The following is a 44,150-nucleotide window of genomic DNA, read 5'->3' as shown; positions in this document are numbered from 1 at the left end:
AGCTGATAGCTGATAGCTGATAGCTGATAGCTGATAGCTGATAGCTGATAGCTGATAGCTGATAGCTGATAGCTGATAGCTGATAGCTTTTACTAGGAGGTTCTATGTCTGATTTGGTTTTTTCTGATTCGTTTATCGACGGTGATTTTTATTCTACAAGCCAGCGTTTTAGCGTTGATGACCCCGCGACCGAAAAGAGTATTGTTGAAGTAAGTGATATAGATGAGCAAGGCGTTAATAGTGCAATAAAGGCAGCACAAGGCGCATTCATTAAATTAAAGTCAACCAATGCTACTGAGCGAAGTGAGACGCTCATGCGCTGGTATGATTTAGTCATAAAACACAAGCAAACCCTTGCAGAGCTGATGACCAAAGAGCAAGGTAAGCCGCTTAAAGAGTCATTAGGTGAAATAGATTACGGCGCTGGGTTTATAAAGTGGTTTGCAGAAGAAGCTAAACGCAGTTACGGCGATGTGATCCCCCCAACCGACGATACACATAGATTAACGAGCTTTAAGCAACCTGTAGGCGTTGTAGCAGGTATCACGCCGTGGAATTTTCCGGTTGCAATGGTAACGCGTAAAGTGGCGCCAGCATACGCTGCAGGCTGTAGTTTTGTGTCAAAACCTTCAGAATACACGCCCTTATGCGCACTAGCATTGGCGTATCTTGCCGACCAGGCAGGGTTTGTTAAAGGCGCTTTCAATGTGTTGGTTTCGCAAGATGCAAAAACAGTAGGCAAAATGCTGACAGACTCAGAAGTGGTGCGTAAATTTACTTTTACCGGCTCTACTGGGGTGGGCAAACAGCTGCTTTCGCAATGTGCTGATACAATTAAACGTACATCTATGGAGCTTGGTGGTAATGCACCGTTTATTATTTTTGATAATGCCGATATAGACGAAGCAATTGAAGGCCTTATGGCGGCTAAGTTTAGAAACAGCGGCCAAGCTTGTGTAGCTGCAAACCGCATTTTTATTCAGCGCAGTATTTTAGATGAAGTGCTTGATAAAATTACCCCTAAAGTAGCCGCGTTAAATGTGGCAAATGGGTTTGAAGATGGGGTAGATATTGGTCCGCTAATTTACCCAAAAGCCAAAGAGAAAGTGCAGCAGCTTGTGCAAGATGCACTTGATAAAGGCGCAAAGCTAATTGGGGATAACAGCGACTTAGGCGGCAGCTTTCAAAACCCGCTCATTGTGACTAACGTAACGACCGAAATGGATATATACCACGAAGAAGTATTTGGCCCGGTATTAACGGTTATTCCTTTTGATGAGGAAAGTGAGGTGCTAGCCCTTGCTAATGACGTTCCTTATGGCTTAGCAGCATATTTTTATAGCCAAAATATCAAGCAAATCTACCGTATTAGCGAAGGGCTAGAGTTTGGTATGGTTGGCGTTAATGAAGGGGTTATATCTAACCCTGTAGCACCGTTTGGAGGCGTTAAGCAATCAGGATTAGGCCGAGAAGGCGGCCATCAAGGGCTTGATGAATACCTTGAAGAAAAATACGTGTGTATCAAGGTTTAAGAAACGCTAAGACACTTAAACCATAAAAATTGGTTTATTCAGCACGGTTTAGGTTACTAATAGCTATTCGCTTAATTAAGTGATCTATATTGCGCATTGGTACAGGTTTATAACTACAGGCTACCTTTTTATTGCTAGATATAGGCCTTAGTGCTACATTTACGGCATAATTTTTGTTTAAAAGTAATCAAAAATAAAAAGAATTTCTACTTGTAGAAATAACCCGTGTGTAAATGCCACCGCAAGGTGGCATTTTTTATAGTTAGAGAAAGTGGAACTGACTTATTTTATAGGTGAATACCCTGGTAGCTTTGCTAGGTCAACAAAGTCTAATTGCTCGGCAATCGCATACTCTTTAATATAATTTTTATATACTTCAGATTCTACAAACACGGCAAAAATGTCCCGATCTAGGTGATTATCTTCAACCATACGTCCTAAAATTGTTAAACATTCACTCACCGGCTTTGCTTTTTTGTAAGGTCTATCTACGGCAGAAAGCGCTTCAAATATATCAGCAATAGCCATTAACCTTGCAGGTACCGACATTTGTTCTTTTGTTAATCCTTGCGGATAGCCTGTACCATCCAACTTTTCATGATGCCCAAGTGCATATTCAGACACATTACTCAAATGTTTAGGGAATGGCAGGGTGTCTAAAATATTTTTAGTTACATCCATATGGCGTTTCATAACGTCACGCTCGCCAAGGGTTAGTGTCCCCCTGCGGATTTGTAAATTTTCTACTTCATTTTCGCTCAGTAAAGGGGTTTCTTTGCCGTTAATCGTTAAGTGGTAATGTGATGCGATGCGGTCTATATTGGCAACATCTTCATCGGATAAAAACTCCCCACCGACATTGACTCTTTGTAAAAATGCTCGATCTAAAGAAAGCTGTTTTAATTCAGTATCGAGTAGACGCTCAAACTGAAGCACTTCTATGGGTCTATTGAGCTTCATCGCAGAGATAATCTGCTTTTGATAACTTATTTCTAAATCACGTTTAATGACCTCAAATTTAGCATCAATGTGTTCAATACGATCAAAAATAGTTTCAAGCTTAGTCGACTTTTCCATTATGTGATCAGGGGTAGCTATTTTACCGCAATCATGGAGCCAGCCAGCTATATCTAGTTCATGTCTGTCAGCATCACTCATTACAAAGTCAGCCAAAGGGCCACGGTCAATATTATGGACGGCGTCAGCAAGCATTAAAGTAAGCGCAGGAACTCGCTTACAGTGCCCGCCGGTATGAGGTGACTTTTCGTCGATAGCCATCGCAATGGTTTCTACAAATTTGGAAAATAGCTCTTCCATTCCTTTAATAAGGGTTGAGTTTGTCAGTGATATGGCACCTAAAGAAGCGAATGATCGTATAAGTGTGACGAGCTCATCGCTATAGGTGATGATATTGTCATGTTGATCTTTCACATTGATCAGCTGAATCACGCCAATAATATCATCAGTATGATCTTTGAGCGGGATTGTTAGCATAGACTGTGTACGATACCCCGTACGCGCATCCATATTTCGCGCAGCGCTCATATCAAAGGGCAGTGCCGCATATACATCTGGAATATTAATAATTTCGCCAGAGTTAACAGCATGAGCGACTATAGCCGTTTCGTTTTCTTTCCCGTTTATAAACAGATCTATATTAGGAAAGTTAACGGGCTCCCCTGAGCTTCCGCCTAGATAAAGGCCTAAAGATTTATTTATGACTGTTTCAAACTTAAGCTGTTTATCGTCTGTAATAGAGTAGATAGTACCTGCATCAGAATTAGAAATAGACATAACAACTTGCAAAATTTCTTCAAGAAGTTTACTTGCATCCTTTTCAGTTGTTAGCCTAATGCTAATATCAATAAAGTGATGAAGATTCGTTCTATCTTTAATGTACTCAGACATGTTGTTACTACTTTGTTTTGTGGATAAAGGCGCCATTCCAATCCTGTGCTAAATTTTGCAAATCGGTATTTTTAATTCGGTTAATAAAAATATGGTAAACATGATCACTCAATAAGGCCGTTTCACTCAACTCTTCAAATAGTGTCAGAGCGAGTTGCCAATTTTTATTATTGTAGTGCTGCATAGCAGTGAACGACTTTTTAATTTCAGATAGCTGGCTTTCGCTTATCTCAGCTACAAAGTTTATAGGCTCATACAGCTTAGTTGCATTTACTTTACCTACTACTTGTACTTTATCAATTAAGCGAAATGCAATATGTGGACAAGCAAGCATTGTTTCTTCAGTAACCAGAATAGCTACCCCGTAAAATTTGGTCAAGCTTTCTACTCTTGAGCCTAAATTTACTGCATCTCCAAGTACGGTATAGGCTTTTCTATAGACTGAGCCCATATCGCCAACATTCATCTCACCAGTGCTGATGCCCACACCAATACTCACAGCGGGAAGTTGCTGCTCGCTAAAGGCTTTATTTAAGCTTGAAAGACCTGCAACCATTGCCAAGGCGGCTTCAACACTGTGCCTTGCATGCTCACTGTCTTCAAGCGGTGCATTCCAAAAAGCCATAATCATATCACCCACGTACTTATCTATTGTGCCGTTATTATCAAAAATAACTTTTGTGGTTGCCGATAAGTACTGATTTAAATAATCACTTAATTGGTTTGGACTCATCCCTTCTGATAGCGCAGTAAAATTTCGTATATCAGCAAATAACACGGTCATATTTCGTTTTATACTTTGCTGAGTAAGTTGTTTTCGCTGGCGAATTAATTGTTCAATATGATCAGGGGGGACATATTGATTAAACATCGATTTAATTTTTCGGCTGTGCTTTAGTTCTGCTATTGAGCCAATAAAAACAAAGTAAGCGGCTAAAATAGAAATAAGTAATAGCGGCATAAATAGAGGCAGGCTAATTTTTTGTACTGACCACAAATAAAAATTAAGCAATATAACAAGCCCAGCCATACCCACTGAAAGTGTTACAATATAGCGCGCACTTTTACGAAAACTTAAAAGCGATAAGCAACAACCCACAAAGGTAATTAATAATAATGTGGCACCTAAAGCCCATGTAGGTTGAGTAGGTATAATCTCTGGGTGCAGTAGCCCTTCAAAAATATTAGCATGTACTTCTACCCCTGGGTATTGTAAACCCACAGGTGTGGCTCTTAAATCAGCTAAACCAATTGCAGAAGTCCCAATAAACGCTACGCTGCCCTCTAATTGTTGCTCAGTAACTTTTTTAGTTAATACGTCTGTGGCAGAGTAATACTTAAAGCTTTTAGCGCGGCCTTTATACGGGATAAAAATTTGGCCGTACTCATCTGTTTGTATCCAACGCTCATGAAATTTAATGCCTTCAAAGAAAGTCAAATCATCTTGGATGCTTGCACGCGTTTGAATACTATCTGCTAAGGTATATAAACGCGCAGCCTCAAGCGCAAGAGAGGGGTAGAGCTTACCATCTACTCGATTAACCAAGGCCGCTTTACGTATAAATCCATCGTTTTCACTATGGGCATTTATAAACCCGTTACCCGTGGCGCTACTTTGCAACATAGGTATATTAACCGTAGCGCCTAAAAATTGGGTTACCTGGGAGTTGCTTTGCTCGCTCTTTGGCCACACAACGCTCGAACTGGGTAAAGGGTTACGTTGTTTGTAAGCGTCGTTGTTTAACAAAAAACCTAATACGGTATCGTTACTATTAAGTGCTTTAGCAAAGGTGGCATCAGCGTCTACTTGGTGTTTAATATCATTTAACGCCAATTTATATGCACTCAATAAATCAGGGGCTCTTGATTGAATTTGGTTTACAGGGTTCACTTCTGGCTCAGAAAAAAAGATATCAAATGCGATAACTACTACCCCTGCCTCAGTGAGCTTATTTACTAAATCAGCCATTTTTGAGCGGCTCCAAGGAAAGCGCCCTTGTTCCAGCATCGTTTTTTCATCTATGTCGATAATCACAACAGTTTCGTCAAGCTGTCGAGGTGTATCAGGCAAAGTAAGCAATAGCCTAGAGTCGTAAATAATACCTTCGACCCTATTGAGCAGTTTGGCTAATGAACCACTAGAAAACAGCTCCACAGCCGCTATTAGCAGCGTAATGACTAAGCCTACAAATAGGTGTCGGTAAATTTTAGGGATATAAAGGCGAGAAATAACAGTTAATCCTTACTTGATGTAAACTCAAATGATCGGCCTTCTTTGGCACATTCAATATTAATTTGCTCGCCATAATTTGCTTGTAGTTGTGTTTCTATTGCTAACAGCTCGTCATCGGTTCTTGCTGGATCGTGACTTATAATTGCTAAGTTTTTTATACAAGCGTCAACAGCTAATTCAGCTACTTGCTTAAATGTGCTATGCCCCCAGCCATGCTTGAGCGGAAGCTCTTCGGTGGTAAATTGGGCGTCATGAATTAACAAGTCAGCACCTTTAATAAACTCAGCCCACTGGGCAAGGGTGGTTTTAACAACACCAGGCGGGGATAACTCGTTATCGGTTATATAAGCAATTTTTTTACCCTCAGCATGTACACAATACGCAGTGCCTCCACCAGGGTGATTTAACGGTGCGGTTAATACGTTAAAATTATTTATAGTAAAGCTTTCTTGGGTAGCGAATTGAGTGTTTAAGGTAATGTTTGCAGGTAAGTCTTGGTAACTAACAGGAAAAAACGAGCCTGACATTTGCATCAAAACAGCCTGCTTACTTTGCTCGTCTTCAACATCACCTACAACAATGGTTATATCGCGTTCGGCTTGGTAAATAGGCTTAAAAAATGGAAACCCTTGAATATGATCCCAGTGGTTATGTGTTAATAGTATAGCTATAGGGGAGGCGTGCTTAAGAAGCATTTCACCAAGCTGCACGATACCCGTCCCAGAGTCTAAAATAAGGCTATCACCATTTTTTTGCTCAATGTATACACATGAAGTATTGCCCCCAAATACACGTGTATGTTCACCTGGGGATGGCATTGACCCCCTTACGCCATAAAATTTAACTTTCATGATTTAGGGCTTAATTCCATCTGGGTAAAAGTTAAATTTAGATAAGCTAACGTTATTAGAGCCGTTATTAAAGCATGTGCTATTAAGTATGATTTGATTGTTCGTTTGTAACAGCATTGACGTAAATTCATGCGTACCATCACATTGAACTGCTTGATAATAACCCCGCATATTTTCTCCAAATAAGGTATCGATAGTGCCATCAGCTAATATGCGTGCGATTAACCCTTTTGAATCACTCATACCGCTAAGGATAATATTACCATTAGTGTCAATTGCTGCATCGTTCACTTTTGTGTCAGCACTTGAAGCGAGTTCATATTGCCCTATACCACTCGTGGCAAAGCTTAAATCTTCGCTACCATCGGGTTGTAACTTAATAATCACTGCTAGGTTTGGCGTGGTGCCATCATTAGCTATTAAATAGAGGTTAGCCGCGTTATCGGCGAGTATTTTTGTTGCTCTGTTATTTATATCACTAAAGGAGCGGCTATCGGTATAGGTAAATATCTCGTTAGCATCATCGTCTATTTTTAGCATGGTTAATTGCGAGCTACTGCCAGATACTTGCTTACCTGCAATATATATATCTTTATTTGCGTCTATATAAAGCGTTTCAAAAAACTCATTTACGTTGCCATAGTAAGCACCGCTTGTACCAAAACTATTTTCTAATTTACCATCACTTTTTAACATGGTTGCAAACGAATTAGTAACACTCAAAGCATTAGTCGCTGTCCCTACAGCCACAATATAGCCACTGCTATCGATAGCAACATCAGCAAAGCTAATATCGGTATTTAAAATGTCTACAGTGGTATAAATTCCTTCGTCAGCAAAGTTTTTATCTAGGTAACCGTCTTGGTCCACTTTTGCTATAAAGCCTTCTTCATTTACACCGTTTATAAGTGTACCTGCAATAATAATACTACTATCGCTAAGCTCTTTTATTTTAATGGTTTTAAACGCAACATTAATATCTAGGGCTTTATTACCATCAAGACTAAAGCTGGTATCAATAACACCTGCATTAGTATAGCGAGTCAGCACTAACTTATTGTTAGTATTAAGTTGCGTTACAGACGCCGTTAAGTACTTATCTGCGTGCGTGCCAGTTTGTAATTGCAATACATCCATTGATAGATCATTCGAGCTAATACTTAGATCGTTTAAGCTTGTGTAGCCATCTATAGAAAAGTCGGTGTTTAAATTTGCATTACTCGTTATTGACGTTATGAAAGGCTCATTAGATGAATCGTTAAACCTGCCGGATAGCCATAGCGTGCCATTTTCATCAATAGTCGATGCATTAGCAGTTTGATGACTGATAACATTGGAAATAATATTTATGCCTGAATTGCCGTAACTAGTGTCTAGTGTGCCATCAGGTACAGAGACTCGCGCCGAAAATAGTTGCTCGTTGTGAGCATCATCAGTGGCTTCAATACCTGTAGTACCAGAGAGGATTATTTGATTGCTCAAAGGTGCGTACTTTACACCAGTAACTCGCGCACTGCCGTTACTTGAGCCCGAATTCCCATCAATATTGTAAATTGACATTTCTTCATTAATATCGCCAAAGCGATCAACTGAAATCATAACCGCTTCTTTTTCACCAGACGAGCGAGTAAAATATCCCCCTAAATAGGCAGTAAAATTAACCGCGTCTATACCACCAATGGCAAGTAGCTCATCGTCACCTTCTTCGTCCGATAAATCTAATATAAGCGCATCGCCTGAGTTAAAGCTGCCGTTATTATTGCCATCAGGAATAAGGTACCTAATGGTTGCATCTAAATCACCTTCTTCGCCTATGGCACTACCTACTACGAGTAAATCAGAGTTACCAAAGTTTTTAATAGCGTGTGATTCATCATCACGGTTTTCACCACTTACATCCACTATACCGGGGCTGCCTGATTCGTAAGCAAGCGTCGACACATCAAATTTAAGAAATAAACTGTCTTTGTCTGAGCCATTGATAGAGTAACCAACGCCTTGTATTTTATTATCGGTAAACTCAAGGTCATTTATTACAGATTCACTCCCAAGTGTTGTACATTTAGTACCGCTGTTAGCGTCACCAGAGTTAGTACTTATAATGCCTGTAGTACTCATTTTTAATAAACATGCTTCAGTTTCTGAGCCATTAAAGCTTGAATAACCTATAAATAACTCACCATTGCCAGAGATAATAGCGGTACCTTTTTCATCTTCACCCAGATCTATCGTTTTAAAGCCGCTGCTATTAAATGCAGTGTTTAAATCGCCCGTATTGGTATAAGAAACAACAATAATATCTGTATCTGTGTTGTTATTGTATCCCACAAAATAAAGGTTAGTGTTAAGCTCAATGCTATCGTTAAATTCACCATTTGAAAAAACGCTCGAAAGGTCTAGCTGTTCGCTAAGTGCTCGTCCAAATGTTTCATCCTCGACAGGAATTAGTGGATCTTCTTCATCTGTAATATTTACATTAATGGTTATTGTAGTCGTTTCATTTGGAGAGCCATTATCAGTAATATCGACATTCACTGTGTGTTGTGTCGCTGTTTCAAAATTAAAAGCGTTGCTACCGTTTACGGTTAATAATCCACTATTACTATCAATATTAAATAATGAGGTTTCGCCACCGCTTAAGCTAAAAGTGAGGCTGTTATTTTCAATGTCAGACGCTGTAATCGTACCAATTGTCTCTTCATCTATGGCATTTTCACCGATAGAAAAAGTTTGGTCTACTGCTGTTGGCGCATCGTTAATTGCTACTATTGTAATAGTCAAATTACCTTGCACCTCATCAGTGCCATCACTCAACGTGTAGGTAAGTGTTGCTATGCTTTCACTATTTAAGGCGGGGGTATATTTAATTTCATTATTTTCAACACTCGCTGTACCAATATCCGCTATAACGGCTGTTATAGTTAAGGTATCGGTTGCATCTGCATCGCTGTCATTGCTTATAACGTCAATTGTAGTTTCAGGGGCATCTTCATTTAAAGTCGCTGAATCAGGCTGTGCAACAGGTGCGTCATTCACAGGGGTTACGTTAATAGTTAATGTTCCAGGTGCTGTGTCTGTACCATCGCTCAGTGTATAATTTACGATCACTTGTCCATGAAAGTTAGTTTCTGGCGTGTATATAACGTTGTTGCCAGAGCTCGAAATACCGCCCACATTAGTACTTACGGAAGTAATAGAAAGTGTATCGTTTTCTGTATCAGTATCATTACTTAATACATTGATACTTGTTGCGGCGGCATCTTCTAAAATAGTGGCCGCGTCGGGGTTTGCCACCGGCGCATCATTTACAGGCGTAACCGTAATTGTTAATACGCCATTAGCCGTATCAGTGCCATCACTTAGGGTGTAATTTACTGTGGCTTGACCATTAAAATTGGCCTCTGGCGTGTAAATCACATCATTACCCGCGCTTGTTACTGTACCTGATGTGGCAGTAACAGCACTAATAGAAAGCGTATCGTTTTCTGCGTCTGTATCATTACTTAATACGTTTATGCTTGTTGCAGCGGCATCTTCTAAAATAGTGGCCGTATCGGGATTTGCCACTGGCGTATCGTTGATTGGTGTTACGGTTATAGTAAGTACGCCATTAGCGGTATCGGTGCCATCACTTAGGGTGTAATTTACTGTGGCTTGACCATTAAAATTGGCCTCTGGCGTGTAAATCACATCACTACCCGCGCTTGTTACTGTACCTGATGTAGTAGTGACGGCACTAATAGAAAGTGTATCGTTTTCTATATCAGTATCGTTACTCAATACATTGATGCTTGTTGCAGCGGCATCTTCTAAAATAGTGGCCGTGTCGGGATTTGCCACCGGCGCATCGTTCACGGGCGTAACCGTAATAGTTAATACGCCACTAGCGGTATCGGTGCCATCAGATAGGGAATAATTTATAACTGCTTGGCCGTTAAAGTCGGCCTCAGGGGTAAAAGCAAGATTGCTACCGGCCACTGTAACACTCCCTGTACTTGCGCTTGCGCTGCTAATAGAAAGCGAGTCGTTTTCTACATCTGTATCATTATTTAATACATCAATATTTGTTGTTACAGCATCTTCTAAAATAGTAGCCGTGTCGGGATTGGCTACTGGGGCATCGTTAACTGGTGTTACGGTTATAGTGAGCACGCCATTAGCTGTATCGGTGCCATCACTTAGGGTGTAGTTTACTGTGGCTTGTCCATTAAAATTAGCCTCTGGCGTGTATATCACATCACTACCTGCGCTTGTAACTGCACCTGATGTGGTCGTTAGCGCACTAATAGAAAGCGTATCGTTTTCTATATCTGTATCATTACTTAATACATTAATACTTGTTGCGGCGGCATCTTCTAAAATAGTCGCTGAGTCGGGGTTAGCAATAGGTGCATCGTTAACTGCCGTGACGGTTATTGTTAGCACGCCTTCGGCAGTCGTTGTGCCGTCGGTTAGCGTATAACTTACAACAGTTTGACCATTAAAATTTGCCTCGGGTGTGTAAAGCAGGTTACTGCCAGATACTGAAACTGCTCCCGTACTCGTGCTTGCTGTACTAATAGCAAGTGGATCGTTGTCTACATCGGTGTCGTTGCCAACAACATTAATACTTGTTGGCGCAGCATCTTCTAAAATAGTTGCGGTATCAGCGTTTGCTACGGGGGCATCATTAACTGGGGTAATCGTTATTGTGAGTATCCCAGAAGCACTTTGCGAACCGTCAGTTATTGTATAGTTTACTGTTGCAGTGCCATTATCGTTTTCATCAGGTATGTATTGAATTTGCGAATTTACAATTGAAACACTACCACTATCACTACTCACAGTAGAAAGCGTTAGAGTATCGCCATCTATGTCAGTATCGTTACTCAATACATCTATCAAAGTGGCAGAAGCATCTTCGGTAATGGTAACGCTATCGGCATTTACTATTGGTGCATCATTAACGGGTGAAATGGTTATTTCTAAAGTAGCGCTAGCTTCTCCTGCGCTATTATCGGAAATACTATACGTCACAATAGCAACACCGTTAGCGTTAGGCCCAGCACTGTACTGAATTTTATTATCTGCAATGCTCGCTGAGCCAAATTCGGTACTAACGCTTGTTATTGTTAAATTATCACCGTCTACATCGGTATCATTGGTAAGCACATCAACCAAAATTGGCGGCGCATCTTCTTGCATTGCAGCGCTATCTGCCATTGCTGTAGGCGCGTCATTAACGGGTGTAATAGTGATCGTTACTGTAGCGTTGCTTTGCACTGGCGTGCTATCGCTAAAACCATCAGAAATCGAATAGTTTAGTATTGCTTCACCAAAGTAATCAGGCTCGGGTGTATACTCAATTCTATTATTTACAATACGGACGGTACCTATTGTATTTGTAACATCGGTAAGAGTGAGTGTATCGCCGTTTGCATCGGTATCGTTTTCTAATACGTTTAGCAATGTGGCTGGGCTGTCTTCTAGTAAGGTGTAAAAATCATCATTCGCTTCAGCAGGCGAATTAGAACCCGTTTTATTTAATACAACCTGCGCTGTTGCAGTTAACCCTTGTTCATTGGAAACAGAATAGGTGAAACTATCAACATCTAAAGCGTCCGAATTAGGTTGATAAGAAAATGAACCATCAGCGTTGAGGGTTAAAATACCACTTTGTACGTTAACTACAGGCGTTGTATTAACAGTGAGATTACCAGGTTCTATGTTTACATCGTTTTTAAGTAAGCCATTCTCAGCTGAAACTACCAGTGTTTGGTTGTACTGAAACTGGTACTCATCTTTTTGGGCATTAGGGTTATCTGGTGTGCTATTTATAGTTAGTGTCGCGGTAGCCGTGGCAGTAGCACCTAACGTGTCGATTACTTGGTATTTAAATTCATCAATACCGTAGTAGTTTGCATCAGGTATATACGAAAAGCTACCGTCTGTAGCTAATTGTAATTGTCCGTGGGCGGGCGTTACACTGTATGTATCATCAATAATAAAAGTATCATTATTAGGGTCTGTGTCGTTGGCAAGTAACCCCTGGCTTGTATCAACTACAAGTGTGGTATCTTCATCTAAACTGTAACTGTCGTTTACGGCTGTAGGCGGGCTATTTTGATCCTGTGCATTAATAGTAACACTGGCAATTGCCTCTGCGCCTTGAGGGTCAACAATGCGGTACTGAAAACTATCCGCGCCTTGCATATTGGCGCTACCTATATACTCAAAACTACCATCTGAAGCAAGTGTAAGAGCGCCTTTACTCGGAAGGCTAACCGGTGTTGTATCTAAAGTAAGTTGATCTTGGTCTATATCGCTGTCGTTGCTTAATAAACCGGGCGCGGCAATTAATAACGTTCCGTCATCACTTATGTTGTACGTGTTATCAAGGGCTATGGGCGCATCATTTACAGCATTAATCGTTATTTCTACAATGCCGGTATCTATCATCCCAAGCTCATTAATTACTTGGTAGCTAAACGCATCGTTGCCATTAAAGTTGGCCCGTGGGGTATAAGTAAAATCACCACTTTCGCTAAGGGCAACACTGCCATGTTGAGGGTTAACCAAAGGGTTTGTATTTATGTAAAGAGTCCCTTGGTACTCATCAGTGTCATTAATTAGTACGTTACCTTGCAAGCTTTGATCTTCATTCACTAAAAATTGATCGTTAACGGCATTTGGTGCAAAGTTTAGCTCTCCACCTAGCGGTGCTACGTTAATTTTTTCTGCAAAGCCGCTTTCACCACTGCCATCTACACCGGTTATTAAAACCTGGTAGCTTTTATCTGCTAGCAGATCATCTACATTAAAGCTTGTTCCAGATATGCTTAAAAATTGTTGCCCATTCTCAAGTGTGTTTACATTACTTGTAGTTACACCTGCCTCGGTAGCTAAGTAAATATTGTAACGGTTTAAGTTATCGTTAGCTTGCCAAGATAAATTAATTGATTGACCATCTCGCTGTGCCGATATGCCTTCTATTTGGTAGGGTTGCCAATTAGTCGTTACTGCGTCTGCAAGTACCTGGTTGTTAAGGCTATCGGTAATCCATATCTCTAAGCGTAGGTCACCAGACTCAACGCCATAAAAGTAAGGGCTTAACCCTATAACTGACTGCTCAAAAGCTGTTCCACATGCTTGTGTACAAAGTGCTAGGCTTTTATTTACACTCGGCAGTACTAAATTTACTGCGCTAATGCCATCGGGGTCAGACACGCTAAGTAAAAAAGTGATATTGCCTTGTATAACTTCATTAACTTGTGAAAGAGTTATCGTAGCTTGTGAGTTGGCAACCGTTGTGCCTACAACCCCTCTGCTAGAGGCCACAGCACCCGACACCTGTGTTTTAGTAACAATAGAGTTACCGGCTATACCAGTAAGATTTATGGGTGTAGCAGAAGGGGTGGGTGTAACTTGTTCTACAGGTAGCTGTTCTGAGTTTTGTTGTGCTGTTTCATCAGAGCCCCCACACGCACTAAGCAAAAAAACCATTAAACCGAGCAAAAAAAGGTTCTTTGCTGTCATTCTACATACTCCAATAAATAGCTTTGTATTCAAATTACTTAAACTGAATACGAGTAAAAAAAATTGTTACCTAAAGTGCAGGTTACCTAAGGTTCTAGTCTAAAATCGCCGCCAGCGTTTACAGCAGGGTTGTTTATTTCACTCAGGCTAAAATCACCTGTGATGGTATCTATGTCATTCAAAAACACAGCATCAATTTGGCCTGTTGCTTTATTGTTATTGTGAGAAGCGAATGTAACGGCTAAATCCAGCTTGGTTAAATCGATTAAGCCGCTGTAAGCTGCGTACCAATTTCCCCCTGCATCATTAAAGCTGATTTCACCATCGGGTACTGTGCCGTTATCAAAATCGACTGACATAGACATAGAAAAGTCACTTACCTCGCCAAGGCTCGACGACACATCAAAACTGGTTGCTTGATAATTAAAAACACCTTGGCGCTGCGCGATTTGGTCAATTAAAGTTGCATCATTTACCGCCTGAAATTGCTGCTGTGCGTAAACATCAGTTACTGATATATCGGCATCTATAGTTTTTTCTGAAGTATTGTTTTGTACTATTGATTGCTGCTCTGTGGGTTGCTCAGCACTTGTGTCACCACTAATAGTATTTGTGTCATCACTTATGCTCGCTATGGTTTGTGTAAAAACAGCAGGTGCCTGTGTTGTTTTAATAACACGCCCTAATGAAGTGACCTGTGCAAAAGAAAAAGGCTCATTACTACCAAGAGATACAATGCTTTGATCTTCCAATGTTAAATCTATTGCGCCATCCCAAACAGCTACATACATGTCACCATCTACAAGCTGTAGCTCAAAATGAGTACCTCGAATACCAATTGATCCAACCGGTGTTTTTACGCTATACGCGCCACCATTTTTTTTAATAACACCCGAGATAGAACGCAGCCCGCCTTTTATTAGTTCAATAGAGGCAGAGCCTTGCTGAGTAGTTGGATTAAATTCATAGTTGGCAATATTTAGCTCAGAGTTTTCTTTTAGCGCAATTAAGCCACCATCAGACATTGAAAATTGTGCTTTGCTTTTTTCACCCGTTGTTATTTTATCAACATCATATACCGTATCGCGTCGCTTTAGGGTTCGCTGTTGGGCGGATTCGGCATCTGTAGCCAGTACAGCGCCTCGGGCTAAAATAGTTTTTCCTGCCACTGTGGTGCTTGCTTGAGAATAAAAACTCACGCAAAGTAAGGTGGATAATACCGGAATTAAATGTTTCATAAGTACCTTAATCAGAATGAGTAACTTGCGCTTAAATTGGTATCAAAGCGATCGTATTCGAACAACGAAATATCACTGGTTTTGTCTTGGTAGTTCAATGCTAATTGCACTGCTAAACTTTTATTAACTGAGTAGCGTAATGAGCTCGAAAGTATCAATAAATTATCACTTCGCTCTTGAAGAAATAGCGGGTGTTTATCCTGATGTTCAATCCATTGATACCCTGTTTGCGCAGAGACTTGCCAATGTTGGCTAAGTAATGCGTTTATTTGATAGTAAACCCCACTAATGTGCCTTGCATTAAATTCACCTTCATCAATGTTAGCGCTTTCATTTTTAAAGTTTGCGCTTACACTTTGATACCACTTTTTAGACAGGTAACTTGCACCTACATTAAGAGTATAAAAAGTGTTATCTAACTTATCATCAAATGTATTATTCATAAGGCCAACTGATAATGCGCCAAATACACTTAATTGTTTATTGAATTGGTAACTAGCGCCACTTGTTAGTGATGTTTCAGTTCTGTATAGCTCACCATCTAGTAGTAAAGGTGTAATACCGACTTGCAAATACCAAAGGGTGTTATTATTTAACGCCTGTTGGTATCGACCTGAAACATTGGTATTTACGCGGTCATATTCAGATAGCTCATTAAATTTGTACCAATCGGTGTTTACACCTAAAGCAAAAGCGCTATGTTGGTCTATAGGGTAAAAGTAACGGCCTTTATAATTTAGCTTTATATAATTATCGTCGCTGCTTTTGCTTTTTGGCGATAGTAAAAATTCGCCCAAGTTAGGGATTAAAATTGTATCCTCAGAAGTGCCTGCATTCACGTTACCATCTACACCATATGCAATCTCAATGCTTTGATCATAAGTACGCTCAGTTAAGCGCTGCTTACGCTGCGATGCTTCTAATAAAGAATGAGCCGCTTTTTTCACAGCTTCAGGTGAAGTGGCTGTATTAATTATTAGCGTAGCTTGAGCGTTAGCCGCAGGTAAATTATTGGCTGCAATATAAGATTTTACTAAATATAAACGTGCTTCATACCACTGTGGTTTTGCCTCAATGACTCGCTCAAATGCAAATACTGCAGGGGCCGAAAGATTAGAATTTAGCGCCGAAACCCCAAGCAAGTAGTCAAAATCGGGCTCGCCCAAATATATATAGTGCTTTTGACTAATTTTGTATGCTTCGTCAAATTGCTTTTGCGAAATTAAATATTTAAGTTCACCAAGTAGCTTTACATAGGAAATATTATTTTGAGCTTTTGCATTCAAACTTACAAAAGAAAGGTAACCAAGTAATAAAATAAAAATAGCGTGTTTGATCATGCTCGTTAGAATATCCCAAGAAGAAGTGGTGGTTTGCTAATACTAAATGCTATTAAACCTTAATAAGGTAGCACTTTCTGTTTATATGTAAAGTATATTGGTTCATTATTGTGCGATTGTAAACAGAAGCTAAGTTAGTATTTGATAAAGTGAAATATTCGGTAAAGCAGGATGGGTGAATAAATTTAAATTGAAAAACTAATGGGAGATAAATCAGGAACAAAAGGAGAAAAGTGGGGCGATTGACGGGGCTTGAACCCGCGACAACCGGAATCACAATCCGGGGCTCTACCAACTGAGCTACAACCGCCACTACACACCTCGTTTGGTGTGGCGCGCATAATACATAAAATAATAAATGTTGTGAAGCCTAAAACTAAAAAAAATCAAAAAAAATCAATATTTCATAAATTTACTTCGTTATCAGTAAAGGTTCATAAAGAGTATGTACTCTATGCGCGGGCTAAAAGTGGCTTAAAAAAACACTAAAACAACAACTTGCTAATTATAATTTACTATTTAATGAGAATAAAATGTAAATTAATGTATAATTACGTGCGGGAAATTGCTTAATAAAAACTATTTGGAGTTACTATGGATTCAATACTTACCTGGCTAAACGAAAACTCAGGTTTAATTTTACACTACGGCATTCAAGCTGTTATAGCGTTAGTTATCTTTTTACTTGGTAGCCGCATTGCTAAGTTTTGTGCTGGCTTAACAGAAAAAGCGTTCGATAAAAAGAAAGTAGATAAAGCGGTAGGCTCGTTTGTATCGAGTATAGTTTACGCTATTGTATTTGCTGCGACTATTTTAATGGCGCTTTCGCAAATAGGCATCGAAACTACGTCGTTCATTGCTATTTTAGGTGCTGCTGGTTTAGCAGTTGGTTTAGCGCTTCAAGGTTCGCTGTCTAACTTTGCATCAGGCGTACTTATTATATTGCTTCGCCCATTCAAATCTGGTGAGTTTGTTGAAGCCGGCGGTAAAATGGGCACAGTTAAAAAAATAGAAATATTTTCTACAGAACTACGTACTCCAGATAACAAAGTTATAATCGTGCCAAACTCACAAATTATGTCGGGCGCTATTACTAACTTCTCTCGTGAGTCTACCCGCCGTATCGATTTAGTTATTGGTGTAAGTTACGAAGCCGACTTACGAAAAACAAAAGAAGTATTACAGTCAGTACTTGACGCAGAGTCTCGTTTACTTAAAGATCCTGCTTACACTGTTGCAGTTTCTGAACTGGCAGACTCAAGCGTCAACTTTATTGTCCGTCCTTGGGTAAACTCAGGCGATTACTGGCCGACTTACTGGTCATTATTAGAGAACATTAAAATTGCATTAGATGATGCAGATATTGCAATTCCATATCCGCAAATGGATGTACATTTACACAAGCAAGACTAATTCTAAGTACTAAATAGGTTATTTTTAATGAAATTAAAGCTTTTAACACTTTTAGTTGCAGCCTCTGCTGCAACTAACGCATTCGCAGAAGACGCTGAGAAAAAAACGTGGGAAGTAACAAGTGAGCTTGGTGCTATCGTCACGAGCGGTAACACTGAAACTACAACGTTAAAAGGCGGTTTAAAGGTATTACATCACCTAGAAAACTGGAACAACGAGTACAAAATCGACGGCATCTATAAAGAAGATGAAGTTGAAGATGACAACGGTGATAAAGAAAAGCAACGCACCAACGAAAAGTACTCAGCGTCTGCTCAAGGTAATTACAAGTTAAATGAAGAAAACTCTCATTTATTCATTTATGGTTCACACGTTTCAGACTATTTTGGCGCGTATAGAACTGAATCTGTAATTTCTGCAGGTTACGGCTTACGTTTAGTCGACCAGCCAGATATGTGGTTAAGTGCTGAGTTTGGTCCGGGTTACAAATTTTTTGAATACTCAGATGACAGCACCCAAGTTGACGACGATGGTAACCTACTTGCAGGTGAAAGCGACAGTGAAGTAATTGCTTTAGGTAAATTAGACTATAACTGGCAAATTTCAGACAACGCACGTTTTACTCAACTTGTATCGGTTGAGTACGGTGATTCAAACACCAAAACGCGTTCTGAGACGGCGCTGCTAACTAAAATAAATGGCTCGCTACAAATGAAAGTCGCTTTTAATGTTACCAACAACTCAGATGTTGCTGATGACGAAGAAAGTACAGATACAGAGACGTCATTAACGTTAGTATATAGTTTTTAACCAAAGAAACGTATTTAATGACAGTTAAGTGACAAAAGGGACGAAAGTCCCTTTTTTATTTGTTTAGATTTAATGTATTATAGCCACCAATTTTGGTTGTAGACCTAGGGATATACCTACTCGTGAAAGTTTTTATACAATTTTTTAGTGCTTTTATTCTACTTTGTAGTTTTAGTACCATGGCTTTTACGCCAACAGCCTCGCAAATTGAGCAATTTAAAAAATTGCCAAAAGCTCAGCAAGAAGCCCTAGCTAAGCAATACGGTGTTGATATTTCTACCATCACCGGTGCTAACCAGTCAAATGATGAAAACTCAAATGAGCAGAAGTCAACTATCGGCGAACGCGAAGAAAAAGAACAAGAAGACTTAACCGACGAAGAGCGCTTTAAGCCCAAAACAGAAGAATTAAAGCCTTATGGCTACGAGCTTTTTGCAGGTGAACCTACAACGTTTATGCCAAGCGAAAATGCTGCCGTACCGGACACCTATATAGTAGGCCCAGGCGATCAACTAAAAATTAACTTTTATGGAAAAGAAAGTGACAGCTTTGATGTAACAGTTGACCGCGAAGGGCGCATTAGCATTCCCGATTTAAGCCCTGTAGAGGTAGCAGGCTTAACGTTTGCCGAAATAAAAGAACTCATAAAAGTAAAAGTTGAACAAGAAGTGATAGGGGTGAAAGCCTTTGTATCACTTGGTCAACTACGTAGCATGCGTATTCTTGTACTAGGTGAAGCCTACAAACCAGGTAGCTACAGCGTATCGTCTTTAACAACCGTGTCACATGCTCTGTTTGTAAGTGGTGGTGTGTCTGAAATTGCGTCACTGCGTAATATACAAGTAAAGCGCGCTGGTAAAACAGTAGCTAACTTCGACCTTTACGATTTACTAATCAATGGCGATAGCAGTAACGACATAGTATTAAAGCCTGGTGATGTTGTTTTTGTGCCACCTGTAGGGGCACAAGTTACTGTAGATGGCTTAGTTAAACGCCCAGCAATATTTGAACTTAAAAAAGGCGAGACGGCCAATCAATTACTCTCAATGGCAGGGGGTTTAAAAGCAGGTGCGTATGCTAAAAATGTTGTGGTAGAGCGTTTCAACTTTGATCGCAAAGAAGTACTGTCAATAGATTTCACTAAGCCACAAATTAACTACATTCCGCAAGATGGCGACCGCGTACACTTTAACTCTGTAAGCTCACAATATCAAAATTCTATAAGCCTAATTGGTGCTGTAGCGCGCCCAGGTAATTATCAGTGGTATCAAGGTAAGCGTATTTCGGATGTTTTAAAATCAGTACGTGGTGACCTGCTTCCACAAGCAGATTTAAGCTACGGCTTAGTAATTCGCGAAATTAATATAAATGGTGATATAGAAGCGCATCAGTTTGATGTAGCACAAGCCATAATTAAAAACCCAGAAAATAACTTAACGTTAAAAGCAAACGATAAAATTATTGTATTCAGCCGCTTTGAAGAAAAAGAAGCTGAAAAATCAGCACTTGCTAATATGGCCCTAAGCCAAGAGCAGCAAGAACAGCAGCTAAAAGCTGAGCAATGGCATACATACCAGCAAAAAGAGTTTGAAAAATATATTGGTATAAATCAAGAAGAAGAGGAATTTATTTTTGAAGAAAATAAAGCCCTTACACTCGCTGAAATGTCAAAACGCAAAGCTAAAGAAGAAGCTGAACTTGAATTAAAACCAGAAGATTATGCTTTATTTAGCCGCCATAATTTACTCGCGCCACTTATTGCTAAATTTAAGCAACAGGCTTCTGTCGATCAGGCTATTCAGCTAGTAGAAATTAGCGGCAATGTTACATTCCCGGGTGTTTACCCGCTAATGGTGGGCGGTGAAGTACGTGATTTGGTCACCGCGGCAGGCGGCTTACTAGAATCTGCTTACGTAAAACAAGCCGAAATTACACGTATTGTAGCGAGCGACGCCTCTAAAATAGAACACTTACGTTTAGACCTTGAAAGTGCAATGCGTGGTGATGCACAAAGCAATATTACACTACAAAGTAAAGACAGTATTAACGTATTCGCTATACCCAATTGGCAAGAAAACGTAAAAGTAGAACTTAAAGGTGAGCTTAGATTCCCTGGTACCTACACAATACGCCGCGGCGAAACACTGACAGAGCTACTTGAACGCGCTGGCGGCTTCTCTGAGTTTGCAGAGCAAAAAGCAGCAATATTTACTCGTGCGTCTATAAAAGAGCAAGAGCAGCAACAACTAGCCCGTTTATCAACTGAGCTACGCCGCGACATAGCATCAAAAAGCTTCCAAAACTCAGTAAGTAGTAATTCACTTTCGTATGATGAAATGAATAAGCTATTAAATGATTTAGCAAGCGTTGAAGCGGTAGGGCGATTAGTTATCGACTTACCACTCATAGTTGAAAATAAGCAAAACTTAGTCCTGCAAAATGGTGATGTTTTATACGTGCCAAGTAAACGTGACTCAATTAGTGTAATAGGTGAAGTTAACTACTCAACATCACACTTATATAAAGCTGGGGTTACCTTAGAAGACTATATTGGCTTAAGTGGTGGACTTAAAGATCGTGCTGATGAAGATAGCATTTACATAATCAAAGCAAATGGTTCAGTTAAAATTCCTTCTCGAGGAGGTTGGTTTGCAGCAAATGATCCTACTGAGCTAGAAGCTGGCGATACTATTGTAATACCGATGGATGCAAGCCATATGGATAAGCTTACTCTATGGAGTACTGCAACACAAATAGTATACCAATTAGGTGTTGCTGTTGCTGCGATTAGCAATATTTAAAATATAAACTTACTTATTAAGCAAAGAAAGTAAGCTAAAAATAATTATTGCTTTATGTATATAGAATAAAAAGTGGAACTAGATTAACTATATGAAAACAGATTTGAGAACACAAAGCTCCGAGTTAGAGCAAAACAGATACCCACCTGTTGATGATGAAATAGACCTAGGTGAACTGCTATCTGTTATTTGGCGCGGCAAGTGGGTGATCGCGGCAATAACATTTCTGTTTGTTTTGTTCTCGATTATCTTTGCTTTAAAACAGCCAAATTTATACAGATCAGAAGTATTATTAGCACCTGCGGAGGCAAAAAACAATGGCGGCCTATCTGCTTTAGCTGGCCAGTTCGGTGGTTTAGCAAGCTTAGCAGGAGTAAATATTGGTGGGCAAAGCACTAACAAAACACAGCTCGCTCTTGAAGTTTTGAAGTCTAGAAAGTTCGTATCAAGTTTTATTGAAAAACATAATATTTTACCAGATTTAATGGCAGTGAAATCGTGGGAGCTAAATAAAGGTGTCAGTTATGATCCAGAAGTTTACGATAGCAATTCAAAAACATGGCTGAGGGAAGTTGAGGCTCCACTTACATCGAAACCATCAGAGCAAGAAGCTTATAAAATTTTTAGTGACTTAATTTCAATAAAAACGAATAAAGAAACGGCAATGATAACTTTATCTATTGTTCACCAATCTCCTTTGATTGCTAAGCAATGGGTCAACTGGCTGGTCGAAGATATTAACAAAGAAATGAAAGATAGGGACGTAGTGGAGGCACAAAAAAGTGCTGACTTTCTTTCTAAGCAATTAGAAGATACTAAAATTGCTGATATACGAATTATTCTTTATAAATTAATTGAAGAGCAAGCAAAAACAATTATGTTTGCTAGTGTTCGTGATGAATATGCCTTTAAAACGATTGATCCAGCACTTGTTCCAGAAGTTAGAGACAGCCCAAAGCGTACCTTAATCGTAATTTTAGGCTTCGCATTAGGGATAGTTTTTAGTTGTATGGTCGTTATTCTCAAGCACTATATTAGGATTAAAGATTAAAATAAGTTTACTTCTGTTTGTTTTACAGTCAATTTGATTAATCAATTAACTATATAAGCGACTAAAGTAATACTGTTTTAATCGAATAAAATTATTATTCGATTGAATTAACTTACTTAACTTCTTTACACAAAGTAACAAGACCCTAGCATTTTGAAGCATGTGAAGTCTACTTATTTCCACAAAGCTTATTAACAGCTCAGTAAAAATGGTTATTACTACATAGGATTAATGTGAAAATACTTATAACGGGTGGAGCAGGCTTTATAGGCTCAGCTGTAATACGCCATATCGTAGAAAATACTAAAGACTCAGTGATTAATCTCGATAAATTAACTTATGCTGGGAATTTAGAATCATTAAAATTAGTTGAAAATGATAGTCGTTACATATTCGAACAAGTTGATATATGCAATCGCGCAGAGCTCGATCGGGTTTTCAATTCTCATAAACCAAACGCAGTAATGCATTTGGCTGCAGAAAGTCATGTTGACCGTTCAATCACAGGGCCAGCCGAATTTATACAAACGAATATTGTAGGCACTTACAATTTATTAGAAGCGGCTCGTGAATACTGGAATACATTAAATGATGATGATAAAAAATCGTTTAGGTTTCACCATATTTCAACTGATGAGGTATATGGCGATCTTCCACACCCTGATGAACAAGAAGGTGAACTTCCATTATTTACTGAGGGAACTTCTTACGCACCAAGTAGCCCTTATTCGGCAAGTAAAGCGTCGAGTGATCATTTAGTTCGAGCATGGCTGCGTACGTATGGCTTTCCGACCATTGTCACTAACTGTTCAAACAACTATGGTCCTTACCACTTCCCTGAAAAACTAATACCTTTGGTTATACTTAATGCCCTAGAAGGTAAAGACTTGCCTATTTATGGTAAAGGCGACCAAATACGTGATTGGTTATACGTAGAAGACCATGCTCGTGCCTTGTATAAAGTAGTCACCGAAGGTGTGGTTGGTGAAACCTACAACATAGGTGGCCACAATGAAAAACAGAATATCGAAGTTGTACAAACTATTTGCAGTATATTAGATACATTAGTCCCTAAAGCAACTAAATATGCTGATCAAATTACTTATGTAACTGATCGCCCAGGTCATGATAGGCGCTATGCGATTGACTCATCAAAAATGAGTAAAGAACTTAATTGGGAACCTGTAGAGACATTTGAAACAGGGCTACGTAAAACAATCGAGTGGTACTTATCAAATCAGCAATGGTGCAAAAACGTTCAAGACGGATCGTATCAGCGCGAACGTCTTGGCGAGTTATAAAAAGGAGCTATGTAATGAAAGGAATAATTTTAGCGGGTGGTTCAGGTACTCGCCTATACCCAATTACCATGGGTGTGTCTAAGCAGTTGCTTCCTATTTATGATAAACCAATGATTTATTACCCGCTTTCGGTGTTAATGCTCGCTGGTATCAAAGAAATTTTAATCATAACCACAGATGAAGATTTAGACTCTTTTAAGCGCTTATTAGGGGATGGCTCACAATTTGGCATAGAGCTTAATTATACAGTTCAACCTAGTCCTGATGGACTTGCACAGGCTTTTATTTTAGGTGAAGAGTTCATCGGTGAAGACGATGTTTGCTTAGTACTAGGCGATAATATTTTCTATGGGGAAGGCTTTACACCTAAATTGAAAAACGCCGTCGAAAATGCAAAGAATGGGTTAGGTGCTACGGTGTTTGGGTATCAAGTGAAAGATCCCGAGCGCTTTGGAGTTGTCGAATTTAGCAGAAACAAAAAAGCAATCTCCATAGAGGAAAAACCCTTAGAACCTAAATCTAACTTTGCTGTAACTGGTTTATATTTTTATGATAATACTGTAGTTGAACTGGCTAAAAAGGTCGAGCCTTCTCAACGAGGTGAGCTAGAGATCACTTGCCTAAATGAAATGTATTTGAACCAAAATAAGTTAAATGTTGAACGCTTAGGCCGAGGTTTTGCATGGTTAGATACAGGAACACATGAAAGTTTACTCGAAGCGGCTCAATTCGTTGAAACTATCGAAAAAAGGCAAGGTTACAAAATAGCGTGTTTAGAAGAAATAGCTTTCAACAATGGCTGGTTAAGTAAGGAACAAATTAAAGAGCGTGCCGAATTGTTTAAAAAAAATAGTTATGGCCATTATTTAAGTGTTTTAACTGAATAATAAGAATACATTCTTTCGGCTATATACTTTTTAAAGTATTTATTAGCACTTTAGCAGTAAAAAGTTTACTTGGAATAAACTATGAAAATTATGATATTGGGTGCAGGGATATATCAAGTTCCTCTAATAAAAAAAGTTAAGGAGTTAGGGTATATTGCTATTGTAGTGTCTCCAGTAGGAAACTATCCGGGACTTGAAATTGCAGACTATATTGTAGATTCAGATACTAGAGATAAAGAGGCCATTTTAGCAGCTGCCGTTAAGTACGGGATTGATGGAATTCTTACCACTGGGACTGATGTCGCTGTTCCATCAATAGGTTATGTCGTCGACAAACTGAATTTGCCTGGTACTGGATTTTTAGCTTCTCAAAGAAGTATGGATAAAGCTCTCATGAAAAAATGCTTTATCAGCCACAACGTTAAAACAGCTCATTATAAAGAAGTTTATACTATCGCAGAGGCAAAAAATGAAGCCAACACTATAGGCTACCCTGTAATGGTAAAGGCTATCGACTCTTCGGGTAGTAGAGGTATTACAAAGGTTGAAAGTATAGCCGAGATAGAATCGGCTTTTAATGAGGCCTTAGCAGTTTCCCAGTCAACAAAGGTTATTGTTGAACAATTTATTGAAGGCTATGAGATTGGTGCACAGGCACTAATTTGCGGCGATAAGGTTGATAAAGTTTTTATTCACAATGATGAAGTAACCCAACCTCCCATCAGTGTTCCTATAGGGCACTCATTACCAGTTACATTATCGAGCAATGTTATTACTCAGTGCGAAGAAGTTATAAAATTAGCTGTTAAAGCAATTGGTTTACAAAATACAGTTGCTAATGTGGATCTAATGGTAAGTGGTAATGAGGTTTATATTTTAGAAATAGGCGCTAGGATGGGGGCCACATGTTTACCAGAGAATATTTCTCTTTACCAAGGAATTGATATTTACGAGTACTTAATAGCGCTAGCAACTGCTAACTCATTGCCTATTCAAAAAAGAACTTCTAGGCAGGCTAATGCATCATTATTAATTTTCTCAGAAAAAAAAGGTATTGTTGAAAGCATAAATATACCCTCTAGGGTCAAAAACCATCCTATGTTAGTCGAGTTGAAACTTGATGTAACTGAAGGTGATCAAGTAAATGCATTTAAGGTGGGCCCCGATAGATTAGGGCATTTAATTGTTGTATCTGACACCAGTGCTGAAGCCGAAGCATTAGCAAAAGAATTAGTATCTTCTATAGAGCTAGTTGTAAAATGAGCAGTCATGCTAGAGTAGTTGAAAGCTTAACACATGAAAGTGTTAAGCTTTACAATAGTGTTACTGTAATTAAGTCACAATTGAGTGAAAACGTAAGTGTAGGAGACTTTTCTAAAGTAGCTAGTTCTAAGCTCTTTACCGCTGTTAAAATAGATAGGAACAACCATATTGATGGTTCCAAAATTGGGTCCTACAGTTACACTGGGCGCAACACTTTGATTCTATATTCAGTCATTGGTAGTTACACAAGTATTTCGTGGAATGTATCTATTGGTGGGGCAAACCATGATTACTCTCGTGTTACTCAGCATTCTTTTCTTTACAATCCTGCAGATGATATACGCCCGGTATCTGAACCAGTAGCTTATGACCGCTATAAAAGTCAGGTCAAAATAGGCAGTGATGTTTGGATTGCGGCAGGGGCAGTTATCACTAGGGGAGTTACAGTTGGAGATGGTGCTGTAATAGGTGCAAATGCAGTTGTAACTAAAGATGTCCCACCATATGCAATTGTTGCAGGTAGTCCTGCAAGAGTAATAAAATACCGCTTTTCTCAAGAGATTATTGAGATACTTCTTGAATTAAAGTGGTGGGACTGGTCTGTAGATAAAATACAAAAGAACTATTCAATAATTTCCCAAGCACCAGATATTGAAAAATTAAAAAGTATACTTAAGGCACAACAATGATTGAGTTTAACAAGACTCCCTATACTGGCAATGAAGAACAGTACGTACTAGATGCTATGAAAGCAGGTAAGCTATCTGGCGATGGTAAATTTACAAAACTTTGCCACGCTTGGTTTGTTGATGATTTAGAATGCAGTAAAGCACTGTTGACTCCTTCATGCACGCACGCTTTAGAGATGGCTGCTATTTTAATTGATACTCAGCCTGGTGACGAAATTATAATGCCAAGTTATACATTTGTTAGCACTGCAAATGCTTTTTTGTTACGGGGCGCTAAGATCGTTTTTGTCGATATTAGGCCTGATACTATGAACATTGATGAGTCTTTGATAGAAGCAGCTATAACAAGTAAAACTAAAGCAATAGTACCTGTTCATTACGCTGGTGTAGCGTGTGAAATGGATACAATTTTAGCCTTGGCAAAACAGCATGGGCTCTATGTAATAGAAGACGCCGCACAAGGAGTAAGATCTTATTATAAAGGTAAGCCGCTTGGGACTTTAGGTGATATTGGAGCATTTAGTTTCCATGATACTAAAAACTATACAAGTGGCGGTGAAGGAGGATTATTAATTATCAATAACTCCAAATTCGCTGAAAGAGCAGAAATAATAAGGGAAAAAGGAACGAATAGAAGTAAATTTATTCGTGGAGCAGTAGATAAGTATACTTGGGTCGATATAGGCAGTAGCTTCTTACCTAGCGATTTGCAAGCAGCATACTTATGGGGGCAATTAGAAAGAGCAGATGAAATAAACCATGCACGTTTGAAGTCATGGCAAGTATATTATGAAGCATTTAAAGACCTAAAAAGTGAACATAATGTCGAATTACCTCATATACCTGCTGAATGTGAGCACAACGCACATATGTTCTACCTTAAGCTTGCAAATATTAATATACGAAACCAATTTATTGATTTTTTGAAAACTCGTAACATCTCTTCAGCTTTTCATTATGTACCATTGCATAGCTCGCCGGCGGGAAATCAAGCGAGTGTATTTAGTGGCAGTGATGTATTCACCACAAAAGAGAGTGAAAGATTAGTTCGTTTACCTATTTTTTATGGTATTTCGCCATATGAACAGGCTCAAGTTATTAGTGCTGTATCGGAGTTTTTTGCTTGAACTTAAAGAAAGTCTTGCATTTTGCTATTGGCCCTATAGCAGCTGCAGGTTTAGGTCTGATTACACTTCCATTTGTAGCGTGGTTTTTTTCTGTAGAAGATGTCGGGAAATTAACAATGATGCAAGTTGTGTTAAGCCTATCCGTATCCTTTTTTAGCTTAGCAATGCACCAAGCTTATGTTAGAGAGTACCATGAAGAGGAAGATAAAGCAGCCTTGTTCAGAGTAAGCGTGCTTCCTGGTTTAGTGCTATTATCGCTCACAGCTATAGTTTTTTTAGTTGCACCATTCTCATTATCAGCACTTTTATTCGGAATTGAATCTAAGTTACTAACTGGTTTATTAATAATAGGTGTTTTTGCAAGCTTCTTGATTAACTTCTTGTCACACTTATTGAGAATGGAAGAAAGGGGCTTGGCGTTTTCAGCAACAAAAATCGCACCTAAACTCTTTTTCGTATTTTTTATAGCCTTAATTATGAGCTTTAGTCTATCAGCTAACTTTACTACTTTAATGCAAATGAATACCTACGCCATATTATTTTCATTGTTAATTTTTTTATTCATAACAAAGAAAACTTGGTTCAGTGCATTAAAAAGTCATACAGATCTCATTTTATTAAAGAAAACGTTGTTATTCAGCCTTCCTTTAGTTGCAGGGGGACTGGCTTACTGGGGGTTAACAACAATGGACCGCTTCTTTTTAAGGGGAATGGTTGGTTTCGAAGAACTTGGTGTATATGCGCTAGCTGCTTCTTTAGCGGGAGCGGTGTCAGTAATCTCAACCGTTTTTTCTAATCTATGGCACCCGACTTTATATAAATGGGTTAAACAAGGGGTTAGCAATAGTAAGATTCAAGCAGTAACAGAAAGTATATTATTATTAGTGTGCTTAATTTGGTCACTTGTAGGCATACTCTCTTTTATTGTTCCCTATTTTCTACCTAGTGAATACAAGGCAATTGAATATTTAATAGTAGCGTGTGTATCTATGCCTTTATTCTATATGTTGTCACAAACTACCGGGGTCGGTATTGGCATTAAGCGTAAGTCTTCATATGCAATGCTAGCATCTTTAATAGCATTTTTATCGAATGCAATTTTAAACTATTTTTTAATTCCTATATATGGCGCTGCTGGTGCTGCATTAGCAACTGTTATTTCTTTCTTTATTTTTTTCCTGATTAGAACAGAAGCAAGTGCGATAACATGGCAATCACTTCCACGCTTGAAGATTTATATAGCACTAACCATGTACACGGTAGCAACCTGTATATGTTTGTTAACCCAAGGTAATTTGCCATATTTTAACATTGTTTGGGGCGGCTTATTTGTTGTTGTAAGCGTTACTTTTTATCAAAGAATTGAAACAAGCTTACAAACAATTAAGCAATATCTAAAAAGAAGAGATTAAATGTTATTTATTTATAGTTCATTGTCGGTTGGCGGAATCGAAACTTTTTTTGTGCGTATGGCAAAAGAAAGAGCCCGTCTAGGGCTAAAAACCTCAATCTTACTTTTATCGGAGCCTAAACAAAGTAATCATGAATTACTTTCTGAAGCTAAGTTATACGCAAGTGTATATTTTGCGAAAGATATTTTTGTATTCCAGCCGACTTTAAGTTCACGTCTATCAATTATCGCGCCATTAAATAAAAATAAATTAAAAGTCATAATGGAAGGCGTTGATCAAATTCACGGTTTCGATGCTATGCAGCTACTCTTTGGCGAAAGGCTTGCCCGGTTAATGGATAAAAAAATACCTATCACAGTGGGCTTTTACCATTACATTAAGTATTTATGGGGCGGTAATAAAGTGGCGCTGCATGAACGTATAAATCGAAAATTTATTTTCGATTATCTACCGGAACAATCTCTGCTGTTTTTCTCCCCTGGGAGTAGAGATTTGTATGCAAAAACTAGAAATAAGTCATTTAAAAGGTCGAATACATTTAGTCTAGGAGTGGTTGATAAAAAAGATGTTCATTTATCTAGTGATATAAGTAAACCATTAAAATTGGTTGCTATTGGTAGATTGGTGGAGTTTAAAACCTATAACTTTTACATGATTCAAGTTATAAAAAATTTAGTTAATAAAGGCTACAATATTGAGTTTGATATTTATGGAAATGGCCCGCTATACGATGAATTAAAAGAAAAAATACTGAAATTTGAAGTTTCTAACTCTATAAAATTAAAAGGAACATTGGATTATTCAAAGTTTGATGAGGTGGTTAGTAATAGCGATATGTTTATTGGGGATGGTACAGCGATAGTGCAAGCAGCTGCTCTCGGTATCCCCTCTATTGTAGGTGTCCAAAATTTTGTTGAACCCAAAACTTATGGCTACTTTTGTGATGTTTACATGCATCAATATACACGCAAGGGCCTAGATTTACCTCTATTCTCTGTCGAAAAAATGATTGCCGACTATATCGATATGCCTACAAAGTTAAGGCTAGATTTAAAAACTAAACATGTAAATTGCATTGAGCAGTTTACAAATGAATCATGTCAACAGTCACTAGATAGTTTAAAAAGTATCGAAATGCCTACACGCAATTTTAAGTACAATCGCTTTATATATTTACTCTCAAGAACAGCTGACAGGTTTAATATGAAATATAACAAAAAGCATCCAAGAAGGACGCAATTTGAAGATTTTAGAGCATTAAATGAAAAGTGATTTTAATTTAGAGATCTTGAAAGGGTCATATAATGATTGCTAAATACAGCCTAGGTAACCCATGTTTAAAGCTTTCGTCTGATTTAGCTGGTGAGTTACCACTATACATATATTTATCTGAAGATAAAAAGACCCTGCTTTACTCTAACTCTGTAACAGAATTGTTTGATGATGTAAGAGTTACAAAGCCTCTAAAAGTATCAGATGAAGGTATTTCTTTTTTGCTACAAAGTAGTGTCATTCCACCACCTATGACAGCTTACCAAGGTGTTTTTATTGTAGGGATAGGTGATACAGCCGAGGTAAAAACTGTAGATAATGAAATTGTTATAGATTTCAGCCATGAATTTCCTTTTATGGCCAATAAAAGAGCTGACTTTGATACTTATAAAAAACCTAATCTTGATGATATTGTAAAACTCTTAGCAGAAGAAACAGTAAGCAAATTAAATAAAAACAAAAAAACGTTTCTCTTTCATAGTGCAGGCAAGGACAGTAATAGTATTGCTATTGCGCTTGCTGAAGCGGGCCTACAAGATCAAGTTACATTGGTTACGCATTGCTCAAAGGGTAATTTAGATGAAAGCCAAATTAGTAAAAGTATTGCTAAAAAATTGGGTTTTTCACATCAAGTATTAAACGAAGTTGATGAGCTAAATAATGAGCACTTAAAATACATTGAAGAGTATTTTACAAAAGCACCGTTCCCTTGCGTAGATAACTTATGTCTAGCGTATCCTTTATATGCAAAGCAACTACCGGAACTATTTAATGCCAATATAATTTTCGGTGATGGCAACGACAGCCATATGATCAGCCCACCTTCGGCTAAAGATAACTTAAAAACAAAAGTCAGTAATTACACCTCAAAGCTTTCTTTTTTTAGAAAGTTTATAGATTCAGAAAATAAATATAGTTCATTACTTAGAACACCAGCTGAATGGTTTGGCCAATCTGGATTTTCATTAAAAGATAGCCGAAAAGTATTTCCAAAAACAGTATCGACTTATGCGTACTGGAGGAAAGAGTCAAATGTGAGAAAGAGTTGGGATTTATTTTATTTTAAATCTGATATTTACTCTACACGAGTAATTAGCGAAAAAATGATTCGTAAATTATTTAACTTTACAGATTACTTAGGTGCACAAATAGTACTCCCTTTTGCAACTAAGCGGGTTGCAGAATATTTTGCAGCCATGCCAGAAGAGTACTTATTTGATCGTCATACTTTTAAAAATAAGCTTATTTTAAGAGATTTATTAAAAGAGAAAATCAATATCGACTCTGATGAAATAGGTAAGATGGGCTGGTCTTATGACACTAAAGCTATAGTGAATAATAATTGGGATATTATTACGACTGAAATAAGTAAATGTTCTTTATGGAATCATAGTGAAGTCGACCGCATTATTCTCAGACTAAAAAAATCTATGGATAAAAACACAAAGTACTCGCAACTTTCATGCAGATTAATTTACCGACTCTACTTATTATCTATGTGGAAAAACAAATGCAGATATTTAAATGAAAGATAATAAAATAACACTTTTTGTCAGCTCTTTAGCTGGAGGCGGAGCCGAAGGTGTTTGCGTTAATGTCGCAAACGGATTAGCACAAAGCGGCTGGGATGTTGACCTAATTGTATTACATTTAAAGAATGCAGCGTACCTAGAGCGTGTTAACGAAAACGTAAATTTAATATCGTTAAATGCAGCCAATGCAAGGTATGCAATTATTCCGCTATTAAAGTATATTCGTAAAACAAAAATAGAAAAATTAGTAGTATTTAAATATGAACTAGCGGTATTACTTATACTATTAAAAAGTATTTTAAGACTTAATATAAAAGTCATCGCGCGTAATATTAATACTTTTTCTCAATCTAGTGGTCAAGGTAAAGGGCTATGGCGTAAATATATCGCTAATCCATTAATTCAACATTATTTCTGCAAAGCAGATCACGTAATAAATCAGTGTGAAGCAATGCAAGAGGATTTATTAACCACGTTTCCTGAATTAAAGGGCAAAACCAGTGTAATATTAAATCCCGTAGCTAAGCATGTTGAAGAGTATGCTGAAAACCACAATAAAGAAAACAATAACAAGCAGGACTATATTTTGTGTGTAGGGCGCTTGGAAAAACAAAAGGCCTTCCATTTTGCATTAGAGGCGTTTGCACAATTAAACAAAAGCTATCCAAATTTACGGCTAAAAATAGTAGGGCAAGGCAGTCTCGAAAATGAGCTTAAAAGTTTAGCGAAACAGCTTAAGATCAGTGGGAATATAGACTTTGAAGGCTTTCAGTCTCACATGCTCGACTATTATTTAAATGCTAAAGTCACCTTGCTAACTTCAATTTACGAAGGTTTTCCTAATGTACTTGTAGAATCTATTACCTTAGGTACACCTGTCGTTTCTTTCGATTGCCCTAGTGGTCCACGTGAAATTATAGACCAAGGAATTAATGGCTACCTTGTAGAGTATCAAAGTATTGATAGCCTCGTATCCTATTTAGACAAAAGTTTAAATACTCAATTTGATTCTAAAGCGGTAATGGAAACGGCTAAAAAAAATAAAGTGTCAGAAGTTATGAAAAAATATTCAAAACTCTTAAAGAATATCTAACTAGGTTAGTAGAATGACTTCAATTGATAAACAGCTAATAAAATATAGAAACACCAAGCTAATTTATAGTTTAGTGGTACTAACTTTCGCATTTTTATACGCATTAGTGCTGTCTAATTACATACCAATGGATGTGACTATAAAAGACAGGCTAAATTACATCGAATATGCAAGCAATCCAGAAATCATATTTGTTAGGTACTGGTCTAGCGGCGTAATTTCTAGCTTTTTTAACGAACCTGTGTGGCTGGGGTTAAACTTCATATTTAGCCGCTTCTTAACTCCAGAACAAGTTGTAGCGACAATAATCTTTTTTTCAGCTTTTAGCTCTGCGTTCGTAATACTTAAGATAAATCCAAGGTACATCTTTTTTCTCGTTTTTATTTTACTTTTTCCGCAAGTGATAACTAAATATGTTGTGCATATTAGGCAAGGGTTTGCTATCAGCCTATTTCTGCTGGGGTGGTTTTGTCAATCGCGCTCGTGGCGATGGTTCTTTTTTGCTTTAACTCCATTAATACATGCTAGTTTCTTTTTTATATTATTTTTATATGTTTTTACTCACATTCTTAGAGATGTAAAGTTATCAAGTGACATAAGAACAATAGCAATTATCTTATTCGGCTTAACGATAGGGGTGGGCCTGGGCTTTTTAGCTGGTGCAGTTGGGGCGAGGCAAGCAAGCGTGTATGAATTTAGTGCCAGCTCGGTCAGCGGTTTGGGTTTTGTTTTATGGTTATGTGTTTTTACTTTGTATTATTTGCAAGGGCGAACATTCGCTAAAAAGAATGCTTTTGCTATGAGTGTAATAGCTTTTTATTTATCCACCTACTTTTTGATAGAGGTGACAGGGAGAATCTTCGAAAGCTCAGTCGTAATAGTACTATTAGCAAGTTTAGGCTTAACTTCGTGGCGAAGGCTTTGCTTTTTTGGATTAATAATATCGTTTACGTTAATAACGTGGATTCTCAGATTTAAAGAACCTTGGTTAGGCTGGGGTACAGGGTTGTAATGAAAAAAATTATTCATATTTCTACAGGTTTAGAAAATGGTGGAGCAGAAGGCGTTTTGTACAGGCTCTGTAAAGGAGATAAGCACAATACACATGTTGTGGTTTCGTTAATTGGTAGGGGTAAATACGCTGACTTATTGGAGGCTGAGGGGATTAGTGTTTACTGTCTCAATATGCCATCAGGAAGAGTTTCTATTAATGGCTTATTTAACTTGTATAAATTAATTAAACAGCAAAATGCAGACGTAATACAGACATGGATGTATCACGCCGATTTAATTGGTGGGATAGTTGCTAAGTTAGCTCGAGCAAAATCAATTTACTGGAATGTGCGACATTCAACAATAGAAGTAGAACACTCTAAAAAAGCGCTCGTACTGGTCGCTAAAGCCTGCTCAATACTTTCTAAATGGGTCCCTAAAAAAATTATTTATTGTGCGGAACAGGCTAAAGCTACCCACGAGGAGTTAGGTTACGATAGTTCAAAGTCGATAGTCATTGGCAATGGCTACGATTTAGATTTATTTACAGTCAATAACGCTGGGGCAAGTATATTCCGTAATAGTATTGGCCTTGAGCAATCTAAATTGCTTTTAGGTATGATTGGCAGGTATAACCCACAAAAAGATCATCACAATTTATTACAAGCGCTTAGCTTAGTAAAAAAAGCTGGTTATAAATTTAAATGCGTTTTAATAGGGCGAGAAATAGAGAGAAATAATCAGATTTTATTTGAGCAGGTTGATAACTTAAAATTAACAGAAGAAGTTATTTTTTTAGGTCAAAGAACCGATATACCTCACATAATGAATGCTCTCGATATAAATGTTTTAGCTTCCTCTTTTGGTGAGGGGTTTCCAAATGTTTTAGCTGAGGCTATGGCTTGCGGAACACCATGTGTAACAACAAACGTTGGAGATGCAGGGCTTATTGTAAAGTCGACGGGTTGGGTTGTAAGCCCTAGAAATTATAATGAATTAGCTGACGCTATTATTAGCGCTATTAAAGAAAAAGAATTACAAAATGAAAAATGGTTAAATCGTTCAAAGGAATGTAGAAAAAGGGTTGAAGATAATTTCAGTATTAACTCAATGATTAATAACTACCACGCAGCTTGGTCAAAATAGTTGATTTATTCATTACCTGCACCTGTATTTATATAATTCAAACGAGTAAGAAAATATTAAAACTTTTTCAAATTATCAACTTAGGGATAGAGCTAATGCCTAAACTTTTATTTTTAGTTAATGTGGACTGGTTCTTTATTTCACACCGCTTACCTATAGCGCAAGAAGCGCTTAAGCAAGGATATTCAGTCACTATAGCTTGTCATTTTACCGAGCATAAGCAAGCGCTAAAAGAGATGGGCTTTAACGTTGTTGAACTACCGTTCACCCGCAGTGGTGGCAGTATAAGCAATGAATTTAAAACACTCAAAGCTATACGTAATTTAATAAAGCAAGAGCAGCCATCTGTTATCCATGCAGTAACTATAAAGCCTGTTTTATACGCTGGGTTAGTACTAAAAACAATTAAACAAAAAATACCATTTGTAGCTGCTATATCAGGCTTGGGCTATGTATTTACTGCAAGTACATTTAGAGCAAAGCTAACTAAATTTATAGCATCCATGGTATATAAAGTTGCGTTAGCGCACAAAAATAAAACCGTTATCTTTCAAAATAGATCGGATGAAAAAATACTAACAGAAGTCGCTAATCTTAAGGCTTGCGATAAAGTGCTTATTAAAGGCTCTGGGGCTGACTTATCTGTTTATAATCACATCCCTGAAATAAACCGCCCGCACATTAAAATCGCAATGGCATGTCGTTTATTACGAGAAAAAGGTGTTTATCAATATATAGAGGCTGCTAAAGCGGTTAAAACCCAGTTTCCTAATACACAGTTTTTGCTTATAGGAACGCCGGACCTAGAAAACCCAAATACAATAAAGCAATCTGAAATCGATAAATGGGTAGATGAGGGAATAATTGACTATTTAGGCCACCGCAGCGACATTCCAAATATTTTCTCTGATGTAAATATTGTTTCTCTTCCATCATTTTATGGTGAGGGAGTACCAAAAGTACTCATTGAAGCTGCAGCATGTGGTAGAGCTATAGTAACGACTACAAACCCAGGTTGTAATGATGCAATTATAGACAACGAAACAGGACTCGCAGTACCCCCAATGGATGGGCAGTCACTTGCTAATGCATTTATTCAATTAATCAATAGCCCAGAACAACGTATTGAAATGGGGATTAAAGCCAGAGTATTTGCAGAAAAAGAGTTTGATGTTAAAGCTGTAGTGGATTCTCACATCAAAATATATAAAGGATTGCTGGATAATAAACTATGATCGCTATTACTGGTTATAGTGGCTTTGTTGGCACAGAGCTACTAAAAAAAATAAACATCGAAGAGTGCGTGTTATTAGGACGCAAGCCAATTACGGGTAGCTACAAACATCAATTTTTTGATCTTAGTAACCCAGTTCAAGATTTAGATTTAAGTGAAGTTAAAGTGTTTATTCATTGCGCCGCTCGCGTACATATAATGGATGATAACTCAGCAAATCCAATAGATGAATTTAGAGCTGTAAATACAAAAGGAACCTTAAATTTAGCTTCTCAAGCAGCTAAAGCAGGTGTAAAGCGATTTATATTTATCAGTACTATTAAAGTAAATGGCGAAAGCACGACAGGTCGTAAGCCTTTTAATGAACAAGAATGCGCCCCAGAAGATCCATATGGCATTTCAAAAGCAGAGGCTGAGCAGCAATTGCTCGCTTTAGGGCAACAAACGGGGATGGAAATAGTAATAATAAGGCCACCTTTAGTATATGGAGAAGGTGTAAAGGCTAACTTTGCATCTTTAATGCGTTTAGTTAATAAAGGTTTTCCTCTACCTTTTAGATCAATCAATAACAATAAAAGAAGCTTAGTATCTGTTTATAATTTAGTTGATCTTATAAAAGTGTGTGTTGAACACCCCAATGCGGCTAATCAAGTGTTTTTAGTAAGTGATGATCATGACCTTTCTACTGCCGAAATGGTACAATTAATGGCTAAGGTGCAGGGTAAGTCAAACTTAACACTCCCAATTCCAACAACGTTATTTTCACTCGCTGGTAAAGTATTAGGGAAAAAACAAATTGTTGATAGGTTGATTGGGTCACTACAAGTTGATATCACGCACACCAAAAAAACACTCAATTGGGTACCTCCATACTCAGTTGAAAATGGCTTTAAATTATCTGCAAAAATTAAATAGGTTAATTAATGATTCGTACGCTCGACATTTTGTTTTCATTAGTGGGTTTGGTACTTACTATGCCATTTTTAATTATTTTATATATTATTGGCCTATTTGATACCGGCTCGCCACTTTTTATGCAAGAGCGCGTTGGCCGTAATAAAAACCCGTTTACTTTAGTTAAATTTAGAACAATGACCGTAGATACAGCCTCTGTAGCGAGTCACTTAGCTAGTACAGCGTCTATTACACCCTTTGGTGGCTTTTTACGTAAAACAAAGTTAGATGAACTACCGCAGCTTTGGAATGTACTTAAAGGTGAGATGAGCTTAGTTGGGCCTCGCCCAGGGTTATTTAATCAAGAAGAGCTAACACAAGCTCGCGATGCTAAAAATATATACGATGTGCGCCCAGGTATAACAGGTTTAGCACAAGTAAACGAAATAGATATGTCTACTCCAGAACTACTAGCTGAAACTGATGCAAAAATGATCGCCACACTTAACCTAAAATACTACTTCACTTATATACTACAAACCGTCACAGGAAGTGGCAGTGGCGATAGGGTAAAATAGCCAAATAACACACAAATTTACAAAAAGTAACCAAATACATAAAGACTATATAATCTTTTACATATAGTCTTTAACTATTAAGTGCAATAGTTGTTCATCTTGTAGTAAAATTGTAATCAATAGAATAGCAGTATCACTGCTAGCTTCAGGGAAATGTATTGTGTTTTTAAAATTCTTAGTTAACTTGCCTCGCCCCCAAAAAAGAGTTGTATCACTTGTTGTAGATAGCATTTTTATTATTGTCGCTTTTTGGCTCGCCTTTTTACTAAGGTTAGATAGCACGGCTGTTTTAAAAAATACACACACATGGATTCTACTGGCAACAGTATTACCCCTTAGCTTGTTCAGTTTTGTTAAGCTTGGCTTATACCGGGCCGTGCTTCGTTATATGAATACACAAGCTATGTGGGCCATTATTGCTGGTGTAGTACTTTCTACAGTTTACTTAACCGTTTTGTCTTTCTTTTTAAGCGCACCTGTCCCGCGTACAGTACCGTTTATATACGCGAGCTTTTGTATTTTATTTGTAGGTGGAGCAAGGCTAACCGTACGCGCTGTGGTTGGGCAAATAACAATGCGTCGAAAAGAAGGGGTTATTATATACGGAGCGGGATCAGCGGGGCGTCAACTTGCAACTGCATTAGCTAATGGCCCAGAGTATTCGCCAGTTGCTTTTATAGATGATGATCCTAAAAAGCATTTATCGTTAATTCAGGGTATATGTGTGCATGCACCTTCACAAATAGCCGAAATTGCCAAACAAAAATGTGCGAATAAAATTTTACTTGCCTTGCCAAGCACTTCAAGAAGCCGTCGAAAAGAGGTGCTTAACGCAATAGAAAAGTTCAAGCTACAAGTAATGACCGTACCTGGGATGGCAGATATTGTTTCGGGCACGACTAACCTCGACGAAGTTAAAGATGTAGAGATAGACGATTTACTAGGTAGAGACTCTGTACAGCCTCGTCAAGATTTAATGTCGGCAAATATAGAAAACAAAGTAGTTATGGTTACAGGGGCTGGTGGCTCAATCGGCTCTGAACTGTGTAGGCAAATAGTTAAAAATAAGCCTACAAAAATTGTACTATTTGAGCTTTCGGAGTTTGCTTTATATGCAATAGAGAAAGAGCTATCGGAGTACTGCAACGCAAATAATTTAAATATAGAAGTATTGCCAATATTAGGCTCAATACAAAATAAAAAGTTGGTTCAATCAACGTTCTCAACTTTTAACGTGCAAACTGTTTACCATGCAGCTGCCTATAAGCATGTTCCATTAGTAGAGCACAACGTAGTTGAAGGTGTTCGCAATAATATTTACGGCACCTATAACGTAGCTACGGCAGCAATAAATGCAAAGGTAGACACGTTTGTTCTTATATCAACCGATAAAGCCGTGCGCCCAACAAATATTATGGGCACTACAAAACGCATGGCCGAACTTGTGCTGCAAGGGTTGTCTGAGGTTCAAAATACCACACGTTTTACAATGGTACGCTTTGGTAATGTATTAGGGTCATCAGGCTCTGTTGTGCCACTGTTCAGAAAACAAATTAAAGCGGGTGGCCCAATTACTTTAACTCACCAAGACATTACTCGTTACTTTATGACCATACCTGAAGCTGCTCAGCTTGTTATTCAAGCAGGAGCCATGGGGGTAGGTGGCGATGTTTTTGTGCTAGATATGGGCGAGCCAGTTAAAATTAAAGACTTAGCAACTAAAATGGTTCATTTGTCAGGGCTTGAAGTTAAGCACGAAAAGCGCCCAAATGGTGATATAGAAATAAAATGTACAGGTTTGCGCCCAGGCGAAAAGTTATTTGAAGAGCTGCTTATTGGCGACAATGTTATTGGCACTGACCACCCAAGAATTTTAAGTGCACAAGAGATAAAAATGCCATGGCATGAGCTAGAACCATTTTTGGGCAAATTAAAAGCAGCTTGTGATGATACAGACCACCCCCTAATACGTAAACTGTTGTTGCAAGCACCCACTGCATTTTCTCCTACCGACGGAATATGCGACCTCAACTGGCAAGAAAAGCAAAATAGCCAAACCAATGTTACCGCTTTACCCAAAGTAAGTGGCTCTTAAAATGGCTAGGCTGCAATAGTTTAATAATTTGCAGCCTATTTGTTTGAGCAAGCCTCACGTATAAATGTACTTTCAAGTTTGGTATATATTTATTGTGTTGTAGGCACCTTGCTTGCTGGCGCACTAAAAGCATCGCTTTTTATATATTTACCAAATTGCGTGAGCAAGCTTCACGCCTACATGGGTTTTATGAACGGTGTATATTGTGTTGTAGAAGCACAGCTTGCTGGCGTTTAAAAGCGTAGCTTTTACAAATAAACACAACCTCAGTACGGATATTTTCCTATGTTGTCTACTAACTTTGCGCGTAAAGGGTTCGCTACTATATACCTAGCTTGAGCTATTAAATCTTCATCACCTCTAATTTTGTGGTCATAATAATTTGTTTGCCATATCTTCCCGTTTGTACCGTTATGCTTATTAAACCTATAAGTTGTAATATTCTTAAACTTTCTGACAAGGTTAGATAATTCTGAGCTACGATTTAATTGAAAAAGCCAACGTATATGATCAGGCATAATTACAAAGCAAATAGTGTTATGAGAATTACTTTTGAAAATAAAACAAGCTCTCTAGCTATCAACCGGGCATTTAAATAATTAGCAAACAATGGCTTACGGAAATCGCAACATAAAGTTATGGAATAAAAAGCATTAATGGTAGGGCACCTACCTTTTAAAAGTTTATGCGTGTTAGCCATATAGTTTTATTCCTTTTTGTATCCTTTTCGCGCGAGCAAGCTTCACGCCTATTAAGTTCCTATCTCAATTTTAATCTCACTGCCCAATACCTCTTTATACTTACTTGCTAATGCGCGCTTTGCCTCATTATCGCCGTGCACAATTTTTATATGGCTTGGCTTTTTACGCATGCCGGTTACAAACTTAACTAACCCGTTTTGATCGGCATGGGCGCTGTAGCCGCTAATGGTATGCACCTGTGCATTAATTGTAAGGCGTGTATTGTTTATAAAAACATAGCCATTGCGGGGGCCATATTTTTGTATATCGCGGCCCAATGTACCGCGGCCTTGGTAGCCAACAAACAATACATCGGTTGTTTTGTCACCTAAAAAGCGCTCTAGGTAATTTACTATTCGCCCACCACTGCACATACCACTGGCAGCTAAAATAATGGCGGGTGTTTGGCGCGACGCTAAATAATTAATAATGGCGATATGTTCACTATGGGTATCAACCGTGGTTAGGTTTTCAAAATCTAGCGGATGCCGGCCTTTGGCTACTTTACGTTTAGCCTCTGCATCCCATAAATGTTTAAATTTAATATATTGCTCGGTAAAATTGGCAGCCATGGGGGAGTCTAAAATTACATGAATTTTTCGCCAAGGCGATCCTTTAGCTGATTGATGTATTAGCTGTTCTAACTCGTAAAGTAGCTCTTGTGTACGGCCAATACTAAATGCCGGCACTAACACCACACCGTTATCTGCAACAGCGCGTTCAATTACGTTTTTTAGTGTTTGAGTGCGCTCTTTACGGCCTTGATGGTTTTTATCGCCGTAGGTTGACTCTATAACTAATGTGTCGGCTTTATAAGGAGGCTTTGGAGCCGGTAACAGCGGCGTGTAAGGCGCACCTAAATCGCCCGAAAACACAACTCTATGGCTTCTATTACTCTTTGTATTAATGCCTATGTCTATTTCCACATAAGCTGAGCCTAATATATGCCCAGCACGCTGAAAGCGCGCTTTAGCTATTTGCTCGTTGGCGCAAGGTAGCGCAAACCAAGTATTAAAATTAACGGCAACAATACGCTTGTTTAACAAACTTAAGCACGCATTTATAATTTTTGTATCGCGGGTAACGCCTACTTTTAACGCATCTTCAATCACGAGTGGCAGCAAACTAGCTGAGGCAAGCGTAGTAAAAATAGGGCCTTTAAAACCCGTTGCTAATAAATAGGGGATTCGCCCCACGTGGTCAATATGGCAGTGCGTAACAATAAGCGCAGTAATGTGCGTAACATTAAACTCTATTGATAAATCATCTTTTGCGTCTTCCCCCTGAAAAAGCCCGCAGTCTATTAGTATGCTGGTTTGGCTATTAATAACGAGCTCGTGGCACGAGCCTGTTACACCATTTACCGCTCCGTGGTGAAGTATTTGCATAAGTATCTTTATTTAGTTTTTTAAGAGTAAAGTTAAAAGTAGGGCTAAACAGTAATTTAAGCAAAACTTAGGTATATTGTTATTGAAGGAGCCTTGCTTAGTAACACTCTTAGGCATTATGTGACGTTTAAATAATAAAGCTAAACGTGAGGTAAACTCGCTGCTACTTGTAAGTATTGATTTACTTATCTTTGCCCAATGGGATTTTAGTGATTTATTCACAAAGAGGACAAGAGACGCTGCGTTATAGAGTAGTAAGAATATATAATTGCTTTTGCATAATCATTGCTCATTTACTCCTCTTTTTCTTCTCCTTGTGCAATAGCCTTTTAAGCTATTAATTTATAAATAGGGTAGCCTTGTAGGCGCTTTGCTTGCTGGCGCACTTAGGCTTTATATCGCGTTTAAATAGTAAGCCTAAGCGCGTATTTTAAGCTAGGTTTAGATTATATAAACAGCAATAGCTACAACAAATATAATGGCTGCTGTTAACAAAGTAAGTGCGTATTTACCTTAAACGGCTATTTACTTAAGAAACTTAAATTGTTTATAATCAGTTGCTGTTAAAAATAATGTTGTGTTTGTTGCAATTGTGTATGAAGTAAGGATTGCTGTGAAAAGTTGGTATTTAGTTACATGTAAACCTCGCCAAGAAGAGCGAGCAGCCACCAACTTACTAAATCAAGGCATTGAAGTTTTTTATCCAAAATTAACCACTGAAAAACTCATCAAAGGCAGGCGAACTGTTAAACAGTCTGCTCTATTTCCAAACTACTTATTTATTTGCTTAGAGTCTCAAAACGGTAACTTTTCTGCTGTAAAAAATACGCGCGGCATAAATGGCTTTGTATCTTATGGCACCCGTTACCAAATAGTACCAGAAGCTCTAATAGAGCAACTTAAATACGAACGCACAAGCTCTGCCGAATCAACAATACCAAAAGCAGGCGACACAGTAAGCGTACATAACAATACATTTAATAACGTTGCAGCAATATACAAAGAGCCCGACGGCGACATGCGCAGTATTTTACTTATTAACTTACTTAACCAAAAAATCGAAGTAAGTGTCGATAATAAAGATATTAAGCAGTAAAAGCTAAGCTGCCCCTTTACACCTTAAAATTGATTAAACATCAGTACGTAGGAACTGCAACCTAGGGGCGGAAGCGTGCCCAAAGGGCTAGACAAGCAAAAAGTTTTGCTTTCAAGCTGGAGCGAGAGGAGCTCTGCGACGAACTGGAACGTGGAGCGTGCCCAAAGGGCTAGACAAGCAAAAAATTTTGCTTTCAAGCTGGAGCGAGAGGAGCTCTGCGACGAACTGGAACGTGAAGCGTGCCCGAAGGGCTAGATAAGCAAAAAATTTTGCTTTCAAGCTGGAGCGAGAGGAGCTCTGCGACGAACTGGAACGTGGAGCGTGCCCGAAGGGCTAGACAAGCAAAAAGTTTTGCTTTCAAGCTGGAGCGAGAGGAGCTCTGCGACGAACTGGAACGTGGAGCGTGCCCGAAGGGCTAGATAACTCGTAGACGCACAGCTTGCTGGCGTTTTAAAAGCAACGCTTTTACGTATTTAAAAAAATGCGTGAGCAAGCTTCACGCCTGTACGGGTTTTATGAACGGTGTGTATTGTGTTGTAGACGCACAGCTTGCTGGCGTTTTAAAAGCAACGCTTTTACGTATTTAAAAAATTGCGTGAGCAGGCTTCACGCCTGTACGGGTTTTATATTCGCTACTACTTATATGTTTTCTCATTTATTCCTCTTTTGCTTCTCTTTGTGCAAAAAATAAAAACATTAATTCACAAAGAGGTTAAGA

30 protein-coding genes and 1 tRNA gene are annotated in these 44,150 nt (G+C 38.4%); 22 read left to right on the top strand and 9 right to left on the bottom strand.

The window, feature by feature from the left end:
• Positions 1 to 104 precede the first annotated feature (104 nt).
• A complete protein-coding gene (locus tag AN393_RS16610) occupies positions 105 to 1,532 on the top strand; it encodes an NAD-dependent succinate-semialdehyde dehydrogenase (RefSeq protein ID WP_055018676.1) in 1,428 nt (475 codons plus the stop codon).
• 282 nt (positions 1,533 to 1,814) lie between these two features.
• On the opposite strand, the gene AN393_RS16605 is transcribed toward AN393_RS16610, so the two are convergent.
• From AN393_RS16605 to AN393_RS16575, 7 genes are all read right to left on the bottom strand, one after another.
• On the bottom strand, positions 1,815 to 3,440 hold the full coding sequence (locus AN393_RS16605) for an HD-GYP domain-containing protein (protein ID WP_408003155.1): 1,626 nt from the start codon (positions 3,438 to 3,440) through the stop codon (positions 1,815 to 1,817).
• A 7-nt stretch (positions 3,441 to 3,447) separates the two neighbouring features.
• Positions 3,448 to 5,595, bottom strand: coding sequence for a CHASE2 domain-containing protein (locus tag AN393_RS16600; RefSeq protein WP_235576213.1), 2,148 nt, complete (start codon positions 5,593 to 5,595; stop codon positions 3,448 to 3,450).
• Between the two features lie 80 nt (positions 5,596 to 5,675).
• Complete coding sequence (locus AN393_RS16595) at positions 5,676 to 6,524, bottom strand: MBL fold metallo-hydrolase (RefSeq protein ID WP_200909048.1); 849 nt, start codon at positions 6,522 to 6,524, stop codon at positions 5,676 to 5,678.
• 3 nt (positions 6,525 to 6,527) lie between these two features.
• Positions 6,528 to 14,039 carry an Ig-like domain-containing protein gene (locus AN393_RS16590; RefSeq protein ID WP_055018673.1) on the bottom strand — a complete coding sequence of 2,504 codons (7,512 nt, stop codon included), beginning with the start codon at positions 14,037 to 14,039 and terminating at the stop codon, positions 6,528 to 6,530.
• A gap of 86 nt (positions 14,040 to 14,125) precedes the next feature.
• Positions 14,126 to 15,277: a FecR domain-containing protein gene (locus AN393_RS16585; RefSeq protein WP_055018672.1), complete on the bottom strand. Its 1,152-nt coding sequence runs from the start codon at positions 15,275 to 15,277 to the stop codon at positions 14,126 to 14,128.
• A gap of 11 nt (positions 15,278 to 15,288) precedes the next feature.
• Entirely contained in the window at positions 15,289 to 16,617 is a 1,329-nt protein-coding gene (locus tag AN393_RS16580) for a hypothetical protein (protein WP_055018671.1), read from the bottom strand.
• 234 nt (positions 16,618 to 16,851) lie between these two features.
• Positions 16,852 to 16,927 (bottom strand) — tRNA-His (locus AN393_RS16575).
• A 284-nt stretch (positions 16,928 to 17,211) separates the two neighbouring features.
• Here AN393_RS16575 and AN393_RS16570 point away from each other — a divergent pair.
• The 20 genes from AN393_RS16570 (at position 17,212) to AN393_RS16475 (ending at position 40,445) form a co-directional block, all read left to right on the top strand.
• Positions 17,212 to 18,030 carry a mechanosensitive ion channel family protein gene (locus tag AN393_RS16570; RefSeq protein ID WP_055016622.1) on the top strand — a complete coding sequence of 273 codons (819 nt, stop codon included), beginning with the start codon at positions 17,212 to 17,214 and terminating at the stop codon, positions 18,028 to 18,030.
• Between the two features lie 27 nt (positions 18,031 to 18,057).
• Positions 18,058 to 18,840, top strand: coding sequence for a YdiY family protein (locus tag AN393_RS16565; RefSeq protein WP_055018670.1), 783 nt, complete (start codon positions 18,058 to 18,060; stop codon positions 18,838 to 18,840).
• Positions 18,841 to 18,962: 122 nt separating this feature from the next.
• Positions 18,963 to 21,641, top strand: coding sequence for an SLBB domain-containing protein (locus AN393_RS16560; protein WP_055018669.1), 2,679 nt, complete (start codon positions 18,963 to 18,965; stop codon positions 21,639 to 21,641).
• Positions 21,642 to 21,732: 91 nt separating this feature from the next.
• Positions 21,733 to 22,692 carry a Wzz/FepE/Etk N-terminal domain-containing protein gene (locus AN393_RS16555; RefSeq protein ID WP_055018668.1) on the top strand — a complete coding sequence of 320 codons (960 nt, stop codon included), beginning with the start codon at positions 21,733 to 21,735 and terminating at the stop codon, positions 22,690 to 22,692.
• Between the two features lie 233 nt (positions 22,693 to 22,925).
• The gene (gene rfbB / locus AN393_RS16550; protein ID WP_055018667.1) at positions 22,926 to 23,993 is read left to right on the top strand and encodes a dTDP-glucose 4,6-dehydratase; all 1,068 of its coding nucleotides are present in this window, start codon (positions 22,926 to 22,928) and stop codon (positions 23,991 to 23,993) included.
• A 14-nt stretch (positions 23,994 to 24,007) separates the two neighbouring features.
• The gene (gene rfbA, locus AN393_RS16545) at positions 24,008 to 24,880 is read left to right on the top strand and encodes a glucose-1-phosphate thymidylyltransferase RfbA (protein WP_055018666.1); all 873 of its coding nucleotides are present in this window, start codon (positions 24,008 to 24,010) and stop codon (positions 24,878 to 24,880) included.
• 81 nt (positions 24,881 to 24,961) lie between these two features.
• On the top strand, positions 24,962 to 26,143 hold the full coding sequence (locus AN393_RS16540; RefSeq protein WP_055018665.1) for an ATP-grasp domain-containing protein: 1,182 nt from the start codon (positions 24,962 to 24,964) through the stop codon (positions 26,141 to 26,143).
• Positions 26,140 to 26,832 carry a CatB-related O-acetyltransferase gene (locus tag AN393_RS20745; RefSeq protein WP_082422772.1) on the top strand — a complete coding sequence of 231 codons (693 nt, stop codon included), beginning with the start codon at positions 26,140 to 26,142 and terminating at the stop codon, positions 26,830 to 26,832. The genes AN393_RS16540 and AN393_RS20745 overlap by 4 nt, the downstream gene beginning before the upstream one ends.
• Positions 26,829 to 27,959, top strand: coding sequence for a dTDP-4-amino-4,6-dideoxygalactose transaminase (gene rffA / locus AN393_RS16530; RefSeq protein WP_055018664.1), 1,131 nt, complete (start codon positions 26,829 to 26,831; stop codon positions 27,957 to 27,959). Before AN393_RS20745 ends, rffA begins: the two co-directional genes overlap by 4 nt.
• Complete coding sequence (locus AN393_RS16525; protein ID WP_055018663.1) at positions 27,956 to 29,371, top strand: lipopolysaccharide biosynthesis protein; 1,416 nt, start codon at positions 27,956 to 27,958, stop codon at positions 29,369 to 29,371. The genes rffA and AN393_RS16525 overlap by 4 nt, the downstream gene beginning before the upstream one ends.
• Complete coding sequence (locus tag AN393_RS16520; protein ID WP_055018662.1) at positions 29,372 to 30,643, top strand: glycosyltransferase; 1,272 nt, start codon at positions 29,372 to 29,374, stop codon at positions 30,641 to 30,643.
• Between the two features lie 32 nt (positions 30,644 to 30,675).
• On the top strand, positions 30,676 to 32,178 hold the full coding sequence (locus AN393_RS16515; RefSeq protein WP_055018661.1) for a hypothetical protein: 1,503 nt from the start codon (positions 30,676 to 30,678) through the stop codon (positions 32,176 to 32,178).
• A complete protein-coding gene (locus AN393_RS16510; protein ID WP_055018660.1) occupies positions 32,168 to 33,268 on the top strand; it encodes a glycosyltransferase in 1,101 nt (366 codons plus the stop codon). The genes AN393_RS16515 and AN393_RS16510 overlap by 11 nt, the downstream gene beginning before the upstream one ends.
• A gap of 13 nt (positions 33,269 to 33,281) precedes the next feature.
• The gene (locus tag AN393_RS16505; protein WP_055018659.1) at positions 33,282 to 34,280 is read left to right on the top strand and encodes an EpsG family protein; all 999 of its coding nucleotides are present in this window, start codon (positions 33,282 to 33,284) and stop codon (positions 34,278 to 34,280) included.
• The gene (locus AN393_RS16500; RefSeq protein ID WP_055018658.1) at positions 34,280 to 35,407 is read left to right on the top strand and encodes a glycosyltransferase; all 1,128 of its coding nucleotides are present in this window, start codon (positions 34,280 to 34,282) and stop codon (positions 35,405 to 35,407) included. Before AN393_RS16505 ends, AN393_RS16500 begins: the two co-directional genes overlap by 1 nt.
• Positions 35,408 to 35,502: 95 nt before the next feature.
• Complete coding sequence (locus tag AN393_RS16495) at positions 35,503 to 36,642, top strand: glycosyltransferase family 4 protein (protein ID WP_055018657.1); 1,140 nt, start codon at positions 35,503 to 35,505, stop codon at positions 36,640 to 36,642.
• Positions 36,639 to 37,556 (top strand): SDR family oxidoreductase, encoded by a 918-nt coding sequence (locus AN393_RS16490; protein ID WP_055018656.1) that lies wholly within the window; start codon positions 36,639 to 36,641, stop codon positions 37,554 to 37,556. Before AN393_RS16495 ends, AN393_RS16490 begins: the two co-directional genes overlap by 4 nt.
• Before the next feature lie 8 nt (positions 37,557 to 37,564).
• Positions 37,565 to 38,113 (top strand): sugar transferase, encoded by a 549-nt coding sequence (locus AN393_RS16485; RefSeq protein ID WP_055018655.1) that lies wholly within the window; start codon positions 37,565 to 37,567, stop codon positions 38,111 to 38,113.
• A 160-nt stretch (positions 38,114 to 38,273) separates the two neighbouring features.
• Entirely contained in the window at positions 38,274 to 40,208 is a 1,935-nt protein-coding gene (locus AN393_RS16480) for a nucleoside-diphosphate sugar epimerase/dehydratase (RefSeq protein WP_055018654.1), read from the top strand.
• A 39-nt stretch (positions 40,209 to 40,247) separates the two neighbouring features.
• Entirely contained in the window at positions 40,248 to 40,445 is a 198-nt protein-coding gene (locus AN393_RS16475) for a hypothetical protein (RefSeq protein WP_055018653.1), read from the top strand.
• A gap of 29 nt (positions 40,446 to 40,474) precedes the next feature.
• On the opposite strand, the gene AN393_RS16470 is transcribed toward AN393_RS16475, so the two are convergent.
• Both AN393_RS16470 and AN393_RS16465 read right to left on the bottom strand, forming a co-directional pair.
• On the bottom strand, positions 40,475 to 40,768 hold the full coding sequence (locus tag AN393_RS16470; protein ID WP_268796331.1) for an REP-associated tyrosine transposase: 294 nt from the start codon (positions 40,766 to 40,768) through the stop codon (positions 40,475 to 40,477).
• A gap of 191 nt (positions 40,769 to 40,959) precedes the next feature.
• Positions 40,960 to 42,336: an MBL fold metallo-hydrolase RNA specificity domain-containing protein gene (locus AN393_RS16465; RefSeq protein ID WP_055018651.1), complete on the bottom strand. Its 1,377-nt coding sequence runs from the start codon at positions 42,334 to 42,336 to the stop codon at positions 40,960 to 40,962.
• Positions 42,337 to 42,949: 613 nt separating this feature from the next.
• Between AN393_RS16465 and rfaH the strand changes: the two genes are divergently transcribed.
• The gene (rfaH, locus tag AN393_RS16460; protein ID WP_055018650.1) at positions 42,950 to 43,432 is read left to right on the top strand and encodes a transcription/translation regulatory transformer protein RfaH; all 483 of its coding nucleotides are present in this window, start codon (positions 42,950 to 42,952) and stop codon (positions 43,430 to 43,432) included.
• Positions 43,433 to 44,150: the final 718 nt, after the last annotated feature.

This window comes from Pseudoalteromonas sp. P1-25, from assembly GCF_001401805.1.
In the GTDB taxonomy this organism is placed as follows: domain Bacteria; phylum Pseudomonadota; class Gammaproteobacteria; order Enterobacterales; family Alteromonadaceae; genus Pseudoalteromonas.
The sequence above is the reverse complement of the archived record's forward strand: the minus strand, read 5'-3'. Positions and strand labels throughout refer to the sequence as shown.

What these genes read in the sequence shown, in the direction of transcription:
- AN393_RS16610 (WP_055018676.1), top strand. Translation starts at nt 105, where the DNA reads ATGTCTGATTTGGTTTTTTCTGATTCGTTTATCGACGGTGATTTTTAT.
- AN393_RS16605 (WP_408003155.1), bottom strand. Translation starts at nt 3,440, where the DNA reads ATGTCTGAGTACATTAAAGATAGAACGAATCTTCATCACTTTATTGAT.
- AN393_RS16595 (WP_200909048.1), bottom strand. Translation starts at nt 6,524, where the DNA reads ATGAAAGTTAAATTTTATGGCGTAAGGGGGTCAATGCCATCCCCAGGT.
- AN393_RS16590 (WP_055018673.1), bottom strand. Translation starts at nt 14,039, where the DNA reads ATGACAGCAAAGAACCTTTTTTTGCTCGGTTTAATGGTTTTTTTGCTT.
- AN393_RS16585 (WP_055018672.1), bottom strand. Translation starts at nt 15,277, where the DNA reads ATGAAACATTTAATTCCGGTATTATCCACCTTACTTTGCGTGAGTTTT.
- AN393_RS16580 (WP_055018671.1), bottom strand. Translation starts at nt 16,617, where the DNA reads ATGATCAAACACGCTATTTTTATTTTATTACTTGGTTACCTTTCTTTT.
- AN393_RS16570 (WP_055016622.1), top strand. Translation starts at nt 17,212, where the DNA reads ATGGATTCAATACTTACCTGGCTAAACGAAAACTCAGGTTTAATTTTA.
- AN393_RS16565 (WP_055018670.1), top strand. Translation starts at nt 18,058, where the DNA reads ATGAAATTAAAGCTTTTAACACTTTTAGTTGCAGCCTCTGCTGCAACT.
- AN393_RS16555 (WP_055018668.1), top strand. Translation starts at nt 21,733, where the DNA reads ATGAAAACAGATTTGAGAACACAAAGCTCCGAGTTAGAGCAAAACAGA.
- rfbA (WP_055018666.1), top strand. Translation starts at nt 24,008, where the DNA reads ATGAAAGGAATAATTTTAGCGGGTGGTTCAGGTACTCGCCTATACCCA.
- AN393_RS16540 (WP_055018665.1), top strand. Translation starts at nt 24,962, where the DNA reads ATGAAAATTATGATATTGGGTGCAGGGATATATCAAGTTCCTCTAATA.
- AN393_RS20745 (WP_082422772.1), top strand. Translation starts at nt 26,140, where the DNA reads ATGAGCAGTCATGCTAGAGTAGTTGAAAGCTTAACACATGAAAGTGTT.
- rffA (WP_055018664.1), top strand. Translation starts at nt 26,829, where the DNA reads ATGATTGAGTTTAACAAGACTCCCTATACTGGCAATGAAGAACAGTAC.
- AN393_RS16520 (WP_055018662.1), top strand. Translation starts at nt 29,372, where the DNA reads ATGTTATTTATTTATAGTTCATTGTCGGTTGGCGGAATCGAAACTTTT.
- AN393_RS16515 (WP_055018661.1), top strand. Translation starts at nt 30,676, where the DNA reads ATGATTGCTAAATACAGCCTAGGTAACCCATGTTTAAAGCTTTCGTCT.
- AN393_RS16510 (WP_055018660.1), top strand. Translation starts at nt 32,168, where the DNA reads ATGAAAGATAATAAAATAACACTTTTTGTCAGCTCTTTAGCTGGAGGC.
- AN393_RS16505 (WP_055018659.1), top strand. Translation starts at nt 33,282, where the DNA reads ATGACTTCAATTGATAAACAGCTAATAAAATATAGAAACACCAAGCTA.
- AN393_RS16500 (WP_055018658.1), top strand. Translation starts at nt 34,280, where the DNA reads ATGAAAAAAATTATTCATATTTCTACAGGTTTAGAAAATGGTGGAGCA.
- AN393_RS16495 (WP_055018657.1), top strand. Translation starts at nt 35,503, where the DNA reads ATGCCTAAACTTTTATTTTTAGTTAATGTGGACTGGTTCTTTATTTCA.
- AN393_RS16490 (WP_055018656.1), top strand. Translation starts at nt 36,639, where the DNA reads ATGATCGCTATTACTGGTTATAGTGGCTTTGTTGGCACAGAGCTACTA.
- AN393_RS16485 (WP_055018655.1), top strand. Translation starts at nt 37,565, where the DNA reads ATGATTCGTACGCTCGACATTTTGTTTTCATTAGTGGGTTTGGTACTT.
- AN393_RS16465 (WP_055018651.1), bottom strand. Translation starts at nt 42,336, where the DNA reads ATGCAAATACTTCACCACGGAGCGGTAAATGGTGTAACAGGCTCGTGC.